The organism is Modicisalibacter ilicicola DSM 19980, from assembly GCF_900128925.1.
Lineage (GTDB): Bacteria > Pseudomonadota > Gammaproteobacteria > Pseudomonadales > Halomonadaceae > Modicisalibacter > Modicisalibacter ilicicola.
Map to the genome: position 1 here is coordinate 113,763 of NZ_FQUJ01000004.1, position 57,671 is coordinate 171,433.

A 57,671-nucleotide genomic window follows, 5' to 3' on the forward strand; every position below is an offset into this window, starting at 1 on the left:
ACCAAGGAGCCAGGTAAAGGTGAAGAATACGTGTCTGATTCTCGGCTGTGGCGACATCGGAAAGACGCTCGGTCTGCAGCTTATCGAGGCGGGGCATCGCGTGATCGGCGCCCGTCGCAATCCCGACATACTCGTGGGCAGCGGCATCGAGCCGCTGGCCGTGGATCTCAATGACCCCGCCTCCCTCGAGGCCCTGCCCGACGCGGATATCGTCATCTACGTGGTCAGCGCCGATCGCTTCGACGAACAGGCCTACCAGGCAGCGTACCGTGATGGCCTGAGGGCGATGCTGGCCGAGCTCGACCGACGCCCGCGCTCACCGAGGCGAGTCTTCTTCGTCTCCTCGACCAGCGTCTACGCCCAGCAGGGTGGCGAAACCGTGGACGAGACCAGCGAGACCCAGCCGACGGGCTTCGCCGGGCAACTGATGCGCGAGGCCGAACTGACACTCATCGAGCACCGCCTGCCCGGCACCGTGGTACGTTTCTCGGGCATCTACGGCCCGGGGCGCGATCGGCTCATCCAGCAGGTACGCGAAGGGCGTATCGCCGCTTCCACGCCGCCGATGTACTCCAATCGCATCCACCGCGACGATTGTGCCGGCGTGCTCACCCACATGATCGCCAAGGCCTTGAACGACGAGCCGCTGGAGGAGCTCTACCTGGCCAGCGACTGCGAACCGGTGCCGCTGCACGAGGTGATGGCCTGGCTGGCCAAGCGCCTCAAGGTCGAGACCCACGAGGTCATCCAGTCACCGCTGCGCCGGCGTTCCAGCAAGCGCTGCGACAACTCGCGGCTGCTCGAGACCGGTTATCGGTTCCGCTACCCGACCTTCCGCGAGGGCTATGCCCAGGTTCTGGACTGCGCTGCCCCGGCAACGTCGGAAAAGGCCTGATCCATCGCCCGATAAAGCGGGCTCCCACAAAACCCTGGGGTATCAATGGCCTGTGGGAGCTCGCTTCAGCGAGCGAGGGGTTGGCCAGAACCGCCCGATAAATCGGCCCCCACAAAAGCCTGGGGTATCAATGACCTGTGGGAGCTCGCTTCAGCGACCGAGGGGTTGGCCAGAACCGCCCGATAAATCGGGCTCCCACAAAACCCTGGGATATCAATGGCCTGTGGGAGCTCGCTTCAGCGAGCGAGGGGTTGGCCAGAACCGCCCGATAAATCGGGCTCCCATAAAATCCTGTGATATCAATGGTCCGTGGAAGCTCGCTTCAGCGACCGATAGCCAGATTCTAGTGGTTATGGTGGCCCAGCGCAGGGGTAAATTTCACCCTCGGCGGCGGCTCAGCCGCCACGCGGCGCCGTGCGCGCCAGGGTGACGTAACGTCGCCCTGGCCCGTCGACGGCGGAATGCACCAGTGACGCCGATCCCAGCGGCCAGACGAGAGGCAAGGCATCGTCCGCGTCCGCTTGGACGGGACGCGAGGCCTTGCGCACCAAGGTCACGTGCGGCCGAAAAGCGTGTCGAGGTGGCGTGAAACCCAGCGGGGCCAGGGCGCTCCAGAGCCGCTTCTGGAACGCCGCCAAGGACTCGGGGGCGGTCGCGCTTCCCGCCCAGACGACACCGCCCCGCGGGAAATGGCCGAGCCGGTCGAGAGTCCAGGTGCCCGCGGGGCCGGTCAGCTGGTGTGTTGTCTCGACCAGCGGCGTGACCTGGTGAGGCGGGACCTCGCCAAGAAAGGCCAGGGTCAGGTGCAGCTTGTCGGTGGCGGTGCGCTTGCCGCCGCAGCGATGCTGGGCCTGAATGGCCAGCGTTTCCAGGCGCTCGCGCAGTGCCGGGTCCGGCCACAGGGCAAAGAACAGGCGCATGATCGTTCGGCGTTCCCCGCTAGTCGCCGATGACCATGATGGCTTCCGCCTCGAACTGGCTTTTCTTCGGCAGCGCCTTGACCCCTACCGCGGCTCGTGCCGGATAGGGCGCCACGAAGAACTCCTCCATGATCTGGTTGACCACGGCGAAGTTGTCCAGGTCGATCAGGTAGAGGTTGAGCTTGACGATATCTTCGAGCGAGCCGCCGGCTTCCTCGCAGACCGCGCTGAGATTGGCGAAGACCTGGCGCACCTGGGCCTCGATGTCGCCGGAGGCCAGTTCCATGGTCTGGGGGTCGAGGGGGATCTGGCCGGACAGATACACGGTGTTGCCGGACTTGATGGCCTGGGAGTAGGGGCCGATGGCGGCGGGTGCCTTGTCGGTCTGGATGACTGCCTTGTTGCTCATCAGAAACTCCTGAAAACTCAATTGTGGACGCGGCTGATCTTGCCGACGTGGGGCAGGTTGCGCAGCCGCTTGATGATCCGCGCCAGGTGCACCCGATCGCGGACCGCCAGGGTCAGGTTGACGATCGACAGCCGGGCATCCCGCTCCTCGATGCCGACGCGCTCGATGTTGGCGTCCGCATCGGTGACCAGGCTGGCCAGCTCGGCGACCAGGCCGCGGCGTGACTCTATCGCGATGCGCAGTGCCACGGGGAAGTCGCCACTGATGTCGGGCGACCACTCCAGGGCCAGCAGCTTGTCCGGTTCGCTGCGCAATTCCACGATATTGCGACAGCTGCTGCGATGCACCACGATGCCCTTGCCCACCGACAGGTGGCCGATCACGGAGTCACCGGGCAACGGGTGGCAGCAGCGGGCGAAGCTGATCACCATGCCCTCGGTGCCGTGAATGGTCACCGGCCCCTCCAGCCCCGTCACCTCGTGCGGCCGGTCCTGATGGTCGCTTTCCGTCAGGCGCCGAGCCACCGTATGGGCCATGCGGGTGCCCAGCCCGATGGATTCGAGCAGGTCGTCGATGTGCCGCAGCTCGAGGTCGGTCAGCAGGCGCAGCAGGGGCGCGTCGGGCAGTTCCTCGAGACTGGTGGCGTAATCCGCCAGGGCCTGGTTGAGCAGGCGGCGGCCCAGCTGGATGGATTCGCTGCGCTGCTGGTTCTTGAGGGCGTGACGAATCGCCGAACGCGCCTTGGCGGTGACGACGAAGCTCAGCCACGCCAGGCTGGGTCGAGCCCCCGGTGCGGTGATGATCTCCACCGTCTGGCCACTCTCGAGGCGACTCGAGAGCGGGGCCAGGTGGCGATCGATGCGACAGGCGATGCAGTGGTTGCCGATGTCGGTATGCACCGTGTAGGCGAAATCCACCACCGTCGCCCCCTGGGGCAATTCCATGATGTCGCCCTTGGGCGTGAATACATAGACGTCATCGGGAAACAGGTCGTTCTTGACATGCTCGATGAATTCCAGGGAATCGCCGGCGTGGCGCTGCATCTCGAGCAGGCCGCGCACCCACTCCCGAGCCCGAGCATGGCTACCGAGGGCGATGGGGTGCTCGGTCTGGCCGGCCTTGTAGAGCCAGTGGGCGGCGATGCCGTTGTTGGCCATCGCCTCCATCTCCCGGGTACGGATCTGCACCTCGATGGGGATGCCGTTGGCACCGAACAGGGTGGTGTGCAGGCTCTGGTAGCCGTTGGCCTTGGGAATGGCGATGTAGTCCTTGAAGCGGCCCGGTACCGGCTTGTACAGGTTGTGCACGGCACCGAGGATGCGGTAGCAGGTATCCACGTTGTCGGTGATGATGCGAAAGCCGAAGACGTCCATGATCTCGGCGAAGGGCTTGCGTTGATCGCGCATCTTGCGATAGATCGACAAGAGATGTTTCTGGCGGCCGATCACCGTGCCGGGCAGGTCATCGTCATCCAGACAGTTCTGCAGCGTGGTCTGTACCTGGCGAATCATGGTGCGGCGGTTGCCGCGGGCCTTGGATACGGCCCGCTTGATGCGTTCGGCACGCATCGGGTGCAGGGCCTGGAACGAGAGATCCTCGAGCTCGACGCGGATGGTGTTGATGCCCAGGCGCCCGGCGATGCGAGCATAGATCTCCAGGGTTTCCCGAGCGATGCGGCGCTTCTTGTCGGGTCGCAACGGGCCCAGGGTGCGCATGTTGTGCAAACGGTCGGCAAGCTTGACGATGATCACGCGGATGTCCTGGGACATCGCCATGACCATCTTCTGGAAGTTCTCGGCCTGAGCGACCGCCTTGTCCTCGAAGGTGATCTGGGTCAGCTTCGAGACACCATCGACCAGCTCTGCCACCGGTTCCCCGAACTGGGCGGCCAACGCCTTCTTGGAAATGCCGGTGTCTTCGATCACGTCGTGCAGCATGGCGGCCATCAGGCTCTGATGGTCCATGTGCATGTTGGCAAGAATGTTCGACACCGCCAGCGGGTGGGTGACGTAGGGTTCGCCGGAGCGCCGGCACTGGCCGTCGTGGGCCTGCTCGGCGTAATAGAAGGCACGCTTGACCTGCTGAATCTCGTCCAGAGGGAGATAACCGCCGAGACGGTCAGCCAGATCATCGATGGTGAACATGCAACGCGCCTATTCCGGAATCACGGACCTCTTGACCCTTATCCTGAACTCTCGCGCCGGTGGCTCGCAAGCCGCCATGCCGTCAAGCGCCGCGCTCGATCCTAGGCTTCGGAGTCGTAGCTGGGTTCCGGGCGGGGCCGCACCGGAGCTTCCACCGGCTCGTCCAGGACGTTCTCGTCGATCTTGCCGGTGGCGATCTCGCGCAGCGCCATCACCGTGGGCTTGTCGTTTTCCCAGGGCAGCAGGGCATCGCGGGTTCCTCTGGCCAGCTGACGGGCGCGCTGGGTCGACACCATCACCAGCTTGAAACGGTTTTCGACATTCTCGAGGCAATCTTCAACGGTCACTCGCGCCATGGAGGGTATCCTGATTTGCTAGTCAAGGGTGCAGGCTCACGTAGCGCTGATCGCACGTCGCCTGACACAGAAACGTTGGGTAGGACCGAGCAGTCTACTCGACCCCCTCGACACGTGACAAGAGCGCCTGGATCAGCGGGCCCTGCCGATCGCGAACCCGCTCGAGGCGCGAGCGCTCGGCCAGCACCAGGCCCACCAGCTGGTTCCGGGCGGCATCGAAGTCGTCGTTGACGATGACGTGCTCGTACTCGTCGAAGTGCGACATCTCGCTGATGGCATCGCGCATGCGCCGATCGATCGTCGCCGCGTCGTCGGTGCCGCGCCGCGACAACCGTTCGTGCAACGCCTCGCGGGAGGGTGGCAGCACGAACACCGAGACGGCATCCGGCATCTGCTCGCGCACCTGGCGGGCCCCCTGCCAGTCGATCTCGAGAATCACGTCCTGACCCGCGGCGAGCAATGCCTGCACTGCCGGACGCGAGGTGCCGTAGTAGTTGTCGAACACTTGGGCATACTCGAAGAAGTCGCCGCGTTCGACCATGCGCTCGAAGGTGGCGACATCCACGAAATGGTAGTTGAGGCCATCGACTTCGCCGGGACGCATCATTCGGGTGGTGTGCGAGACCGATACCTGAATGCCGTCCAGCTGCGCCAGCAGCGCACGCACCAGGCTGGTCTTGCCGGCACCGGAGGGGGCGGAAACGATGTAGAGCGTACCGTGGGACATGGGCGAGTCCGGTTGAATCACTGTGAAGAAGGCGCGCATTATCGCACATTGCGACATCGCCTCTACAGGGCGATGCCCCTACCTCCCACAAGGATGCCTATGGGTGCCACTTCGAGCCGGGCCGACGGAGCATCGCGGCTGGTCTTTGCGGGCGTGGCCTTCGCCTTCCTGCTGGTCATGCTCGGGGCCACGCTGCCGACGCCACTGTTTCCCGTCTATCAGCAACGCTTCGGTTTTACCCAGTTGATCATCACGGTGATCTTCGCCGCCTACGCCGTCGGGGTGATCGGTGCGCTGATCGTCACCGGACGCTGGTCGGATCAGCTCGGCCGACGCCCCCTGCTGTTCGGCGGGCTGGTCGCCGCCGCCCTCAGCGACGTGATGTTCCTGGTCAGCGACGGCCTGGCGGGGTTGCTGGTCGCACGGGTGCTCTCGGGCATCTCCGCCGGCATCTATACCGGCACGGCCACCGTGGCGGTGATCGAACTGGCACCGAAGCCCTGGAAGCGGATGGCCACCTTCATCGCCACCGCCGTCAACATGGGAGGCCTGGGGTTGGGGCCGGTCGTCGCCGGTCTGCTCGGCCAGTACGCCCCCTGGCCGCTGCATCTGGCCTATGCGGTGCACCTGGGACTGCTGGCCATCGCGGTGGGGGCGATAGGCATCGCCCCGGAAACGGTGCAGCGCCCCGATCGCCCGCGCTTGACCCTGCAGCGTCTGCGGGTACCCGCCGAGGTGCGAGGCCTCTTCCTGCCGGCGGCGGTTGCCGGGTTTGCCGGTTTCGCCGTGCTCGGCTTCTTCAGCGCTACGGCCCCGGCCTTCATGGGGGAGGTGCTGGGCCATGCCAACCTGGCACTGATCGGTGTCGTCGCCGGTACCGCCTTCTTTTCCTCCACCCTGGGCCAACTGGCCCAGGGCCGCTTCGCCGAACGCAAGCGGTTGCCCCTGGGGTGCGGCGTGATCATCGTCGGCATCCTGCTGGTCGGTATCGGCATTGGGGTCGTCTCGTTGTGGCTCTTCCTGGGTGGAGCGATCATCGCCGGGCTGGGGCACGGCATCGCCTTTCGTGCCGGCCTGGGGGCGGTCACGGCAGCGAGCCCGGTCAATCAGCGCGGCGCGTTGACCTCGACCTTCTTCGTCGTGGTCTACGTGGCCCTGTCGATTCCGGTGCTGGGCATCGGCCTGACGGCCCGGATCGCCGGCCTGCCGGTCGCCGGCATGGGCTTCGCGACCTTCGTGGCGCTCCTGGCGGCCGTGGCGCTGGTATCATTGCTACGTTATCGCGCCAGGGCCACGCCCGACCCTTCGTCTCAACCCTCGTTCAGGGAGTCCTGACATGACCACGACCGCCACCACGCTGCGCCTTCGCCGACCCGACGACTGGCACCTGCATCTGCGCGACGGCCAAGCGATGGCAACGGTGCTGCCCTACACCAGCGCCCTCTACGGCCGGGCCATCGTGATGCCCAACCTGGCCCCGCCGGTGACCACGGTGGCGGCGGCCACGGCGTATCGCGAGCGCATCCTGGCGGCGCTGCCCGCCGGTCACGACTTCACCCCGCTGATGACCTGCTACCTGAACGAGAGCGTGACCTCGCCGGAAATCGAGAGAGGCTTTCGGGAAGGTGTCTTCACCGCTGCCAAGCTCTATCCCGCCAATGCCACCACCAATTCCGCCCATGGCGTTTGCGACATCAAGGCGATCTATCCGCTGTTCGAGACGATGCAGCGCCTGGGAATGCCCCTGTTGATCCACGGCGAGGTCACCCAGGCCGAGGTCGACATCTTCGATCGCGAGAAGGTCTTCATCGACGCGGTGATGGTCGATATTCGCCGCCACTTTCCCGAACTCAAGGTGGTCTTCGAGCACATCACCACGGCCGAGGCGGCGCAGTACGTGGGCGAAGGCAATGAGTTCCTGGCGGCGACGATCACCCCGCAGCATCTGGCCTGCAACCGCAACGACATGTTGGTCGGCGGCATTCGCCCGCATCTCTACTGCCTGCCGATACTCAAGCGTGACACCCATCAGCGTGCCCTGCGCCAGGCCATCGCCAGCGGCCACCCGCGTTTCTTCCTGGGCACCGATTCCGCCCCGCACCTGGCCGGGGCCAAGGAGACGGGATGCGGCTGTGCCGGGGTGTTCAACGCCCCGAGTGCGCTTGACGTGTATGCCACGGTCTTCGAGGAAGAGGGGGCGCTCGAGCATCTCGAGGCCTTCTGCTCCCTCAACGGCCCGCGCTTCTATGGACTCGAGCCCAACACGGACACCATCGAACTGGTGCGCGAGCCCTGGGAGGTGCCGGCGACGATAGCCTGCGGCGGCGAGCACTTCGTGCCCTTCAAGGCGGGGGAGACCCTGGCGTGGTCGGTGAAGCGTCGATGACCCTTCCTGCTGCAGGAAACAGGGCGTCCGGAGTTGTCTAGAGTATAGGGATAGCCCTTCCAGGCGAGCCGAACCGCCGGGGCGACAACACGAGGCCGCGCTGATGAGCACCCTCTTCATCAGCCACAGCAGTGCCGATGCCCAGGCGGCCGCCGAGTTGACCGCCTGGCTGGAACGCCAGGGCCACCACTCGCTGTTCCTCGACTTCGATGTCGAACACGGCATCCCGGCGGGCCACGACTGGGAACGTGAACTCTATCGTCGCCTGCGTACCTGCCAGGCGATGATCGTGCTGTGCAGCCCTGCGGCCATGGCGTCCTGCTGGTGTCTCGCCGAGCTGAGCCACGCCCGGGCACTCGGCAAGCGCATCTTGCCGGTGCGCATCGCTCCCTGCACGCTGCGACCGCAGCTCGCCGAACTGCAGGTGATCGATCTGGTCAAGGAACCGGAAACGGGCTACACGCGGTTGCACCGGGCGTTGGCAAGCGTCTTCGCCTGGGACAGCCGTCGTCCGCCTTATCCCGGGCTGATGGCCTTCGACGAGCAGGATGCGGCAATCTTCTTCGGCCGCGACGACGAGATTCAGCAGGCGCTGGATCGTCTTCATCAGCTGCGTCGCTTCGGTGGGCCGCGCCTTTTGATGCTGCTCGGCGCCTCGGGCAGCGGCAAGTCTTCCCTGGTGCGCGCCGGTCTGTTGCCACGGCTGCGGGCCGCCCCGGAGTCCTGGGCGGTCGTCGGCCCCTTCCGCCCCCAGGATCGTCCCTTCGAGGAACTCACGCGATGCCTTGCCCGGGATCTGGCCAGGGCGGGATTGCCGGCCAAGCGCACCGCAGCGCTCATGGCTGCCGAAAAGACCCGGGCACTCACGATGCTTGCGCGCGAGCTGCAAGGGTTGCCCGACCGGGAGCACGCCACCCTGGTTCTGTTCATCGATCAGCTCGAGGAACTGCTGACGGAAACGGCCGCGGCGGAGCGCGTCATGCAATGGTTGTGTCCTGCACTGGAGGCCGACGCCTCCCTGATGGTCATCGCCACCCTGCGCTCGGACTTTCTCGGTGCCTTGCAGGCACATCGTGCCTGGCGCGATGTGGTCTTCGAGCCGCTGACCGTCGAGCCGCTCTCCGTGGCGGGGTTTGCGGCGGTGATCGAGGGGCCGGCGGAGCTGGCCGGACTCGAGCTCGAGACAGGGCTGGTGCCGGCGATGGTCGCCGACACCGTTACCCAGGATGCGCTGCCGCTGCTTGCCTTCACCCTGCGTGAACTGTGGGAGCGAGGCGGCCAACAGGGGCGCCTCACCCTGGCCGAATACCGTGATGGCCTCGGCGGGCTGTCGGGGTCGGTGGCTCGGGTCGCCGAGGCGGTCATGGCCGCCGCCGCGCCTGATCGCCAGGAGGAGCAGGCCTTGCGCAGTGCACTGCTGGCGTTGGTGAGCCTTGACGAGCAGGGGCGCTACACCCGCCAGACGGTACGCTGGGAGGCGTTGCCCGGGGCGAGCCATCCGCTGTTGGAGCGCTTCGTTGCGGCACGCCTGCTGATCGCCGCTCACCAGGATGGTGCCCGCACTCTGGAGATCGCCCATGAGGCATTGTTGCGCGTCTGGCGGCGCTTCACGGACTGGCTGGAGGCTAGCCGCGAGGCCTTGCGCGTCCACGCGGGGCTGCGCCGTGCTGCTGGCGAGTGGGGTGCGGGGGGACGCAGCGTCGAACTGCTGGTGCATCGCGGCAATCGGTTGGCCATGGCGGAGGCCCTCGCGGAAGAAGGCCTGATTCCTCTCGACACCATCGCGCGGGACTATCTGCAGGCCTGCCGTGCATCCCGCGATGCCGAGCTCGCCGAGTCTCGACGACGCAAGCAGGTCAAGCGCCGCTGGATCGCGACGACGGGCGTGATTCTGCTGATCGCCGTGGCGAGCCTTTCCTGGCTGTCCCTGTCGCTGCACCGACAGTCCCAGGTCACGCGCCAGGGCCTGGCCGACCTGCACTGGACCAATGGCGTGCGGGCGCGCGATCGCGATGTCGATCTTCTCAAGGCGAGCCATCACTTCATGCAGGTCGCCGAGCTGGCCCTGGCCCCGGCTCGCGCGGCCAGCGCCTACTGGGCCGGTCGGCGGCTCGGCGAGGGGCCGCGACTCCTGGCAGCAACGGATGGTCTCGCCGGGCTGACAATGGCGGATTTCGACGACGAGGGCGTGCGGCTGTGGCTGTACGGCAACGATCGCCTGTGGACAGAGGCGCAGCCCGAGGTTGCCGGGGGGCGCCAGCAGGTCCAGACCGCCTCCCCCGGGGGGCGGCCCTGGCGGTCCCGCATCGCCGTCTACGACGGGGAGGGTCGCGTCGGGATTCGCGAGCGTCGCAGCGCCACCCTGCTGGTCGAGACACCCCCGGGGGTGGAGCGGCTATGGATCGGTGGCCGCGACGAGACCATCGCGGTAAGTGCCCACGCCGATGGCGATGCCTGGGTCTGGGACCTGTCGCGCGGCGAGCGACTCGGTGCCTTGCCCGGGGCAGCGCCCATCGCGGGGGTGGCGATCGCCCCCGAGGGCGAGCGCGTGCTGGCGTGGACCCAGCAGAGGACGGCCTTGCTCTGGGAGACGGCGAGTGCCTCGACAGTGATCGACTACGATGGCGGTATCGTGGGCGGAGCGCTGGGCGATCAGGAGCAGCAGGTCGTGCTGTGGCGTCGCGACGGGCGCCTGTGGCTGCCGGCGATGCCCGCCATGCGCCTGGAACCGGCCCCGGGCGGGCGCTGCAGCGGGCGGGCCATCGGCGCGCGTTTTCTCGCCGGCGACCGGTTGCTGGTCTGGAACCATGGCGCCTGTGGCAGCGCGCGGCTCTGGGATCTCGCCACGCGTCAGCCCGTCGGCCCGGTACTGCGTCACCGCAACGAACTCGCCCCGCCCGCCGTCCGGGGCGACCGTATCGTCACCTGGAGCCTCGATCAGGGCCCGGCGCGACTCTGGAACGGCACGACCGGCGCGCTATTGGCAACCTTGCCCGGTCCGGTGCTGGGTTCGCGTTTCGGCGGCGGGGACACGCGGCTGATTACCTGGGGCGGCAACGACGCTAGGCTCTGGTCGAGCGTCACGGGGGAGCCGCTGGGGCTGCCCATGCGCCATCCGGCGATGGTGCGAGGGGCGATGGTCAGCGATGACGGACAGCACCTGATCAGCTGGGACGCCGAGGGCAGTCTGCGTCGATGGCAGGCACCTCCATCGGCACCCGTGGCGAGGATACGCTTACCGGGAGAAGTGCTCGATGCGGTGCTGGAACCCGACGAAGCCCAGGTGCGGCTGGTGACCCTGGATGGCCATGTACGGAGCTGGTCACCTGCCACCGCCGCGCCGCCGGCCTCCCAACGGCTGGACCCGCGTACCGTGCAAGCCTCGTTCGCCCCCCGGGGGCGACGGCTGTTCACCGCAACCCCCAGCGGCAAGGTGCGTCTGTGGAACCTGGAAGGCAGTGCCTTCGAGTTGCTGGCGGCCCCGGGCGGCGCCCCGGAGGAGAGTCCCGTGGCGGCGATGGTGTGGAGCCGTGACGCCGACCGCCTGCTGTTCTGGGGCGAGCAAGGTTGCACGGCATGGCTATGGCGGGTCGGCATGGCACGCCTCATGCCCGTCGCTCACGACGCCCCCCCGGAGGGAGACGGGGGGTGTCGCCTGCGGGGCGCGGTCTTCGTCGCCGAGGGCTCGCGGTTGCTGACCTGGGGGGAGGACCGATACCTGCGCTCGTGGGATATTGCCTCGGCCGAGCCCGTGCCCTCGGATCTGCTGGTCACCTCGGCGCTTCTGCGCAGCGTCGAGGTCGATGCCCGCGGCGAGCGCCTGCTGACGAGCCTGGCCAATGGCGACGTCGTCCTCTCGCGTCTCGACGGAAGCGGTACCGACCTCACCCTGCGACACGCCGATGTGCAGGGCGCGAGCCTGCATCGTGGCACCCTGCGTATCCTGAGCTGGGGCGGCGACAAGGTGCGCCTCTGGGATGCCGAGACCGGCACCCTGCTCGCGGCCCTGATACATGAACCAGGCCTCGCCGGCGCAGCCTTTGCCGCAGACGGCGAGCGCGTCATCAGCTGGCAGGCGGATGGTGCCCTGCGGCTCTGGGATGCGGCGAGCGGCCAGCCTCTGACCCCGGTGCTGGCCGGCGTGGGCAGTTCCCCTCCTATCGTCGACAGTGATGTCGGAGACGTCACGGGGCGGGTCCTGATCGTCCAGGGCGATCAGGCCCGGCTCTGGCAGTGGCCGCCCTTCACGGTACCGCCGGAGCGTCCCGTTCAGCGCCAGATGTTGCTGACCGGCAGCCACCTGACCGCCCTGGGCGAGGTGGAGGCATTGCCGGCGACGACGTGGCAAAGGCTCGCGGCCGAGCTGGATGGCGCACGCCCGGATGAGGCTAGGGAATCGCTGAGTAAATAGCCGAGCGGCATGAAGCGCAAGGCGCCCGGAACGCAGAAGACGAGACATAACATGGGGTTAGGCGAGTCCTCGAGTACCGAGTAACGCAGCGATTCGTCCGAGTGGGCATTTATGCAGTGGTTCCCTAGGGCGACACCCTGACCCGGTTGTCTGACCAGGCGGTGACCCAGCCGCCGGTGGGTGCCCAGGCACGGACCTGGAGGCGATGAGCCCCCGGGGACAAGCGTTGATCGAGGTCACGACCATCCCAGCGGCGCGGGTCGATGCTGCGTCCTGCGGCGACGCCGCCCGGGATGAGCTCCTCGTCGACGAAGAAATACTGCTCGCCGTCGGCAGCCGGCTCCACGCGCAGGAATTCCGCCACGGCCTGGGGGAAGGTCGAGTGGGAGAAGAAACGGAAGAACGCCTGTTCACCTGCCTGGGGGCGTATTCGGCGTGGCAGGAATGCCACCTCCTCGATGGCCACCGAGCCCACTGCCCGAGGCCCGCACCCGAGCGCATTGATCCGGAACGAGGAAGCGGTACGTTCACCGCTCATGTCGGTGGCGGTGATACCGATGGCTGCGGGCTGTTCGCGATCGCCGAAGGCCTGGGGCAGGCGGAACTGCAGGCGGTGCGTTCCCGTCTCGCCCTCCTCGAAGGGGATGCGCAGCGTGTAGATGTCCGGAACGCCGCGAGCGCTCAGCCGCAGGGTGAGAAGGATCGGCCGATCATGGGTGAAATCCAGGATGAAGGGCCAGTCCCCGCGTACCATGCCGATGGCGGCAAAGGCGCTGCCGTGGTAGCGGGGTGCGAATTCGGGGCCTTCCCGGCGCATCCGCTCGAGCACCTCGTCATCGTTCGACTCCGGTGCATTGGCGGCCTGGCTGCGCTGGTATAGCCAGCGGCCCACCAGCGTCAGCGCGACCACGCCCGCCACGGCGGCGGGAACCCGCCAGTCGCTGCCATCGCCGCCATCTCCCGGTTCGTGGGACGGCGGCCCGCCCGGCTCGGACGGGGGCTCCCGGCCGTAGTCGCCATCCTGGTACTGGGCCTGGGCCATCGGCGAAAGGGCAAGCAACATGGTGAGCAGGCAGGCCAGCAGAAGATCGTGAGGGGCTTTCACTGGCGACGCTCCTTTTCGAGTCAGACCGTGGTCCAGGCGTCATCCTCCTGCCGTCGACAGGCCGTGCCATCGGCCTGGCGCAGCTCGCCATCGACGATCACGTCCATCTGGTAGGCACGGCACTCCTGGCCATCGCGCTGGAAGGTGTTCTGGGGGGTGACGATGAACCGGTTGCCGGTACGCGGGTTGTGCCAGTCCTGGGACTTGCCGTCCGGCGTGGTGTCGAGCACCGCGTCCATGGCCTTGCGGTCCTCGCAGGTGAAGCGGGTGCCCACCTCGCGACCGATGAAGGCGCCCAGGCCGGCACCGATCACCATGGCGGCGGTTCGCCCGGAGCCGTCGCCGACCTGGGAACCGAACAGCCCACCGACGAGAGCGCCGAAACCGGTGCTCACGTTGCGACAGGTCTCGGGACTGGACGAGAGGCTCTGGCAGCCGCCGAGCCAGACAAGGCTCAGCATGACTATCGCGACTCTTGCCAGGGCACGCCACCGGAATGCGTTCATGTCGGCCTCTTGCCCAAGGGCGGCGGCAACCTATTTCTTATCCCTACCCATTGCGACATTCCTGATTCCAGTATTGCACCGCCGTGGCGATCGCTCCATGTTTCCTGCGATAAGCGGCTATCCTTGAGAGAGCAAGCGGCTCGTCGAGCAGGCAACCTTCACCGGCCGTCGCCGGGAGCGCCCATGAGAGAAGAACAGGCACCGGCCTTGGCGGACGAGGCCCTGGCGCAACGCCCGGAATGGCAGCGGCTGGAGGATCAGCTGGCCTGGTACGGGCGACACAGCCGGCAATGCCAGCGCTGGCACAAGCGCCTGCGGCTGATGCAGGTCACCTTCGCCGCCGCCATCCCGGTGATCGCCGTCGCGGACCTGCCACTGTCCCGCTGGTTGACTGCCGCCCTGGGTGCCCTGATCGCCGTGCTCGAGGCCGCCGAGCAGATCAACCAGTTCGGCCCGCACTGGATCCAGTACCGCGCCACCGCCGAACGTCTGAAACACGAGAAGTTCCTGATGCTCGCCGCCGCCGGTCAGTACCGGGGGCTGGACCGCACGGAGGCCTTGAGGCTGCTGGCCGAGCGGGTGGAAGAGCACGTTTCGCAGGAACATGCCCGTTGGGTACGGGTGACGGAGGAGAGCCGCGCCGCCTCGGAAGCGAGTCAGGACTAATCCGGTAGGGATCGTTGCAGGATGGCCTTCGCCGCCGCCAGGCCGCGGGTGGTGACGGTGGCGGGCGTCGCCAGCCAGCCTTCGAGCAATTCGGTGGCGATCTCCCGGCGCTCGCAGGCGATATCGCCGGGGATGAGATGGCCCAGTACCCAATGGTTGTGGGCGATGCGGGTATCCCGGGCCCGGGGGGCGACCTCGGGGTCGGCCTCGGCGAACAGGGGCAGGGCACGGGTAAGATCGCTGGGCTCATTGAGCAGCTCCGCGGTGATGGCCGGTTGCTGCTGGCGTTCCCACCACCGCCGTGCCCGGGCCGGATGGTGGCCGAAACGTTCTCGAAACGCTGCGTTGAAGGGGCTGAGAAACGGCCAGTCACCGCCGCGGACGATGCGTTCGACGATCTCCCGGGTGCTGGCGCGATCCCCCCGATGTTCGGGATCGTAGAGCACCCGGTCCCTGACCGCGTCGTGGATCGGGCTGGTGGCATCCGTGGTCAGCCGAGTATGCGGCCCGAGGGCCAGTGCCGCCACGGGCAGCAGGGCGGGGGCGCCCAGGCCCAGGCAATGGAAACGTGCCAGACGACGCGAGCGATCGCGCCAGCCGTCGGCGAGGCCGCGCAATACCTGGGCCAGGCGCACGTAGCGGCGTGGCACGGGGCGAGCGAGGCGCCAGGTAGCATGGCCCATCACATAGAAATCGGTGGCATTCAGATCCCGAGTGACGGCAGCCATGCCCAGGGCTGCCGACTCGACACCGGCCTCGGCGGCCAGGCGCCCGGCGGCCCGGGCGGTGTTGTAGTCCATGGCGCTCAGCACCGCGTAGACCTGCCGCCCGTCACAGCGCGTGTCCTCGACCACGCGCCGCCATAGTCGCAGACTGCGCCGATTACGGGTGACGAAGCGCGCCACCGGCCAGCCGGTGGTCTCGCGTTCCAGATCCAGGGCCATCAGGCAGGCGGTGGCGAAGTCCTCCTGGGCGATGATCGCGGTGGGATTCATGGATAGCTGGGCGTCCAGCAGGGCGGCGCCATCCAGTGCCTGGGAACGGGCGGTGCAATGGTCCAGCACCTCCTCCGCCAGGGCATCCGCGGCACCGCGTAGCGTTTCGGGGATATCGCGCCCCCGGGGCACCCGCCCCAGGCGACGACGCAGCGTCTTGACCTCCTGGGCCACTTGCCGGGCGGGAGGGCGAAAGCGTTCGATCGTCTCGTCGATCAATGCCTTGGTGCCGTTGTCGGCGAACAGCGGCAATCCTCTCTCGCGAACCCCGATTGCCGCATCCAGCAGGGCCGGGGTGATGCGATGGCTGGAGAGCAGATAGCCCTGGGGATCGATGCCCTGGGCGGCGAAGGCGTCTAGGGTCTGGGGGCGCAGGTTGGCGATGAATTGCATGTGACGACCCGTCAGGCAAACGGGAGGCTGTCATGCAACTTGTGCAGGCAGGCCTCGTAGGCTTCCTGCTGCGCTTCCGCCGCCGCGATGGCGGCATCGCAGGCCTGTCCAAGGCTTTCATAAAGGTTCCAGGCACTGATGAGGTCCTGATCGTTTAAACACTCCTCGTACTGGTGCTGGTCCATGGGATCCACAAGTGGATCGCCTAATTCGGGTTCGCTGGAAGGAGGTTCGGGGCAGTCCAGTTGTTCTTTGATATCCTCCCACTCCTCCCGCGCCTGCTCCGCCAGATCGCAGATGTTATCGGCCTCGTCCCACTTGGCCTCGAAGAGATCCAGCTCGGTTTGGCATCCGTCCTCGACTGGCATGGGAAAACCTCCTAGCGCCGTATCAGCGGTGTGAACAACAGTTCTCCGGCGCCGAACAGGCCTTGCTCATTGCCGTGGGGCCCCAGGGACCAGGCGAGGTTTGCACCGTTGCGCCAGGGCTGGAACCAGCGTTCCGCAAGCCGCAGGAAAGCGATCTTCCAGCTCGATCTGGCCAGTTCAGCCAGGGAGAGCGCGTCGATCTCGACCACGGGGCGCCCCGGGAGGAGCGCCGATTCGGCATGGAAGACGCCGCTGAGTCGGCAGAAGGCATCCCGGGTGATTCCCGCATGGGGCAGATGGGCAAAGACCGCCACCGCATCCGCGCGGGCACCGCTGGAAGGATCGAGCAGCACCAGGTGGCCGATCAGCTTGCCGTCCGCCTGACGGCTGGCCTCCACGGCGGCGACGACACCCTCGATCTCGACGAAGGCGTCCTCGAGGCTGGCATCCAGCGCCTTGAGCTCGGTGTTCTTGCCGTCCGGCAGGTCACTCGCGAAAGGCAGGGCGTCGGTTCGCTTCACGAACATGGCGATATCCTCCGTCGGCTGCGGCCCAAGTACCGCCAGCGCCAATCGATAGGCGGCGCAGTGGCTGGCGATGGCTTCCCGGGTCAGGGCGCCGGCGTCCACGGCAAGGCTGCCGAAGCGCTCCGCCGTGGTGTTCTTTCCCTGCTCGCGAAGTTGCAACGTCAGCTGTCGCAGCAGGGCCTGCAGGCCCACGAACGCCGGCAGGCGGCGTTCGATGCTTCCGGCAAGCGCCAGGGCGGCATCCGCGATACCATCCTGCGAAAACCGTGTTACCAAGGCGGCATACAAGTCTCGTTGGCCTTGTTCCAGATCATCTGCGAACACGGCTATCCGATGCTTGATTGCTTCATGCAGATCCGCCTTGAATTCCCGCTCCGGGAGGGCAGCCAAGGTGAGATTGAACTGCGCGTGCACCTCGGCCAATAGCCCGCGGCATAGACACGCCAAAACGAAAGAGGCCCGAGGTTCGAGTGTCTTGGCAAGCGCATCGCCGGGCTTGGGCGAGTAGGGTTCGAGCAGAGAAACGCCTTTGGTCTTGCCCCGGGCGAGCTTGTCGAGGGAATCGTCGATATCCAGCCGCTCACCGGGCTGGGTGGTGACCGCGGCGTGCACCTTGGCGAGGGTCTCCGGCGACAGGGGCGGCCGTTTTGCCAGCAGCGCCTCGAGCCGTGCCCGAGGGTCGCTTTTCGCCAGCGTCTCGCCCAGGGATTCGGCGAAAGCATCACGCCGATCGCTCTTGGCGACAGTCGCAAGCAGTCCTGCGAAGATATCGGTGGTCCGAGCCTGGCGTGCTTCGAGGCGGGAAGCCTGAATCGCCTCGCCCTGCAACTGGCGAAACGCGGCGTAACCGGTTCCCAGGCAATGCCCGGCATTCTTGGCAAGTGCCTGCCAGTCGTGATCGATCACCGGCTGGGGCAGCGCCGAGATTGTCTCGAAGAGGGCGCGAACCGGCATACGCGAGGCGCGCGGCTCAAGTAGCGCATCGAGTCGCGGGTCAAGCCCTCGGGAAACCTCCACTTCTGCGGCCATGACTGCCTACTCAATAAGCGGTCGAAATCGCGGATCAGGCCTATTGACTACAGTATAGGCAAGGAAGGCCAGGACCGAGCGGGTTTATTGCACGTCACCAGAGTGAGATCGTGGATCAAGGCAGTCGCTGCAATCTGTTTGTCCAGTGCATTTTCAGGGTGCGGCACTCGCAATCTTCCCCAGATGCGCGCTCCTTCCAGGCCAAATGCGATTATGTTGTCCGCATGTTGCTCCAAAACGGTCTGCAACCAGGACCCCAGCCGCTCGGCCTGTATCGAGTCGTCGCGACGGTGGATCAGATCGATTCCTCGTTGCAGTTCGCCCACCATGATTGCACTGAGATAAACGCTGGCCTGCTGTTCGATCAACTGTTTGAAAAAGCGCAACACGCCTGCATCGGCGCGCGGTCCTTTACGCAGCTCGCTAATGACGTTGATATCGAGCAGCTACATCAATCGAGGGCTCTTGGCGAAATCTCATCCTCTATGCCGCCTCAAGAAGCCGATCGATCCTGAATGATAGCATTGCTATCATTTCGTACAGGTCAGTCGGCCCCAGTCATGGCGCGCCTGATCCAGGGCAGGCAGATCGCCAGCAGCAAGGCGGCCACCCAGCCGATGGTGACCATGGCGATGAAGTAGCCCACTTCGGTCTTTTGGGTATAGAGGGCACCCATCTTGCCGTCGCCACTGCCCAGCGCCACGCAGCTGAGGTCGAGGGTCACGCCCTGAATGCCGGGGAAAATGGCCAGCGCGATATGGCCAAGCATGACGGGTGTCTAGAGTACCCGGGGCGATTCAAACACCTCGTTAGCATGGATGGTAAGGAATGCCTGGCCAATATCTTCCTCTATTGGTTCCATCAAGTATTGCTCTAAAGCAACTTGATGGAACCAGGCGTTCACACGATTACTTGAAAGATGCTGGTAGGCAAGCCGTTACTTGAACAGCCCTGTCTTGGTGCTGACATCGGAGCTTGACATGGCATAGCGGTGTACGACGTCGTTCTCATCGAAGAGCACGGTCAAGTCTTTCTTCGTGCCCGAGGCGGAGGAGCCGAACAGGTTGACGACCGGAATGAAATTGACGACATCCGATTTCATGTCTGCCAGGCTATATTCCCAGATTTCACTGCCGCCGTCGGTGAAAGAGGTCTCCATGGGAGAGCCGAACATTTCGCGGACTTCGGCTTGAGTGGTTACACCTTCGGTAATCTTGGCGGATACGGTGTACTCGGTTTCATTCTTGAGTGACTGGTTGCCAGACGAGGCACAGCCGGCGAGAGTCAAGGCAGCAGCGGTAACGACAATGGCGCAGGCCAGTTTCTTCATCTCATTCTCCTAGCAATATGTATTGGTGCGTTTTGGATCACCTTCTACATATCGGATCATCCGAATCGATCTTTAAGGAAAATGAGCGAGCATCAAGGGGCCTGATGTGCCCCAAGCCATGACGTCATTCAATGTTCTGGATCTTACCATTGAGTATTTTTACATTTTTTATGAAAAACAATAGATTATATGAAGTATATAAGAAAAAATATCTCTATACTACCCAATTTACTCCCCATATACCTGAGCCTAGCGCCTTACGGAGCATGAAGTGTCGACGCTACTGGATGCTCCATTGGATGCCGTTTCAGCAACAAAATCTAGGGAGGCGCTGCGATGGTCGTGGCGCGTTGATGAAGAATCTGAGCCATGGGTCGTCCTCCGATAGTGGTTAGTAAGGTAGACCATTACTCTTCGAGACCACACACCTAGGATGATCAAGGCCCCAAGCCGCTCATCGGCAGGGCCTTTCCGAGCGGTTACTCCAGGTTCAACTCAGCCAGTTGATCTTCTGTGACGGTAACTTGGGCGGCGGGCCGACCTCGCTTTGCCATGATACCTCCAGCAATAGGGCTGATATCGGTATTAGGATAGGCTCTATTTATGGTCCTTATTTGTGAAACACCACACTAAACCTATCCTTGCACTAGAAACTTCACATCATCTCGTCAGCTCAATCCAGGTTATGCCTGCTTTTTAAATATTAATTGCTTATAAGAGGCTGTCTTTAGATCCGCCCCCATAATGTTGGTTGCTCTCTATATATGGCGTGTTTTTTACACCTTCGAGTATTTTGAGTATATGTCCAATATTCGATGATGAATACCTTTGCCCATCCAGCGGCTGGCTATACCCAAACCCATGAGCGGGATATCCATAACCATTCCCGTAATTCGCATAAGGATGTTGCCCATAATTGCTGCTCTGGGCTGAGTTTAAAATTCTATCCTTTTCTTGTTGAATTAATCTTTCTAATGTTTGCCCAATTGTTAAACTGTGATGTTGGGCTATTGTTTTTAGAATTTCATGGCTGCTTTCAGAAATTCTAAACGTGCTTTGCTTCATATTAGGATGTTTATCACTAGATATCTTCTGCCGGATGTTATTTTTTAATTTTCTCTCGCAATCTTTGAAATAAAGATCTCTTGAGTTTGATTTTTCGATTTCCTTTATTTGCTCTCTTGCACCTAGTTTTGTGTTTTTGCAATAAAAGCCTCTGTTATTTAAATAATCTAGAGCTTTTTCCTCTGCATCCTTTCCTCTTTTTTCAAGCCACTTTGATAGTCGCTCCATGCTCTGTCCCTATAAATAAATAAAAATTTGCGAATTAATTGATTATAACACATGTGAAAATTTGTTTCAAAAGGTGTTTTTTGTTGGATAAAATGCTGTGAATAAAAATTTATTGATATTAGTTAACCTGGTTTTTATCAATAAAAATCATATTTATTTAAGTAATTGTATTTCTGTGAATTTTTACGTAAAAAATTATTATTGTCAAGATAAGCATTTGTTTTTAATGGATTTTAAGCTCATGGAGTTGAGTGGCTTTTCGGGACATATGGAATGCCCAGATAGCCTGGTAGGACCCTTTACAATTACTTCTCTCTTGGCCAGCCTTCGCTTACCACCCTTTAGACATAGATGGCTTCTCTTCGCTAGATGGGCTTAGCGGCATAGCACTTAAAGTTATCTCTCTGTTTTGATGTGCTTTGGATGGCGAGTATTAACGACAAGCAGTAAAAGCCAGACACGATCGCTGGTTTGCTTAAGGCATGTTGGGATGGAATGGGCAGCTCAAGGGAGGAGAGCTAAGCCAAGGTAAGAATGACTGGACATGTCTATCTCATGAGGAAATAACAGGATTTCGTCATGAGCAAGAAACTGATCCGCATCAAAGTCGTTATGGACCGTACCGGTCTAGCCAGGTCCACAATCTACAAGTACATCAGCCAAGGGGGGTTCCCCAAACCTACAAAGCTTGGGACTCGTGCTGTTGCTTGGTTGGAGAGTGAGATCGAAGATTGGATACAGGACACCGTCGACAGGAGAGATGAAGAGGTAACTTAGTATATGGAAATTAGGAATCTCTTGGTTTAATTCAAGAGTAGGTATTTGTCACCCATTCCCCTTTTTCATCACAGCCCATCTGGGTTCCTGAAGTCCAAACTGAACTTTTCAGACCCTTGTTTAATTACTATTAATTAATATTAAGTTATTGGCACATTAGTAACTAAACGATCATTAGTTAGTGGAAAGCACTAGGCTACGCCCCCAATAAAGTAAGCGAAGACATATAGAAATCTATCCGCAGGCCTATGAATCCAGCTTATAACAGGAGGATTAAGTATGCCTGAAGAAAATGCCCACGGCGTGTTAGCCATGAGCCTAAACCATGTGAACAAAGGAGCTACCACATGTCAAAGCGACACCCTTTCAACCCCAACCTGCATTTACACCACGAGCCTACTTACAAGGACATGCCCATTCAAATAGAGTATTTGCCGATGGTTACCGAGTACCTGGAGGCGCTCGAGATAACGCTTCAGCGAGCTTTGCGTGATTATCCACGAGTGTTCGCTTTCCGGGTTGACCCGGTCATCCCTACCGCGATCAGCGACAGGATGACGCTGGAGGACCACCAGCGCCTGATTCGTCGGTTCCCCGCTTCCCTCAAGGCCATCATCAGGCACGACCGGGAGCAGAAGCGCCTGGGCGGCTGGGTACCTGGTACAAAGGTGCGCTACATTTGGTTTCGCGAGGTAGCCACCAATGGCAAACCCCACTACCACTTTTTTGTGATCCTCAACCGCGACGCTTACCACATGATCGGTGAAGCATGCTCGCCCAATGAAAACCTCTTCAACCGTATCTCGCGGGCCTGGTACAGCGCACTGGGCGTGAAGTGGAATCGGCAGGAGCCATGGATTCATGTACCGGAGAACCCGATGTATTGGATCGATCGCGATGATGCGGAGAGCTTCCAGTGTGCCTTCTATCGCGCTTCCTACCTGTGCAAGGCCGAGACGAAGCAATACGGGCTCGGGCTGCGGGCATTCGGGACAAGCCGTAACTGAGCATAATGTGCCCCTGCTCAAAAGGCAGGGGCGTGTTCTTTTTTTGTTATTATGTTCAATACCTTATTCAGGGAGAGTTTATGGCCTTTCGCTTTCAACGCCGCATCACCCTTGCGTCGAGACATGACCAAGACTGTCATCTTCCGTGACATCGAGCCGTTCAAGCTGGTGTAGCGTCAACTAGCAAAATTCCCAACACGACTCCCCTCCCGACCTCATGGGCCTGAGGTCATCATCTCATGACCAGCAGCGCAGTGAGCACAATCTGCTGCTGGCTCACTAACAGACGGAGATAATGACCATGACCAAAGGCAAGACACCCATGACCCCGGCAGATGCCTCACGCATCCAGAGCCACACTGCCAAATCCAATGGGGGCAGAGTTCCAAAGGGCTCCTTCAGCTCGAGAGCAACCAGTGCAAGCGCTCGTAACGCTGCGGGTAGCCATGGGAAGAAGTAAACGGTGACTGCTATGGCCCAGGTTGCCCCGATTTCGCCTGGGCCATGGTGTGGTGCCAGTACTCAGGATATTTTGAGAACTTCTCCACCATCCATTCAAAGGTCTGGTGGTTTGCAAGGGATGGGGCCGCCCTTATCAGAGCGTCTAAATGACTCTTTTCGTACTCCATCCATTTTGTCCATACGGTGGCCACACGGGCCATGATAAATGGAAGGAATGTGCCATAGGCCTCACCGCTCAGGGATTCCAGAAACTTGGTGAGGTGATCAGCTTCGGGAACCGTACCGTTTCGCCACTGCTTCAAGAGAGATAGGCGAGTCTCATCGGCGGTGTCTGCAATTTTTTGAAGTATGTCTGAAGGGCTCTCAATGGCTGAGTCCTGTCGTGCCCGCGTTCTCATCAGTTCTGGCTGAGGCAGATGACGGGCCATGGCACGGTACGACACAGGCTGTTCGCCAGGGTTTAGAAAGGCGGTGCGCCAGAATGCATAAAGTCGATGAGTAGCAGTGATCAGTTCGCCCTGGTCAACTAACGGTGTCAGCTGTCCCATGCCGCCGTGGTTCACTAAAGCATCATCTAGGCTGGCTGGTAGCCTCAATATTTCTCGTAATGGAAGCATATCAGCCATAAAGCTAGCCAGGAGCTGATGATAGAAGTCTACTCGTAGGCTGAAGGCGCATTTGAGCGCATCGGCGGCTAGTTCTAGCGTTCTAGGGTGGTCGGGTCGATTGGCGTCGATTATGGCAGCGCCGTAGACCTGGATCTCTCTTGTGGTGAGGAGCGTTTGGCGCTGGCAGGTTTCGCAGAAGGCTGTATGTAATAGTGCTAGCTGCTCTTCGGTCGAGACATCTAGCTTTCTAGCGCGATGAATTGCCAGCATCAGTTGGCTCTCCGCCTCGGATCGCTGCTTCAGAAATGCGAAGGTCCGAGGTAGCTCCAATCTCTGTGGCTGGTAATGGTTGATGCCTTCGAGCAAAGATCGAGCTTGAACTCTCCATTTCGTTCCATTGGTACCATTGACGACAGGCTCTGTCGGGATGATCTCATTAAGGATCTGTGTAAAGCCCTTTTCCTTTGCGGCTTGATGGATGTTTGCCTCGATCATCTCAGCAATGCGTGGCGTCACGCCATCCTGGCAGGCTTTCCTGAGTGTCTTCAGGTCCGGCTTGTTGGCCAGCCCTAGCTCTTCCTGCATCCAGTAAAGTGGTGTATGCAAGCACTTAGGACCGCCCAGCCAGCCCATAAGCTCAGATACCGGTGGTACGAAGGGGAACGGGCTATCAGGAAAATCGATTTTAACCTTCTCTTTCGCCATGTTTTCTCCTGAGCTCGCCGTGGCACATTGGCTCCAGGCTGCAGTCTTGCCGTCCCCAACCCGGGCAGGCCGAGTCAATCCTTGTTTGGCTTCTAGCCTATGATTAAACTGGACAGAATTGAACTCTTTTGACAGGCCGGGCAGGGATGACAGAGCAGATCATGACCATCAAGGAGGTCGCGGGCTACCTTAAGGTCCACGAGCGGACTGTCTACCGGCTCGCCGCCAAGGGCGAGCTACCGGCCTTCAAGGTCGCCAACACCTGGCGTTTTCGCCTGCAGGATATCGATCACTGGATCAGCCAACAAACGGGCACGCTGGCAAGCGCCGATGCCGGGCAGACAGACAGAGGGGGTGAGTCATGAGCATGGCTACCCACTGGAAGCAGATCACCCCGTCGGATTACGCCTGGGAGCGCGAGGCTCTTGAGTTCCTGCGCGAGGCTCTGCCGGATCACGACCCCTACCGCGCCTGGTCGAATTTCGAGTTCATCGCCCAGGATGGCTCCATCAACGAAGTTGATATGCTGGTCTTGACGCCAAAGGGCTGCTTCCTGGTGGAGGTGAAATCTCACAGCGGTGAGCTGAGCGGCGATGCCAGTACTTGGGTGCAGATCAAGCGCAACGGTCGCCGGCATTCCTTCGATAATCCTCGCCTGCTTGCGGATCGCAAGGCCAAGAAACTGGCCTCCCTGTTGGGGGCCCAGCCCTCCAGCCGCAAGAGCAGCAAGGATCGCATCCCGTTCATCACCTCTCTGGTGTTTCTCTCGTCGGAAAACCTGACCACACGGCTGGAAGGCCCCGCGCGGATCAACGTCTGCACACGTGACGATGTGTTGGCGAACCTGACCGAGATGCATGAGGACTGGCCTCACCGGATCATGTCACGCCCCGTGGCCAAGCTGCTCTCGCGCGCGATGGAAGAGGCCGGGATCAAGGAGTCGAAGCGGCTGCGGCGCGTTGGGCAGTATGAGCTGACCGAACTGTTTGACGAGTCGGATTACTACCAAGAGTGGCTAGCCCGCCATCTCGATGTGGGAATGGTTCGCAAGGTCCGCATCTACCTGACTCAGCACCGCCCGCCGGAGGAGGCGCGGCGGTTGCAGAAGGCCGCCGAGCTGGAATCACGCATCCTGGAAGGCCTGGAGCATCCGGGCATTCTCAAGGCATTGGACCTGCTGCAGCACGACCATGGTCCGGCGCTGGTCTATGAGCATGACCCTGAGGCCTTCCGCCTCGACCTGCTGCTGCGCAATAACGTCCGCCGGCTGGATACGCTCCAGGCCATCGACCTGCTCCGGCAGATTGCCGAGGCGGTGAAGTACGCCCATGGCCAGCGGCTCTACCACCGAGCCCTCAGTCCTCAGAATATTTACGTCAAGCAGCTCCCTGATGGCGAGCTGCGCTGCAAGATCGCCAACTGGTCCACCGCCAGCCGGATCTTCGAGAGCGACACTCAGCAGCTGAGTGTGTTGAGCCACCTCACCTATCTCGTGCGAGAGGAGGCCGGACCCTACGTGGCACTTGAGGCTCACCAGGGCAAGGGAGACGGCGTGCAGATGGACGTCTTCTCGCTCGGTGCCATCGCCTACCACCTGTTCACCGGCAACAAGCCAGCCGAAAGCGATCTGGAGCTGCAAGACAAGCTCAGCCACGGCAAGGGCCTACAGGTCACCGATGCACTCAACGGTGCCAGTCCCGAGATGCAGTACCTGGTGCAGTACGCTACCCATCCCGATGCCAGCAGTCGCATTGATTCGGTGGATGAGTTTTTGGAGGAGCTCGAGAAGCTTGAGCAGGCGCTCTCGCGCACCGAGGGAGAAGTGCCTACAGTGCCGACCGAGGCTCAGCCAGACCAACTGCTGATGGATGGCATGCGGGTCATCAAGCGACTGGGCAAAGGAGCTTCCTCGGTGGTATTCCTGGTTGACCACCAAGGCCAGGAGCGAGTGCTCAAGCTGGCCGTGACGCAGGATCACAATGCCCGCCTTCAGCAGGAAGCACACACACTGGCGAGCCTGCGCCACCAGGCCATCGTTGGCTATCACGATAGCGTGGAGCTGGATGGCCACGTCGGTCTGCTGATCGACTTTGCCGATCAAGGCACGCTGGCCCAGCGGCTGCGGCGCGAGGGCGCCGTGCCCCTGGGCATGCTGGAGCGCTTTGGTGAAGACCTGTTGGGCGCACTAGTGCACCTGGAAGATCACGCCATCTTCCATCGCGACATCAAGCCGGAGAACCTGGGCCTGATCAAGCTGGGTGGCAGCCAGCTTCACCTAGTGATGTTCGATTTCTCTCTCTCCCACGCGGGAGCCGACAACATCACCGCCGGTACTCTGGCCTACATGGACCCTTTCATCCGCGACCCGGGCCGCCGCCGCTGGGACGATTACGCCGAGCGCTTCGCCGTTGCGCTGACCCTTTACGAGATGGCCGCCGGTAGCCTGCCGGGCTGGGCAGGTGATACTGGTTTACCTGCTCTTATCGAAGGCCAGCTGCAGATCGACAGCAACATGTTCGATCCGCACATTCGTGACCGGTTGACGGCCTTCTTCGACAAGGCATTGGTCCGCGATGTACGTCAGCGCTTCGCCAATGCTGAAGAGATGCTCAAAGAGTGGCGGCGGGTGTTCCTGGACGCCCAGAAGCCGAGCCTGCAGCCACAGCAGCAGAATACAGGCACCTGTACCTTCGACGAGGCCTCGCTCGATACACAGATCGGTCTGCTGCCGCTGCGCCCTGCGGCGCTGGATGCACTGACCCGCCGCGGCATCAATACCGTGGCCGACCTGGTAGGCCTCAGCCGTAGCAAAGTTCGCGTCTGGGTCGGCGTGGGCAGCCATACCCGTGCCGAGCTCTCCGAGGCCATTGGCGTCTTGCAGGAGCGTCTGCAGACCGAGCAGCAGGCACGTGAGCGAGCTCAGGGCGATGATGAGCATGCCAGCATTGACCGCCTGTTCGGCATGGTGATGCCTGCCCGGCGCGCGGATCCGCAGCGTCAACAGTTCCTGAACGAGTATCTGGGTCGGCTGGATAATGACAAGCCCAGCGATAGCCATTCAGTCCACTGGCCCACGATGCTTAGCATCAGCGCCCATACTGGGCTCGACACGACCGACGTACGCACCTTCCAGGACAAGGTGATTGCCCTGTGGAGCAAGAACAAGGCGATCACCGAGGCCAGGGACGAGATAGCCGAGATCCTGGCTGATAACGGCGGCGTGATCACTGCACTCGAAGTGTCGGAAGCTTTGCTGTTGCGCCGCGGCTCGCTGCAGGAGAGCCCGCTGCGTGAACGCTGGGCCCAGGCAGTGGCACGTGCTGCCGTGGACACCGAACTGGCCAAGCAGGAGCCGCGCTGGATCATTCGCCGTATCGGGCGTCGTCTAGTTCTGGCCGACAATACCCAGCGACGCGGTGAGGAACTTGCCGACTATGCAGAGGCGCTAGGCCAACTAGCCGATGAGTGCGTAGAGCAAGAAACCCTGCTTTCCCCCAGCCGAACTCTGGACAAGATTCGCAGCGTACCCGCTCCGGAGGTCTCGCTAGGCCTGAGCAATGCCCGCCTGCTGCGCCTGGCCGCTGCGACGTCACAGCGCGCAGCACTTTCCAGTCGTGCCGAGTTTTACCCCACCGGCATGAAGGCCCAGCGGGCCCTGGAGCTGGCTCAGGGGGCGCTGCTGGGCAGCAAGGCGCTCACCGTGAAAGAGGTGCAGGAGCGTGTACAGGGCCGCTATCCCATGGCCGAAGCTTTGCCACCTAGGCCTCAGCTTGATGACCTGATGCACAGCCTAGACATGGGCTTTAAATGGGATGGCGACTTCGAGCTTGCCAATAAGAAGCGAGGCGCCTACTGCCTGCCGCTCGCGAGCCTGTCGACCAGCGGCGGCCGTAGCCTGACCCAGAGCCATTCCAGCAGTGGAGACGAAGGGCAAGGCACCACTCTCCAGGATGTTCAATCGCTTGAGCAGTCGATTCGCAATGCTCTCGACAGCGCCCGCTTCCTGGCGCTGACCGTACGCCCCCGCCAGTGGGAGCAGGCCAAGGCCAAGTTGCGTGCCAACTACCCGTTGATGCTGATCAGCTTCGATGAGCTGCTGCTGCGTCATCTGCACAAGCTCTGCGAGGGCATGTCTCGCCCCCCGGACTGGTCGGTGGTGCTAAAGGCCGATGCTGCCGAACGTACCAGCCATCATTGGCAGAACCTGCAGCGCTTGGTTGCTAAAGTGCTGCCAGCGATGGCGGAAGAGATTCGCGAGGCTGGCCAACCGGTGCTGCTCACGGAGCCCGGTCTGATGGCCCGTTATGAACTGGTCACCACCTGGCTCAACGAGCTGCGTCAGCATCTGGTGACCTCCGCTGATGATGGGACAACCACTCACGCGCTGCTGTTGCTGATCACCGCCGACGCCCAGCAGGATGGCGCTAACATTGATGGCGTGACCGTGCCCCGCGGGGCCGGCACGCGCGAGTGGGCACGGATTCCCAGCGTCTGGCTGGAGAACGACGCTACGGTCAGCGTGGCCGTGGCCTAATAAGGAGCGAGGGAATGAGATTCAAGCAGCTGTCGCTGGAGAACTTCCGGCACCTCGCTCACTTCGAGACCACGCTAGATGAGCGACTGACGGTGCTGGTTGCCCGCAACGGTCAGGGCAAGACCACCGTGCTGGATGCCCTCGCCGTGCTGCTGGGCTCCTTCGTCGGCGCCTTCGATATGGGCAAGAGTCGCCATATCGAGCGCTCCGATGCGCGGTATCGTCGGCAGGGCGAGAATGCCGAGCAGGAGCAACAATATCCGGTGCGCATTGCAGCCACCCTGGCCGAACTGGAAGGCCAGACCATCCGCATTGCCCGTGAGCTCACAGGGCCCAAGAACCGCACCACCGTCAAGGATGCCGTCCCTCTGGCTGAACATGGTAAGGCCCTGATGCAACAGGTGCGTGACTTAGAGCCCGTCACTTTGCCGCTGATGAGTTACTACGGCACTGGCCGCCTATGGCGGACCCACAAGAACCTCAAGCGCAAGGCTGTGCTCAGCGAGAGCCGCACTCTGGGATATGAGGACTGCTTGACCTCATCTTCTAATTACTTGCAACTGCAGGAGTGGATGGGTAAAGCCACTCTGGCTGTACTCCAGCAGAAGGAGCGCAAACTCGACGTGCCTTCCCGGCTAGAGGGCCAGCTTAATGCCGTGCTGCGCGCCGTTGACAAGGTCTTGGAGGCAGAAGGGTGGTCCGGAATTCACTACAGCCTGACCTATGAAGAGCTTGCAATGCAGCAGCAGGGGCAAGGGATTCTACCGGTCAGTCTACTCAGTGACGGGGTGCGCACCATGGTCTCCATGGTCGCCGATATGGCCTGGCGTTGCGCCAAACTTAATCCTCACCTAAATGCCGACGCCGCCAAGGAAACCCCAGGGATCGTGCTGATCGACGAGATCGACCTGCATCTGCATCCGGCCTGGCAGCAGCGAGTGATCCAAAGCCTCGTCTCCACCTTTCCCAAGGTGCAGTTCATTGTCACCACCCACAGCCCGCAGGTGCTAACCACAGTCTCCCGAGAGTGCATCCGCCTTATCGATACCCGGTGGGACGAGGAACGCCAAGACTGGGCACGGGTATCCATCGAGCCGGACTTCCAGACCCGCGGCGTGTCCAGCGTAGAAACGCTCTCGCGGATCATGGGCATCTTCCCGGTCCCCGATGTGAAGGAGGCTCGTCTGCTGGATGACTATCGCCAGATGATCGAGCAGGGCCAGGAGGAAAGTCAGCCAGCGCAAGATCTCTACACACAGCTCATCGCGCATTTCGGTGAAAGCCATCCGGTGATGATCGAGTGTGAGCGGCTGCGGCGTTTTCAATCGATGAAGCGGAGAATGAAAGGCAGGGAGTCCGCGTCGGATGCATAAGCTTGTTAGACCCGAAGCTCCCGGATGTTTATCCCGATTTCGACATGGTCGTGATAACTGGCGTAGAGACGTCAGCTTCGACGATAAGAGGAAAATATGGGAAAAGCTGGAGGCTATGCAGGGACATCGCTGTGCCTATTGCGAAGACAAGCTGCCAGAGGATAGACGGCATATCGAGCATTTCCGCCAGCAGTCCAGCCATTCTCAGGGCACCTTTCAGTGGGACAACCTGTTCGGCTCCTGTGAAAAGAAAGACAGCTGTGGCCGACGCAAGGACAGAACCACCTATCGTAATGGCGATATTCTCAAGCCCGATGTCGACGATCCGGATGACTACCTGCAGTTTCTGGCCGATGGCCGCATCGTGCCGCGCAATGACCTGACAGAAAGGCAGCGCCACCGTGCCGAGGAGACGCTGCGCGTGTTCAACCTTGACCATGAGCGTGGTGCCCTGCGTCAGATGCGCCGGTCGGCCGTGCAGGGCTATCTGAGATCGGTTGAGGATCTGCAGGAGTTGTCCGAATCGGATGAAAGCTTGTACTTCGAGTACCTCCACGAAGAACTAGAAGCAATCGCTGGCCAGCCTTTCGAGACCGCCATCCGGCATCTGTTCACGGCACACTAAGCACCGCACAACGCATACGTAGGGAACAGGAATGATTGATCGCGAGAAACTGCTGGCTGACCTGAAGAGCGAACTCCCCAAAATCGAGGCGGATATCCTCCAGTACAGCGAGCGTCATGCTGAGCTGGGCCAGCACCTGAAGGAGGAGTACCAGAAGGCCGTGGAGGCCGGCCGGACGGCGGAGCACTTCGTCGCCTGGCGGGAGGCGCAGATCACCCAGGCGGCCGCGGCCTGGGTACTGACCTGTGTGTTCGTGCGCTTCTTGGAGGACAACGGCCTGCTGGATGAGCCGGTGCTTTCCGGACCCGCGGCGAGAGCAGATGGCAGCAGCCCCTTGGCCCATGCCAAGGAGCGCATCACCCACCATTTCAACGAGCACCCGGCCCACGGCGAGCGCGAATACCTGCTGGCTTTGTTCCGGGAGCTAGACCAGGTCCCGGTGATCGACTCTCTGCTTGATCCGCGGCATAACCCGCTGTGGCAGATTCCGGTCTCCGACGACGGCGCCAAGCGCCTGGTGGACTTCTTCCAGCGGATCGATCCTGAAACCGGCGAGCTGGTCCACGACTTCACTGACCCGGAGTGGGACACCCGCTTTCTAGGCGATCTCTACCAGGACCTCTCAGAAGCCGTGCGCAAGCGCTATGCGTTGCTGCAGACACCTGAGTTCGTGGAGGAGTTCATCCTCGATTACACCCTGACCCCGGCCATCGAGACCTTCGGGCTGGAGGGGCTGCGGCTGATCGACCCGACCTGTGGTAGCGGCCACTTCCTGCTCACCACCTTCGAGCGGGTGTTCGACGTCTGGCAACGGCGCGAGCCGGCCACCAATGCGCGTCATCTGGCCCAACGCGCCCTGGACGTGGTGCATGGGGTGGATATCAACCCCTACGCCATCGCCGTGGCCAAGTTCCGCCTGCTGATCGCCGCCCTCAAGGCCGCAGGCTCGGATAAGATCCGCAACGCCCCGGACTTCGATTTCCATCTTGCAGTCGGCGACTCCCTGCTGCATGGCAAACGTCATGAGTCACAGGGGCAGGGCCTGCAGCTCGATACCTTCGATGACTCACTTAAGCACGCCTTCGAGACGGAGGATCTGACCAAGCTCAACCGAATTCTGGGGCAGCGCTACCATGTCGTAGTGGGCAACCCGCCCTATATCGTGGTTAGGGACCCAGCGCTGAATCAAGCTTATCGAGCCCTCTATCCCACTTGTCATCGCCAATACTCCCTGGGTGTCCCCTTCACCGAGCGCTTTTTCGATTTGACGCTGCCGCCTGTAGGCAGCCGGCCGGCAGGCTATATGGGCATGATTACCGCTAACAGCTTTATGAAGCGGGAGTTTGGGAAGAAACTGATCGAAGAGTATCTTCCCCATAAAGAACTCACCCATGTGGTCGATGCCTCTGGTGCCTATATTCCAGGGCATGGTACACCAACGGTTATTCTGTTTTCTCGAAATCGTCAGCCTAATCATGGAAAAGTTAGGGCTGTTTTGGGAATTAGGGGAGAGCCAAAGACTCCAGAAAATCCGGCAGAGGGGAAGGTGTGGAGCTCTATTGCTAGCCTTGTTGACTTTGCTGGGAAAGAAAATGATTTCGTTACCTCAGTAGATCAAGACAGAAGCTCGTACTTTATCCATCCCTGGAGTGTAGGTGGGGGCGGGGCTGCCGAGGCCAAAATGAGTATTGAAAACGGAAGCTCATCAAAGCTGGGGTCAGCGATTGTAGACCTTGGCCGGAGTACTCATACAGGTGAGGATCATGTTTTTTATCTGCCCCCAAAAAGCTTAAAAACTCAAGGCCTCTTGGAATATTCTGTTCCTTTGATTGAAGGGGAGCAAATTAGGGACTGGGGTATTGATGGTGGTCTTTGGTCAATTCTTCCATATTACCAAGACTCAGGGAGGGTTATGTTAGATTTGTCTGATTCCCTGAGTCGATACCTTTGGGGATATAAGACTATCCTGAAGAACAGAAAGGATTTTGGTCAGTACATAGAAGACAGAGGTTTGCTCTGGTATGAGCATTCCATGTTTTTTCCAAAGCGCTTCTTAAGCAAGCGATCAATTCCCTTTGCATTTGTTGCTAGCCACAATCACTTCGCTTTAGATACTGGTGGAAATGTTTTTAAGCAGTCGGCTCCTCTTATTGTAATTCCAGAGGACAAAGAAGAAGATGAGGTATTTGAAATTCTAGGGGTTTTGAATAGTTCCTCTGCTTGCTTCTGGATGAAGCAAGTAAGCCAGCAAAAGCAGCTTACTGGCGGAGACGGTGTAAGAGTTGAGTTTGTTTCAAAAGTTCCTTATGAATTCGCCGGAACTCAGCTGAAAAAGCTTCCGCTACCTACTGGTTGCGAAAAAAAATGGCACTTGGATTATTTGGTGACTCTGGTGAGAGAAATGGAGTTTCTGTCTCGCAGATGTGCTGAAAAAACTGCAAAAGTTATATTGTCTTCTGCAAGCTTTTATGAAGATGGCTTGTCTGATGTATGGAAGGATGCGCTTCATCAAAGAGAAGGCTTTAGGCGCAAGATGATATTAATTCAGGAGGAGATAGATTGGCGTGTTTATTACGCATATGGACTATGCGATGCATCATTGCTTGCAGATATTGATGGTTGGTTAGGTGTTGATATTGCTCCAGGGCAGCGTCCTTTTGAAATTGTTTCTGGCTTTAATCAAGAAGGTTTTGACGTGCCTGAAGACGTGCCTAGCGATTGGCCTCAAGGCATGAGGGAAAAATGGCATCAGCGAATGAATGCCATGCGTGAAAACAAAGTGATTCGCGTAATTGAAGACCCGCATTACAAGCGCCGTTGGATTGGACGTCAGGGTTTGTTTAACCACTCTTCCCGATCAAATGAGTTAAAATCTGCATGTACTGATTGGCTGCTGGATCGCCTCGAGGAAGAGGTCAAGGCCAACGGCCCCGAGCTGATCACCGGCGCCCAACTGGCCGACCGCGTGCGCCACGATGAGAAGTTCCAGCAGGTCGCCGAGCTCTATACCGACAACCCGCTGTTCGACGCCCAGCAACTGGCCACCGAGCTGATCGCCGTCGATGAGGTACCGCAGATGGCCCCGGCGCGCCTCAAGCCCGCGGCTATCAAGAAGTTCCGCGCTTGGCAGGAGACCTGGGACAAGCAGCGCCTGGAAGATGCCATCGACGCCGAGTTCGGTGTGGCCGAGCCGCTGAGCCCCGAAGACGCCGAGAATGCCGAGAAGGTGAAGGCCTATGAGGCCGCGAAGGAGCGGGCCGAGGCCAGGAAAGCCGCCGAAGTGGGTACCATCCCTGTGCCCCCGAAATATGCCGCTACCGATTTCCGCAAGAGCAGCTATTGGTCGCTGCGTGGCAAGCTAGATGTGCCCAAGGAGCGCTTCTTCAGCCTACCCGGCTGCGAGAAGCCCGGCGATAGCACTCCAGTGATTGGCTGGGCTGGCCTCGATCATCTGCAGCGGGCCCAGGCCATCGCCGGCTGGTATATGGAACGCAAGGAGCAGGACGGCTGGGAGCCCGACAAGCTGATGCCTATGCTGGTGGCCCTGGAGGAGCTGATCCCCTGGTTGAAGCAGTGGCACAATGAGCTGAACCCAGAGTTCGGTGAGCGCATGGGCGAATTCTACGAAGGCTTCCTGTTCGAGGAGCTACGGCAACTCGAGCTAACCCGTGATGACCTGCTGGCCTGGCAGCTTCCCGTGGCCCGCCGCGGCCGCCGTCGCAAAACCGCCACCAGCGCCTGATAGGGAAGGAAGAGTACCGATGACATTGATAAAAGAGCTGATCGAGATTCCCGAGAAGGTGCAGCGCGGGGATTTCGTGCTCAACCTGTCTCATGGACTGGAAGGTGACGCCATTCATCAGACCCTGGCGCAGTACGTGGTTACTCCCCAGCTGGCCAAGGCCTTCGAGGATGCCCTGAGCTTCATCAAGAGCACGGTGGTGGGCAGCCAGAACCGCCAGAAAGGCGCCTATTTGCACGGCAGCTTTGGTAGTGGTAAATCGCATTTCATGGCGGTGTTGCATCTGCTGCTGCAGGGCAACCCAGAGGCACGGGCCATTCAGGAACTGGCGCCGTCGGTTAGCCAGCACGATGAGTGGCTGCAGCAGCACAATATCCTACTGGTGCCCTACCATATGATCGGCGCGCCCAGCATCGAGGCGGGCATCCTCGGCGGCTACGTGCGCTATATAAAGAAGCACCATCCGGAAGCCCCCCAGCCAGGCTTCTACTTGAGCGACCGTCTGTTCCGTGATGCTCAGGGTATGCGTAGCACGCTGGGGGATGACAAGTTTTTCGAGATTCTCAACCAGGAGGGCGCCGCTCCGGCGGAAGATGATGGCTGGGGAGAAGTGGGTGACGAGCGCTGGACGCCGCAGAGCTTCGAGGCAGTGCTGGAAGGCCGCGCGAGCATGGAGGACCACACCGCCCTGGTCTCGGCGTTGGTGGGCACCTTCTTCCAGTCGATGAGCGACCTGGCCAACGCCTCCAGTGATGAGCTGAAGTCGGGCGAGAAGGTCGGCTACGTCGATTTCGACGAGGGTCTGCGCATCATGACCCAGCACGCCAAGTCGCTGGGCTACGACGCTGTGGTGCTGTTCCTTGATGAGCTGATCCTGTGGCTGGCCAGCCATATCTCCGATCACCAGTTCATCGCTAACAATATTCAAAAGGTGGTCAAACTGGTGGAGCCCAGCGAGCCGCGGGCACTGCCCATGGCCAGCTTCATCGCTCGGCAGCGTGACCTTCGCGAGTTCGTCGGTGACCAGACGGTGGGAGCGAACCAGGTCGCACTGAGCGATTCGCTCAAGTACTGGGAGGGACGCTTCCACACCATCACCCTAGAAGACCGCAACCTGCCGGTCATCGCCCAGCGGCGCCTGCTCAAGCCCAAGGACGAGACCGCGCGTCAGCAGATCCAGCAGTCCTTCGACGCCATCGACAAGAGCCTGCGCGAGGACGTGCACAACATCCTGCTGACCACCCAGGGCGACCGAGAGATGTTCCGAGCCCTCTACCCCTTTAGCCCGGCGCTGATCCAGGCTCTGGTCGCACTCTCCTCGGCGCTGCAGCGTGAACGCACGGCGCTGAAGGTGATGCTGATGCTGCTGGTGGAGCAGCGCGACACCCTGGAGCTGGGCGGCGTGATCCCGGTCGGCGACCTCTACGATGTCATTGCCTCCGAGGCCGAGCCCTTCTCGGAGCAGATGCGTGCCCACTTCGAGAACGCCAAGCAGTTGTTCGAGCGCAAGCTGATTCCTCTGCTGGAAGCTGAGCATGGCATTACCCTGGCGGAGGCCAAGGCGCAGTCAAACAGCGAGGCCAAGGCCAGAGCCTTCAATAACGACCTACGGCTGCTCAAGACCCTGCTGCTGGCCGCCCTGGTGCCGGAGGTCGAGAGCTTCAAGCAGCTGACCTCCCACAAACTGGCCGCCCTCAACCACGGCACCATCAAGTCGCCTATTCCGGGGCGCGAGGCTTCGGCAGTGATGGGCCGCTGCCGCCGCTGGGCCGGCCAGGTCGGCGAGATCAAAATCAGTGAGGACAGCAGCAATCCGACCATCGCTGTGCAGATCTCGGGGGTCGACACTGAGAGCATCCTCGAGCAGGCCCAGATCCACGATAACCCCGGTTCACGCAGCAAGATGATCAAGGACCTCGTTTTCGAGGCCTTCGGCATTCACGACGATGGTCAGCTGTTCATCGAACACCGCTGGCTATGGCGCGGTACCTGGCGACATGTCGATGTGCTGTTCCAGAACATCCGCGAGATCGACGACTTCAATATTTTCGAGGCCAACGGCGACGACTGGAAACTGATCGTCGACTTCCCGTTCGATACCGGCAACCATTCGCCGGCGGATGACCGGGCACGCGTTCAGGAGTATCTCGATACCGGCAACACGACGCGTACGCTGTGCTGGCTGCCCTACTTCCTGAGCCAGTCGGCGCAGCGTGACCTCGGTATCTTGGTGCGACTCGACTATGTGCTGAAGAGCGACGACCGTTTTAGCTCCTTCAGCAAGCACCTCACCCCGGTGGATCGCGCCCAGGCGCGCACCCTGTTGGAGAATCAGCGTAGTCAGCTGCAGCAGCGCTTGAAGGGTTGCCTATTGGGAGCCTACGGCGGCAGCAGCGCCATCCCGGGCAGCCTGGATGACTCCGTGGCCATTGATGAGCAGGTAATGTCCCTGGAGCCCAGCTTCAAGCCGCGCCTGCCCCACGGGCTGAATTTAGGTCAGGCTTTCGAGCAGCTGCTCGACCAGGCATTACGCTTCCAGTATCCCGAGCATCCCGAATTCAAGACGGAAGTCCGCACCAACGATCTCGGCAAGGTACTGGCGGAGATGCGCCGTGCGGTACACGCCACCAACGGGCGCATCGATATCGAGGGGTCGCTGCGTGGCCTGATGGAGAAGGTCGCCGAGCCGCTGGGGCTAGGCGCCATGCACGAGCGCCACTTCGTCTTCCAGGACACCTGGCCCAATCGCTTGCGCACCAACCTGGCCAAGATGGGCCAGGGCACCACGTCGTTGACCATTGCCCAACTGCGTAATGCTATCGACCATCCCGAACCGCGGGGACTGACGAGCGAAGTACAGAATCTGCTGATCCTGGTGTTCATGGAGCACGGCCACTATGCCTGCCAGCTGCATGGTCAGGAGTACGAGCCGGGCCTCAAGGACCTGCCGGATAATCTGGTTCTCAGCAAGCAGGAACTGGCGGAGCCCGGCGCGTGGGCACGTGCCCTGGAGAAGGCCGGCGCCATCCTGGGGGTGACGCTGCGCAGCACGCTGCGAACCGCCAACCACCAGAACGATCTTGTCAGGCAGGTGCGGGACGAGGCGGAAGCCTATCTATCCAGTGCGGAAAACCTGGCGGAGGTGCTGCGTCGACAGCTCTCACAGCTCGGCGTGGCGGACCAGGGCCAGCGCCTGGCCACCGCGGAATATGCCGTCAGCCTGATGGATAAGCTGCGCTCGCTGGAAGGCACGGCACTGGTACAGCACCTGGCCGACAGCCAGCCGCCCAGCTCCGATCAGGCATTGGGCCGCAGCCTCAAAACCGCTCAGGAAGTGGCCAGCCGAATCAAACACAACAACTGGGCCTTGCTGGAGAAGGTCTGGAAGGGCGGCAATGCCGAGGCACAGGCCATCAAGGAACGGGTCATAGAGGCACTGAAGGCAGATGAGATGGCCAAGCCGATCGGCCCGGTACTGGATCGCGCACAAAACGATGCCACGGCGCTGATTGCGCCTACGCCCCCAGTGATCGACCCACCGCCGCCTACCGGCGGGGAGACCGGCACCGGTACCGGTGGGGCCAGCCGTGTGGTGCGTCGTGATCGGCGCCATGGACTGTCCCGCCAACAGGCGCGGCAGCTATTTGCTGAACTCGAAGCCGAACTGGCCGACGGCCAGATCCTGGATGTGGACTTTACTATCACGACCCGTGAAGGACGCGATGCTTGATGCCGACCACACGACTCACCCGTCACGCCGATAGCATGCCAGGAGCGATCTACAACCAGCTTCAGGCGATTCTACAGCGTGATCCCGAGGCCGACCGGATTGCCCTGAAGTGGAGTGAGCCCCTTCAGCCCGAGGTGCAGAGCCGTGGCATCGGCGCGCGGGACGTCAGACTGATCTGGTGTCCTTCCGAACTGGCCATTCGCGAGGTCTTGGTGACCCATCGCGGGCCAGAGAAGCTGGTTATCCTGTCGCCGTTCGACCAGAGCCAACTGGGCAAGGATGTGCTGGCTCGCCTGTGGAAGAACGAGCCGCAGCGGATCAGCCCGTGGCGAACGTTGGAGCAGCTGGCCCATGTGCAAACCATCGACCCACGGCTGACCCGGCATCAGGGACGCTGGATGGCGGAGGCCTTGCTGGATGGCTTCGACCGATTCCAGGGGCATATCGTCTTTGGTGAGGTGCTGGACCTGGAGACCGCCTGGCAGGCGCTGGCGTGGGGCTATCTGGATTACACCGCCCCGAGTCTGGAGTTGCCCTCGCTGTTTCGCTGGTCGTTGCAGGAGAATGCGGCACGGCGTATCGCGGCCCTGCCAGAGAATGTTCGTGAGCACCTGGGCGAATGGCTGAGGCCTGTGCTGCCACGCACGGGGCCGCTGATCGAGACCCTGCTGCGTGAGGGCCACGCCCACCATCTACTGGCCGTTGGCCTCGCCTGCAGCGTGATGTATGCCTCTGAGCTGGAGGCCTCGGGCCATCTGGAAACTCAGTCCATCTACTCGGGGCGCGGCCGGTTTATCGAGCGTTACTTGAATGGGTACAAGGTCGGGAGCGACGCGCTGACTGAGTTCGGCAAGGGCGCGCTGGAGACCACGCGAAGCCTCCTCCGGGAGCAGGGGCAGAAGGCTGTCAGCCAGAGCTTGAGCCAGGCGGAGCAGATCCTGGCCAGCCTGGATTTCATGCCGGCGGCAGGCCTCTCTCCGGTACTGCCGGGCGGCTTGATGCTGCGTCTGAATGCTCTGGCCCAGGCCCTGGAAGAGGGCTGCGAGAAGCGTCACGTAGATATCGCCGAGCAGGCCTGGCAAAACCTTCGGACACACTGGTTGACGCATGAGACCCAGCGTCATGACCAGATGCAGCGCGCCGAGATGGCCCTGCGCCTGTTGCGCTGGCTGATACATGGGACGCCTTCCTTGACGGGAACCGCCCATCAGATGCTGAGCTACTACGTGAGTGACGGCAGCTTCGTCGACTGGGCGCGCACCCAGCTATGGGCGGGAGAGGACCACGAGGCACTGGCTCGTGTCTATGCCACTCTTTCGGAGTTGGCGACACAGCGCCGAGAACAGCAGAATCGCGACTTCGGGCGCCACCTACGCGCCATTGCTCGCGGGGATACGCTGGCCGAATCGTTGGTGCCGGTAGAGCAAGCCCTCGATCAAGTGGTCAAGCCCATCGTGGCGGCGAAGAAACCCGTGCTGCTGATAGTGATGGATGGCATGAACGAGGCGGTATACCGCGAGCTTCAGGAAGACCTGGCAGCCTATGGCTGGATCGAGGTCAGCGAAAAGGCTGAAGCCCCGCCCCGCTGCTTGGTGTCTGCCCTGCCCTCGGCGACGGAGTTCAGCCGCTGCTCGTTGCTGTCGGGCTCCCTGAGACGAGGCAACGCCACTCAGGAGAAACAGGCCTTTGCCGGTCATACGGCGCTGCGGCAGCTGCTATCGACGCGCTTCCCCCCGTTGCTGTTGCACAAGCAGGACATTCAGCAACCCGGTAGTGGAGGCCTTGCAGCCAATGCACGGGCACAGATTGCAGGCACCGAGCACAAGGTGGTGGGGGTAGTGATCAACGCCATCGATGACCAGCTCTCCAGTAGCTCCCAGGTGGTGGTGAAGTGGAGCTTGCAGTCGATTCCCATGCTACGCCAGGTACTGGAAGCAGCGCGGGAAAGTGGGCGGGCCGTGATCGTCACTAGCGACCATGGTCATGTGCTCGATCACCATTCCCAGTACGCTCAGACTCAGGAAGACACACATAACGGTGAGCGCTATCGCGAAGAGGGGGTGATCCCCTCGGATCAGGAAGTGGAAGTAAGCGGATCGCGCGTGCTTACGCCATCTCAGCGAGCCGTCATTCCCTGGTCGGAGAAGCTTCGCTATACCAAGGGACGGAATCATGGCTACCACGGCGGCGGTAGCCTTCAGGAAGTGGTGATTCCCCTTGGGATTTACATCAGTGCCAGCGACCCGGATAGGATATCAGGGTGGACAGAGCTGCCCCGCCAGTTGCCTGATTGGTGGGCAGCCGAAAGTTCAGCAAGCACCATTGTCGAAGAGCGCCCCCAAGCCGACCCATCGCCTTCAAGGCCAGCCAGCAAGAAGAAAAAAAAGGCCGTGCCCGACGACAGAGTGCCCGACCTGTTTGCCGGCGATACGCCCCCCGACAATTCGGCGCCTAGCGTCGAACAGGACGCTACCCATGAGACGGAGGAGACATACCCTGACTCATGGATCAAGGCGCTGCTGGGCTCACCGGTTTACCAGCAGTCGCTTCAGCGCGCAGGACGATCGGCCGTCAGTGCCGAGCAGATGTGTCAGCTTCTCGAGCTGCTGGAACAGGGCCAGGGTACCGTCATGGAGACGCAGATCGCTCAGCACCTGGCCATACCGAGGATTCGCCTGCGCGGCTTTCTCTCGTCTGCCCAGAAGCTGCTCAACGTGGATGGCTATCCGGTGCTGAAGACCGAACGGGAAAGTCGTACCGTGGTGCTGGACAAGGCATCGCTCAAGGTACAGTTCGAGCTGTGAGGAGACCGTTGTGAGTATCAGTCGCCAGCGCCGCCAGGACATTATCGACGCGCTGCGTCGTGGCACCGTTCCCCAGTATGGCTTGGACGCCCTGGCGGTGGGTCTGGGCCACTTGACGCCGGCATTCGATGAGGAGCTTGGCAAAGTCACACGCGGCGGCGGCGTCTTCAAAGCGATCCGCGGCGAATATGGTAGTGGCAAGACCTTCGTCAGCCGCTGGCTGCGCGAGCGTGCCCATGGATTAGGCTTTGCCTGTGCCGAGGTCCAGGTCTCCGAGACGGAAACCCCGCTGCATCGTCTGGAAACCGTTTATCGGCGACTCATGGAGCGCCTGACCACGGCTGACTCACCCACTGGCGCCTTCCGCAATATCATCGAGTCCTGGTTCTACACGCTGGAAGAGGATGTGCTGTCGCAGCAGACGATCGATCCGGATGACGTGGAAGCCTTGGTGCAGGCCACCGACACGCTGATGGAGCAGCGGTTGGGAGAGGTGGTTCGCTCGGCCCCCGCCTTCTCGCTGACCCTGCGAGCCTACCGGCAGGCCCTGCTGGAGGGAAACGAAGAGATCGCCGATGGTCTGCTGGCGTGGATGGCAGGCCAGCCCAACATTGCTGCCAGCGTGAAGCGCTATGCGCGCATCAAGGGCGATATCGATCACTTCGGCGCCTTGAGCTTCCTGCAGGGCATCCTGACGATCCTCAAGGACTCCGGACATCCCGGCCTGCTCCTAGTACTCGACGAGGTCGAGACACTGCAACGCATGCGCGGGGATGTACGCGACAAGAGCCTCAACGCCCTGCGTCAGCTGATGGATGAGATCGACAGCGGCCGCTTCCCGGGGCTCTACCTGGTAATGACCGGCACCACGGCCTTCTTCGAAGGGCCGATGGGGGTTCAGCGCCTGCCGCCTCTGGCACAGCGCCTGGCCGTCGATTTCACCACCGATGCGCGCTTCGACAACCCGCGTGCCGTGCAGATCCGCCTCAAGGGCTTCGATACTGAGCTGCTTCAGGAGGTCGGCTGTAAGGTGCGTGACCTCTATGCCGCCAATAGCGATGTTCCGGAACGCATTCGCGCCAAGGCCGATGACACCTACGTGGCGAGCCTGGCCCAGGCCGTTACCGGCGATCTGGGTGGCAAGATCGGCATCGCTCCGCGCATCTTCCTCAAGAAGCTGGTGGGGGAGGTGCTCGACCGCATCGACCAGTTTGAAGACTTCGACCCTCGCCAGCATTACGCCCTGACGATCCCTGATACCGAGCTGACGTCGGTTGAGCGTGCAGCGCGAGGGGCCGAATCGACGGATGATATCGAGCTGGATCTATGAGCGCCTTCGACCAACTTCATCCGGCGCTTCAGCACCATATCGTCAATAGCCTGGGCTGGCCTCGGCTCCGACCCTTACAGGAAGCCACCATTGAGCCGGTGCTCCGTGGTGAGAATGCGATATTGCTAGCCCCGACAGCCGGGGGCAAAACCGAGGCGGCCTGCTTCCCGGTGCTCTCTCGCATGCTCTCGGAGGGGTGGGACGGTATCAGTGTCCTATACCTCTGTCCGATCAAGGCGCTGCTCAACAACCTACTGCCTCGCCTGGAATATTACGCCGGCCTGCTTGGCCGGCGTGTTGCCCTCTGGCATGGGGATGTCAGTGCCTCACGCAAGGCCAAGATCATCGCCGATCCGCCCGACATCCTGCTGACGACGCCGGAGTCGCTGGAGGCGATGCTGGTGTCGTCTCGTATCGATCATCGTTGGCTGCTTGGGCGGGTACGTAGTGCCATCGTGGACGAGGTTCATGCCTTCGCTGGCGATGACCGAGGCTGGCATTTGCTTTCCCTCGTTGAACGTATCCAGGGCCTGGCGGGCCAGGAAGTCCAGCGGCTGGGCCTCTCCGCGACGGTCGGCAACCCCGAAGCGCTGTGTGATTGGTTGGCCGGGGGCTGCCAAGCCAGGCGCAGTGTCGTCAATCCGTTGACCGAGGGAGCGAAATCGTCAGACGTTCAGCTCGACTGGGTCGGCTCACTCAAGAACGCTGCCATCGTCATCTCTCGCTTGCACCGGGGTGAGAAGCGGCTGGTATTCGTGGATAGCCGTTCCCGGGTGGAGCTGCTGGCCATGGAGCTGCGTGGCCTAGGCGTCAACACCTTCGTCTCCCACAGCAGCCTCAGCCTGGAGGAGCGCAAGGCAGCAGAGAGTGCCTTTGCTGAGGGCTCGAACTGCGTCATCGTGGCGACCAGCACCCTGGAGCTGGGCATTGATGTAGGGGACCTGGACCGAGTGATCCAGGTCGACGCGCCCTTCAGCGTCAGCTCCTTCCTGCAGCGCATCGGGCGCACCGGGCGCAGAGCCGATGTGGCACGGAACTGCCTGTTCCTTGCGACTACCGAAGAAGCCTTTCTCAGAAGCATGGGGCTGCTTTCCCTCTGGCGTTCCGGTTTTGTGGAGCCCGTTGAGCCGCCCGCGCTGCCCCTGCACATTTATGCTCAGCAGATCATGGCGCTGTGTCTGCAGGAGCGCGGCATCATTGAGGCAGATATCGAGCGCTGGATCGGCAAGATGCCTGGCTTCAAGCTGATCGACGCCAAGCAGCGCAGCGCTGTGCTCCACTACATGCTGGAGACCGGCATCCTGCACAGTGACAGCGGCTTACTGAGTATTGGTGAGCGTGGGGAGCGCACTTTCGGCTACCAACACTTCATGGAGCTCGTTTCGGTCTTCACGACACCTCCGATGGTAAAAGTCTTCCACGGCAAGCAGGAGCTGGGCGAGGTGCACGAGCTGACGTTCGCCGTTGGTAAAGAAGGCAGCCCAGCCCTGCTGACCTTGGGGGGTAGGAACTGGTCCACGACCTATGTCGACTGGCCTAGACGGCGTGCCTACGTGGAATCTACTGAGCTCAGGGGCCGCTCACAATGGTTGGGCTCAGGTCAGCCTATGCACTTTACCCTTTGCCAGGCGATCGAAGGTGAGTTGCTGTCAGAAGAGATTCCCGAAGGATATTCGAAACGGGCAGAGGTACTGCTTGAGCAGCTTCGCGAAGAATTCGGCTGGCTTGAACCGGGACAGACAGCGGTGCTCATCGACAGTGAGCGGAATGCCACTTGGTGGACCTTCGCAGGTGCTGTGTTCAATGCTGCAATGGCTGACGCGTTGGGTGACTTGGCCGACAAGGTCAGCTCCGACAACTTGGCAATATCGCTTAGCAAGGTCGTCGATATGACTCGGTTAAAGAATCGAATCCGGCGGCTGTTGGTTGCAGAGGATGATGAGCTAGTGCAAGTACCTTTGGACGCCAAGTTCATCCAAGAGCTCAAGTTTTCAGAATGTATTCCTCAAAATCTTCTAGATGCTGAACTACGGGGACGTTATTCCTGTAATACACAGCTTGAGACTATACGAGAAGCCAGACTGGACTTGATAAACGTGGTTTAGCCGTACTGCAAAAGAGTTTGGGGGAAGTGGTGATTTTAAGACCCATAAGACCCTGAAAACCAAGCGCCTGACCTCGCTGACCTGGGTGACTTCGTACCTGCTACCACGAGCGCCAGGAGACCGAGCGCTTCCGCCGCTTCAGCTACGACGAGCTGATACAACGCGACAAGCTCAACCTGGATATCTTCTGGCTCAAAGACGACAGTCTGGAAGACATCGACAGCTTGCCGGAGCCGGACGTGCTGGCCACCGAGATCGTCGAGAATCTAAAAGCCGCCTTGGAACAGTTCCGCAGCGTGAGCGCGGAGCTAGCGGGGAGGCGGAGTGAACTCCGCTTCTCACCAAGGTTTGCCAGTGCCCAATTGGATTTAGCCCCAATAGCAACCGCAGGAAGATACCTGATGCAGAAAGTCAGAACGCCTCTCTTTCCCACCTACGCTCAGGCAGCAGCGTTTATGAAGGCTTCAACCGGCCTTCCACCGAAAGCGGTTAGGGACATGATTACAGCGATTCATGACCAGACCGGAACGCCACAGAACCCGGTGGATTGGTCTGACCCCGATACGTGGATTGCTGAGCGTCTAGAGGGCGCGCATGCTGAGTTGGCATTGAAAATTTGGCAAACCGATAAGCAAGTGATGAACCCCCGGCATAGCTATGGTAGTTGGATGTTTATCAATAATTACGGCTTGATGGAGATTGATGGCGAAGGCTGCTGGCAGCCATCAGAGCGAGGCCAGCAATTTTTGGGCGAAGACGAAGCTACGCTCAAATGGCTGGATGATGAGGAAGGGCTGTTGGCTTTACTTGAATTGCTTTCGGGTCTTGAGATGGCAAAAAGGAGCGACATCCTGCCTGAATGGATGGCCTTCCTGCATCAGGTTTCAAAGTTTGCCTCTGAATCATCTTGCAAAACCACCTTGCATCAGCGCCTAAGCAACTTAGTGGCTCGTGGGCTCGTGGAGCGTCAAGGTAACCGGTACCAAATATCCTCCGGTGGTCTCGGATGGCTTAAGGATAGCTTGCCTAAAAAGGCAGATGACCCTCGTAAGGCCATCATTAATGGGGTGAATCGTTACAACCTGCAGCAGAAACAGCTGCTAAAGGACCATCTTGCTGCAATGGATCCTTATCAGTTTGAAGCGCTAATCGGAGAGCTGCTCCGAGCGATGGGTTACGAAGACGTAGAAGTAACCAAGGCCTCCGGCGATAAGGGCGTGGATGTGGTAGGCAGTGTGCAGGTAGGCATCACGACAATTACAGAGGTGGTCCAGGTCAAGCGTCAGCAGGGCAGCATTACCCGCCCGGTAGTCGATCAGCTCCGAGGGGCTCTGCCTTACCATAAGGCGATTCGAGGTACTCTGATTACCTTGGGAAAGTTTGCCAGCAGCTGTGAGCAGGCTGCGCTGTTTCCCGGTGCCGCCCCCATCACACTCATCGATGGGGATCGTCTCATTGATCTTTTGGTAGAAAATCAAGTCGGTGTGCGAAAGAGCAGGCCTGTTGAGCTGTTGGAGCTCGATACCAGTGCATTTGAAATTTCTGAGGCCTTGGTGGAAGCAGAGTAATTAAAAAGCCTGGCCGCTCAGCATGGCGAAATATACCGGCAAACAAACTTCGTATATGAAGCCTATGCTGGGCGGGCCAATTCGACCATTGCGAATGAAAAATTGACTTAGATATTTCAACAGTTCTATAAGGCGTAAGCCTTTATAGCATAGCTCATCGAAGCCCTCTTTCCCATAGGGCTATGAAGGGCTTCGGTGAGCTAGGAATCTAATAAAAAATGAACAGAGAGAGGATTTTTAAAACCTCTCTCTGGGACTGAGCCGCAGGTGAGGTCCAATATATCTATCAAAAGGATGAGAGCTCCCCAATGGGGAGTTCTCTGAAAACTTTACATTTGTTGTTTTATAATTTGCATAAAAAGCCGACGAGCGGATGCGAGGAGAGCCTAATCAAGGGCCCCGGGAGGGGCCCTTTTATATTGCTATAGATAGGTACCCCTGATTCATGCTGTCAGTAGATAATGTTTATTAGTATTTATTCTTTCAAGAACTTCTATCTTGATCCCACCGTGAACTGGAGCGATTCACTAATCAAGCTCAAGGCAATGCTACTCAGCCTCACCGATACACGGCTAGGCCGAGACAGCGGCAAGCCATGCCTTGCCTTCTACGCTATCAATACAAAATTCTTGGAAGACCTTTGTAAGCGGGAATACTAGATGCCCACCAGCTTCAGTGGGCTCCTTGCACAGACAAAACAGAATCGTCGAAGCCCCATCTTTTGCATATGCATCAAGCTTGCTGAGCTTGCCTGCTCCCGTAGCTGCATCCAGCGTGTGGTACGTGACCTGTGCAACGATCGGCTGGCCTGTGGTCGAGATTCCATAGATGTCGACATCCGGCATGGTGCGACCGATAGGAGCCAAGGTGGACTGCAACTTGGGGAGACCGGCCGCCGCCGCCGCTGATGTTCTCATAAATTCCATGCACATCACTTCCTGAAGGTCAGGCGTCAGGTTGCTTACGTCCTTGGAAGGCTCGCCCTCCAGGACGGCTTGAACTCGCTTTTTGACCTTGCGCCATTGGCAGATCGTGCCCTGACGCGGCTGCACTGTGGTCAAAGGCAGGCTCGCTATGGCTGAAAGGTTAATCACGTTCTCAAGCTGAAGAACCTTCAAAACGGCTTCGCGGCCTTTAAGGCCGTTCTTGCTGCCCCAGGTGCCACGTAGCAGTTGAACTTCACTACCGGGCCGGACGATGCCCAATTTCGCGCCAGGAATGCCCCGGTATGTCGTGCATACATACCCACCGTCGCGAGCGATAGTCCACAGTATGTCGAGGCTACTTTTTCCCCGCCCTTTGTAGTCTCTCGGGTCGGTGCTGATGCTGTCGCCTTCACCGAAATTTCCAGCCTTATCATGAGGATAGTGGATGCCGGCAAACTGGTTTTTCCACATTGTTTCGAGGGTGACTCGGTCTATATCCAGTTCAGAGCTGTGGCGGATGAAGTAGGTTTTCATTCATGTCCTTATCGTTAAGGAGGTGTCTCTTCGTGCGGCTATGGTGCCATGTGCGTATGCTCAAAAAGATATCGGCACCTGACGGCACTTACTTTGGCTGCTTGCTGGAACTCTTGAGCAGCTCGCTACGACATCAGCCTGAACTACTCTATCAATTAAGCGGCTTTAACCCGTTGATCTTCCAACACGGCGTGCCCACCATTGGCGCCTTTTTGCGTGGAGGAAGGCATGCGATTGCGTTTACTTGCTGTACTGGTGGCCATGGCGCCACTATTCGCCAAAGCCGATGTCCTTATCGGTAGCTGGAACATCAGGCATCTGGGCTGGAACAATGGCAAGGATTTCGCGCTGGTGGCTCATGTAGCCAACCACACAGACCTGCTCGCCGTGCAGGAACTGATGAACCCGGCAGCTCTCAGGCGCCTGGAGCTCTCCCTTGAGAAAGCCTCGGGTGAAAGCTGGTCATCCATGGCCAGCCACGAACTGGGCCGCAGCTCGTACTAAGAGCATTACGGCTTCCTGTGGCGGGACTCTGAGGTGGAATATGCGAGCGGCGCTGTGGTGTTTCTCGATCCCGAGGAACTGTTCGCTCGTGAGCCATATTCCGCTCGATTCCGCGACGTCGATACTGGGCAGGAATTCGCGACCGCTACCGTACATATCGTATTTGGTGACGGGGTGAGTGATCGGCTGCCGGAGATCGACGCGCTGGCTGACTACTGGCAATGGCTTGGCGATGTCTATCCCGACTCCCCGCGTCTGCTGATGGGCGATTTCAACCTTTCGCCGGATCATCCAAGCTGGGAAGCACTGCGCAGGCTCGGGGCGGAGCCTGCGATCACTGACGGGCGCACCACGCTAGGCACGACTGCCGGGTATGCCAGCCTTTATGACAACATCTGGTACGAGGCTGACAGCCTGAGCCCAAGTGACCAGGGCATCTTGAAATTCCCGGCCCTGCTGCCCCTGGATCACGTCACAGCACGCGAGCGTGTCTCCGATCATGCCCCGGTTTATATTGGTTTAAACGGCGGGCGGTTGACGCCGATCAGCACAGGGGGAGGGCAGTCGACACGTCAGCGGGCTGCATCGACCTCAACAACAGCGCTGCCAGCAGGCTGGAATCCCTGCCGCACATCGGTCCCGCCCGGGCCGAGGACATCATCGAGGGCCGGCCCTGGCTGGCGTGGAAAGAACTCACCGACATACGCGGCATCGGTGAGGGGCGTTTGAACGAGATTTTCGATAGTGATCTGCTGTGCAGTATCGACACATAACCGATGGCCCGGTACATGCAGGAGGAGCAACCACATGAGCCCATCGTTCTATCTGGCGGTAGGATTCTGCGCGTCGCTCATTCTTGCTGTCGGTGGCTATACAGGTGTGCAACTGATTCGCCTGAAGCATCAACAGCAGCAGGTGCACAAGCGGGATCTGTAGTGTTCAGCCGCCCTCGGCCGTCTCGCATGCTGCTATGCGTGAAAGCACCTGCTGTCGGAGGGCTGGGTCAGCATTGCGCATGACCTCCGCCTCGCGGTACCAGAAAGGAAAATGGCTCACGGCCTGAGGGCTGTACTCGACCTGGCCAAACAACAGGGCTAGCCGCACGAGTTGAACCTCGGCAGGCGCTTCGGCGATTTCTCGCAGTGACTGCTCCCAGCGTTCGACCTCCCCGAAATGCCCGCCCATGGGGAAAAAACATGCCGATACGAAGGAAGCGGCCTCATTACCGAAAGCCTCGGCAAGTGCCTGATGCGTTATTGGCTGGATGTCATTCAGCAGAACCAGGGTGGCCGCGACCACCAGCAAACCGGAATTGCTGCGCTCTGCGAGGACAGGCCAGGCGTGCTGGAGAATCTGGTCGTGATCTTGGCGCAGGGCATCGGTATCGGTAAATGCGAACAGTGCACCTTCCTGCTCACGGTCATACGCCGCATAGTATCGATCCCGGAATTGCTCGATAAAAGTGGCAGGCGTCGTGAAGCCGTGGCTGTCATCCTGCATGAGAGGGGGTCCTTTCTGGTTGCGGACGGTCGATGTCAGCTCACTGTGCTATCGCTCCTGGCTATTTATTTTTCGCCTGTCCACGGAATCAAGTTTGCTGGGTGCCCGCCGATAGCTTTTCATAGCATGCTGACGAGGCACAAGCCGACGGCCAGCGTATCCAGGAGAAGCCGGTAAGAGGGTCTGCATGAAAGTCGTCGACACGAAGACATTGGCACAGCGACTGGCCGGGGGCGACTCCTATATCCGTACCAAAAACGGCGAAGTGCAGGGACTGGCCGTCACCGTTCGGGATAATCCGGAAGCGCCCGAAGTGATCGTCGTGGGTGATGGCCCCAGGATTGTCAGCAACGCAGAACTTCTCATGGCATGCGAAAGAGCCGTGCCGGTCTATATCAAGCAGGCGGTCAATGCGTGGGCGTTTCGTGGCTTCTTTCGAGCGACCTCATTCTCACGCGATCCAGAGGTGATCGAAGCTTACCGCCGCCATCGCGACGCCGAAAAGGTTGCTGGCATCCTCTTTCTGGAAGAAGAATACGAATCAACAGACTTGCAAGCTGGTGGACGCTGGAATATCGATCCCGAGACACGCAAGGCTGTGGAGGAAGCAGCTATTCAATGTGTGATCGGCTATTTTGAAGGCCAGAACCCTCCTTATAAAATCGAGGATCGCCAGAAAGACAACTGCGGCTATGACCTTTTGGTAATGCGCGAAGATGAAGCGCTGCGTATCGAGGTCAAGGGCACTGCCAATGCAGAACCGAGCTTCTGGCTGTCTCGAAATGAAAAGGCGGGCTCCGTCCACCCAATGTGGCGGCTGGCTGTGGTAACCAATGCGCTGTCCGATGAGGAGCGCGAACTGGAACTCTTCAAGACAGCCGAGATGGAAGCACGGTTTGACTTAGAACCTTACCTGTGGAGAGCGACAGTCAAGGCGGATACATAGCCGTTTACCGGGACTCAGTGAGCCCCGTTAACTGTGCCCGTAGTCAGCGGCCTCAGCGGCCATGTCCACGGTGGACAGACTCAATCGCGAGCTGAGCAGCGGTACCGTTCGTCTTGGTCTGCTACCGCAGGGTAATTTAAGGCCACTGTGATACCAGAGGAAAACGCTAAAATATACGGTGTGGAGGGAAGAGTGGGTTTGGGTAAGTACTTGGATGAGTATCCGTAACCGACCCAAAGCGGACATGGTGGCAAATGCTGTAGTCGCGTTAATTAGTATTAAGCAGGCGCAAGATGATTGGTGTTATACTGCCGAGCTATGCCCGATTTTAATAGATTCCTTGGGCTGGGTGGTTAGTGACTTATGATATAATATGCTGTTACATTATCCAATCATAGAATCGGCACTCCAATGCCTAGTGGGCTGCCAAGTTACCAGAGATTTTGTTCAAAATAAAGTGTTTAAGCAAAGGAATATCATGGATAATCAACAAAAACGAGCGATTGAAGATGCGTTTAATTCAATGCTTCGGTCAGACTATATACCACTTAAAGACACTGAAAAATTGGTCCGTTTAGCTGACTACTATGTTGATTATCTCGGATTTTTGAGAGAGGTAGTAGGAGAATCAGACCATCTTATCGTCGGCAGAAGAGGTACAGGGAAAACAACACTTCTTTACCGCGGCCTGATTGAGACAATCAATTCCTGGAGAAAATCAGATAACTTGGCGAAACCGAAAACACTCGGCATTTATTTAGACCTGAGCAAATGCCATTCATTGGAAGATACGGCATCTAAAGAATTTTCTGAGTTTGAGCACGTGTTTACGACTGAGCTGTTTGAGTCAGTCAAAGCAGAGCTCAGCAGAACTTGGCCGGAACTCAAAATTAAGCCCGGTTTGCTTGCAAGGGTATTTTCGCCAAAAGAGATTGAGGCGAAGAACAGTACTAATAGTGCGTTAGATGAACTAGCAAGGATATTATCTGAAGGTGTGCTCAGATCAGAGAATAAGAGCGGCCCACAGAAGATAGTGTCTTTAACAGGAAAAAGTACCTCATATGATGAGAATGTTCAGCTAAAAGCTAAAGCGAATCCTGAAGCTAGTGCCGGTGTTAGTATGGCCAATCACGAAAATAATGAAAATTCCGTCGAAAGCACCTCGGTGCTTCAGTACCGGTTGAACATTTCAGATATCTTAAGAGCTTTGAACTCAATACGTGAAGCTGCGGGAGTTAGCCATATAGTAATATTTATTGATGAATTTTCTTCACTTACCCTAGACCTGCAAAGAAGGTTTTCAACTCTCCTTAGGAAGGTCCTCGGTAATCATTCTGGCGTATTTGTCAAAATTTCTGCGATTACTGACAACTATACCCTAGGCAGTTCAATTATATTGCAGAGGGATCTATTCGAGTTGAATTTGGACTTAGATTCTTACGTCGAAAGAAGCGGTACGCTGGGGTCTGCAATGAAAGGGCTTAGTAATCTTACCCGAAATTTAATAGACGAAAGGGTAAGTGCTTATGCCCCAGAAATCAAGTTTGATGAGTTATTCGAAGATATTGACTACGCGATCGAGGAAATGTCCAAGGCTGCTATGGGTGTCCCAAGGACAGTGGGTATAATACTTAAACAATCGCTGTCAAGGAACTTAAGTGAAAACATAGGCGCCATTCGAAAATCTGATATCGATTATGGAATAAGGTATGCTTCTAGAGCCTATTTGAATCAATTCGAAGGTTCTTGTGGCGTTGCAATACCAAGCTACTATAAGGACATCTGGGACGCGCTACTGGAAAAGGCAATATTAGAACGAGCAAAAAATGACTCTACTTCGAGCCATTTTATGGTTCTTCCAAGAAATGAAATTAAGTTAAAATACTTCAATATGTTTTTCATATCTCATTTGCTGACTCAAGGAAGGACAACAAAAAAGGATAAAGCTTCTAGAAGTCTATATTGTTTCGACTATGGCGTTTGCATTGAGAATAACATGCTGTGGGGCATTGACAAAAATGTTATCAGGCAGCAGAGGTTTGCTTATGATTCCATACTGGAACCTTTTGACCATTATTTCGAAAGAAACAAAGAAACACATTGGCGGTGCCCAACTTGTGACTCTGTTTACAAGGAAAAAGAGTTAAATGTAGCAGGTAACTTGTTAGGCTTTTGCCCAAAAGACAAGGCTGATCTAGTGGAGGTCAGCGGAGATGATGAATTGTCAAAGTATACTGAGGAAGAAATAAAAATAGTTGGTGCGATACGCTCTTCAAATGAAGAGGATGAGCTTTTGGCACGGCATGTAGCAGATGACGTCGGCTGTTATGTACAAAAAGTTGCGAAGTTTGGAGAAAAGCTAGAGCGAGAAGAAATAATTAAGCGAAAAATGAAAGATAGATATATATACTTTAGCAATGAGTAACCTAGCAATCATCTGCTATCGGGATAATAGATCTCTGACTTCGCCTCCGCTTTTATTAGCCGCAGGTTGGTCATTTAGCCTCTACAATAAATCCGGGTTCTTGAAACAAGGTATGTATGGAGAGAGTAAGCTTTTATTTTGATGAGTCTGGAGAAAAAGGGTTCGTTAAAGATGGGTTCAGTAATTCAGATGTTGGTTTGGTTGCAGGTGTCGCAATGCCACAGCGATGCGTTGCCGAATTTGAATATGAAGTTGTAAAGATACTCTCGAAACTGAAAACTTCGGAAGTAGAAAAGATTCACGCTACAGAGCTTTTCAATAAGGAAGAGAATAGGAGGGTCAGGGGCGAATTACTTGAATATATGGCAGAAAAACAAGAATGGACTTTGGTTTATGAGGCTGTGTATCCGCTGGGACTATATCTCAATGAAGTCTTAGTGGAAGAAATTTCTATTAAGCATAAACCGCAAGATTCTAAAATAAAAATATCTAACAACAAAGACAAAAAAAGGATTTACAACAGCCTTATTGAAGGGCTGGTGATTAAGCTGGATGAAATGTGCAGGATCGAAAATTCTGATAGCTTAGTGATGATTTCAGATCATATAGACTCATCTATACACAAGGAAGCGTTAAAAGTTCTTGGGTATTTAAAAGAAAATGAGCATCGAAATACTGTTACAGGTTTCGATGCTGAAGATAAAAAAATTGTATCTAAGAGTATTCTAACTAATGTTGAGGGCGTTGATTTATCTGTGCGTAACGTTAAAACAATAGAAGTTGATTCATCTGTATCGCCAATGACTATAGTTGCCGATATCGTAGCCAATACATTATACAGGCATATTAAGGATAAAATAAGCCAAGAAGGTTGCTTGAGGCTACATGGAGAAGAAGTTCTTTCGGGCTATATTCTAAAAGATAAAATCGCCTTTATTAGTGATGGCTACGTCATGGATGATTTATATGCTCCAAGCTAAAAAGCGCTGTTGTCGGCCAAATTTTCCGCTGCGCTCCTCATTTCATGCAAAGCGCAGCGTTACATCGGAACCATCTTATTGACTGCTTCTGGCCGAAAGCGGTCAAAAAAGAAAGTTGAATGTTCAGTAGCCATGACGACCTCCTCAGGGGAAGTCGCCATGGTCTTATGTCGTTATCTTAGGCTGATTTTAAAGCCACCCTCGCTCTGCAAATGACTCACATCCCTCGCTCCCAACCACGATGTGGTCAATCACGCGGATCTCCACCAGCCCCAAGATTTCCTGCAGGCGCGCAGTGATACGCCGGTCGGCGGCGCTGGGCTCGGGGTCTCCACTAGGGTGGTTGTGGACCAGAATGACTGCGGCGGCGTTGTGTTCTAGGGCACATTTGACCACTTCGCGGGGATATACGCTGGCGGCATCGATAGTGCCGCGGAACAGCTCTTCGAAGCAGATTACTCGGTGCTGACTGTCGAGGAAAACGACACTGAACACCTCGTGCTCGTAATCCTGCAGCAGCACTTGCAGGTACTTGAAGGCCAGCGCTGGCTGAGAGATTTTGCGGCCCCGGGCCAGCCGTCGACGGGCGAAGGCCTGGGCGATACTCAAGAGCTCCGCTTCGGTGACTGGAGCCGTGATGCGATAGGTGCCGGCGGTTTCCCCGGCACTCAGCTTGCGATGATTCATCGCGTCTCTCCTCAGGCGGCCATGACCATAGCCATGCGGCGCTCCAACTCTTCGTAGAATGCCTCCATACGCTCGGCTATTGTGCGAATCAACGCCTCGTCCCGGTAGGCACGTTTGATGAACAGCGGCATGCCGGGCCAGTAACTGACGAAGTCGATCCACTCCCGCTCGCTGACCCACAGCCCTCCCTGACACTGCGCGATATGCTCTTGGGGGATCTCATCGGCCAGCAGCAGCTCGATCTGGTACTTGGGCAGTTTGGTCTTGATCTCGATGAGTCCTTCCTGACCCACCAGGCTATCGGGGGAGTAACCCACACCGTGATTGAGGATGATGCCGACCTGCTCAAGCGCCTCATTGCCTGTCGCCTGGCTATATAGCGCCCGGGCGGTGGGCTCAAGGGCATGGCCTCGCTGGGTATGAGTATTCCCCGAAAAGGCCTCGGCGGGCTCGCCAGTGATGCGCTCACCGATCAGCTGGTTCATGTAGCTGTAGGCCCCGGTGCCGAAGCCTCCCGGGCCCTTGCCCTTGACCAATAGCGTCTTGATCTCGGACATCGTCACGATGCCGAGCCGCGCAGCGTGCCATTCCGGCGTGCCCTGCTCGAAGGTCAGGATCTCCATGGGTGCACCTCGTGATTAATCGGAATAACGGGGAAGGCAATGCGACGGTAGCGGTGAGCAGAACTATCTGGCCACCGCTGTGCCGGTGTCGGTCATTGCATGGTGTTGTTGGGCTGAGGGGGTTGGGCCCGTTTTGCCAATGATGCTCGCAGCCGATCGAAGTCCGACTTGGGTACCTGGCTGACCGTGGCGTACTTGCCCACGAACCATTCCTGGGTCGCCGGCGGACAGGCGGCGAGCAGCCTGTCTAGCTGTCCGGCCTGGAACGGCGTCACACAGCGGTTCGGGGCTGCCATCTGGCCATTATCGTCCTGGCCGCGAGTAGTGATGTTGAGCAGCGCGCACAGCACGTAGCGCTTGCCATAGCTGGTGGAGGAGCCGAAGGCCTGCACGGCATTCTTGTTGCCGCTGACATCGGCTGGCAGCAACATGCTGGTTTCCTCGCGATGCCCCGCCTGATGCATGAGGATGCCGGTCACCACAAGCCCCCGTTCCTGCGTCTGGATACGGAAGCTCACCGCGAAGCCATGACGCTGCAGGATGGGGCGCACCGTGTCGACGATGTCTTCCAGTGTGGCGTATTTGCCGTTGTTGCCCTGGCCACGTTCCTCGACGCTGGGCAGTTCGGTCTGCATGGCGGCCATCGCTGCGCTGTAGGCCATCATGGCCTGGCGATCGAGGATGCGCTCCTGCATCTGCAGCAGTCGCTCCATCTTGTCGATGTCGACCTCAGGGTTCATCGCCGCTCGCTCGATGACCTGGATGATCGCCGTGCTGTCGCTGTGCGGCTCGGGCCGTTGAGAGGCCGTGTTGTCTGGTTGAATGGCGGAATTTTTCATGGTGGTTTTCTCCTAGAGGTAATCTTGGATGGCGTTGGCTACTTCTTCCGGAGGTACGGACTCAAGGCTGACCGTGGCGCGATAGAAGCAGCCCTGGGCGCAGACGAGCGTGTGCGCCTGGGTGTCGTCCTGTTCCAGCAGCAACCGGGCGAGCTGGGTCAGGGCATGGGGAATCGAGAGTGCGGGTTCATCAGGCATGGCTGACTCCGGGTCAGAAACGACAACGCCCGGCCAAGTGGGCCGGGCGCTATGCCGTAAAGGACGGATGAGGAAATGAGTGTGGTGTCACGCAACGAGCTCGAGCGCGGTATCCAGGGCGCGGTGCTTCAGGTTGGCACCTTGGCCGAACCACGCGGAATCCAGACGCGTGTCGGTGCTGCGGGCACGCTTCTCGTGATCGACGAACTCCGTCACGGCATTGAGCAGGCCCCAGGCGGTATCTTGGGCCGTCACCAACTGGGAGCCACGCCCCGCGCCATGATAGAGCCGCAAAAGTTTGTTCAATGTCCGGCTATGGGTGGGCTTGTCCGCATCGCTGGGCGGTGTATCGGGCGTGCAGAGCACGGCCTGGAAGTAGCGCGTCGCCTCGTCAGGATGGATACGGCGCTCGGCCAAGGCCTTCATGCGCACCATGAAGTCGTCCCACTGCGAGACAGAGATACCCAGTTGTCGCTTGACCCGCTGCGGGTCGAACACCGTGCTGTGAGGGACGCGGACCATCTGCGAGGCGCCATCCACGGCCAGGCTCAGCGTGTTGTTGCAGACTACGCGTACTGTCGTTGGCGTCGCGACCGTAGCCAGCGATCCATCACAGGACGTGGCCAGCAGCAGGTAGCCTTTGATTTCGTCCCTCCCTTTCAGCGAAGTACTCAGACCACTTCGTGCCAACGCCCAGAACTTGCGCCCACCCTTGAGCACGCCCGCCGTCTCCAGCTCGTAGCCGGCGTATTCCGTGAGATCTCGGTAAAACTCCAGCACTTCCTGCGGTTGAACGACCTTGTAGCGCTGGGAGACTACCGAGAGCGGCGTTTGGGTATCCGAGCGGAACAGCACTTTCTGCTCAGGGAAGGAATGGATGCTGCCCAGATGAGACATGGAGTCGGCAATAAAGCGCACCGGGGTTTCCTCGATGTGCCAGTTCATGCCGGCCTGCTGCTGCCAGACCTCCAGCGGCTGATGCGGTGAGAGCTGTTGCCCCAGACCGTGCCAAGGGGTGTCGCCGACGTAAGCCATTTGTTCGATGAGATGTGCCATGGTGAAACTCCTAAACGTAAAAAAGCCGGCAGAGTGCCGGCAGTTAAGAAGGGGAAAGGGTGACCAGGTCAGTCCACTACGCGAAAGGTATGGCCACAGCCAAGGCAGAGCCATGGGGTACCCTCGCCGGGCGGAAACAGGTGGAGAAATATCTGATTCCCGGCAGCTGCCCCAGCGATCCCCCCTGATGCACCGGCAATGACGGCCGCCGCTAGACGGTTAAGAGGGAAGTGCGCTGGGGTCAGCCTTTCGGAGGAGCAGAGCGACACGTAGGCACCCTTGAGGGATCCGGCCAAAGCACCGGCGGTTATTCCCAGCTTGCGAGCGGTCTCGAGGTTGATCACGCACTGCGAGACACAGCGCGAACAGGGTGGGGGCATAACAGTTCTCCTGTGGCGGTGAAACAAGCTTGGGGGGCTCAGCTCACAGGAGTGATATAGACCTTAAAGTTTTTGCGATCGCAACTCTCCCGTTAATAGGAGCTTATATATCTATCGTTATGGTAGATAACCCTTTTTATCAGATGGTTGCGTTAACCCCCTAGCCGGGGGAGAGTAATAGCTAGGATGGCCAAACCCACCCTGCTTCGACAGGATAAAAATTGGCCAATCGTGCTGCAGACG

46 protein-coding genes are annotated in these 57,671 nt (G+C 59.3%); 24 read left to right on the forward strand and 22 right to left on the reverse strand.

All coding sequences use genetic code 11. The annotated features are described in order from the left end of the window. Positions 1-19: 19 nt before the first annotated feature. Complete coding sequence (locus BUA41_RS05110; protein ID WP_072820397.1) at positions 20-895, forward strand: SDR family oxidoreductase; 876 nt, start codon at positions 20-22, stop codon at positions 893-895. Positions 896-1,290: 395 nt separating this feature from the next. On the opposite strand, the gene thpR is transcribed toward BUA41_RS05110, so the two are convergent. The 5 genes from thpR to gmk all read right to left on the reverse strand — a co-directional run bounded on the left by thpR (position 1,291) and on the right by gmk (position 5,451). Further along, positions 1,291-1,815: an RNA 2',3'-cyclic phosphodiesterase gene (gene thpR, locus BUA41_RS05115; RefSeq protein WP_072820399.1), complete on the reverse strand. Its 525-nt coding sequence runs from the start codon at positions 1,813-1,815 to the stop codon at positions 1,291-1,293. 19 nt (positions 1,816-1,834) lie between these two features. After that, on the reverse strand, positions 1,835-2,224 hold the full coding sequence (ridA, locus tag BUA41_RS05120; protein WP_072820401.1) for a deaminase RidA: 390 nt from the start codon (positions 2,222-2,224) through the stop codon (positions 1,835-1,837). 17 nt (positions 2,225-2,241) lie between these two features. Then, positions 2,242-4,368 (reverse strand): bifunctional GTP diphosphokinase/guanosine-3',5'-bis pyrophosphate 3'-pyrophosphohydrolase, encoded by a 2,127-nt coding sequence (gene spoT / locus BUA41_RS05125; protein WP_072820403.1) that lies wholly within the window; start codon positions 4,366-4,368, stop codon positions 2,242-2,244. A 101-nt stretch (positions 4,369-4,469) separates the two neighbouring features. Then, positions 4,470-4,724, reverse strand: a complete 255-nt coding sequence (gene rpoZ / locus BUA41_RS05130; RefSeq protein WP_072820405.1) for a DNA-directed RNA polymerase subunit omega — start codon at positions 4,722-4,724, stop codon at positions 4,470-4,472. Between the two features lie 94 nt (positions 4,725-4,818). After that, positions 4,819-5,451: a guanylate kinase gene (gene gmk, locus BUA41_RS05135; protein WP_072820803.1), complete on the reverse strand. Its 633-nt coding sequence runs from the start codon at positions 5,449-5,451 to the stop codon at positions 4,819-4,821. Between the two features lie 99 nt (positions 5,452-5,550). Between gmk and BUA41_RS05140 the strand changes: the two genes are divergently transcribed. From BUA41_RS05140 to BUA41_RS05150, 3 genes are all read left to right on the forward strand, one after another. Further along, positions 5,551-6,786 (forward strand): MFS transporter, encoded by a 1,236-nt coding sequence (locus BUA41_RS05140; RefSeq protein WP_072820407.1) that lies wholly within the window; start codon positions 5,551-5,553, stop codon positions 6,784-6,786. 1 nt (position 6,787) lies between these two features. Beyond that, the gene (pyrC, locus tag BUA41_RS05145) at positions 6,788-7,837 is read left to right on the forward strand and encodes a dihydroorotase (RefSeq protein ID WP_072820409.1); all 1,050 of its coding nucleotides are present in this window, start codon (positions 6,788-6,790) and stop codon (positions 7,835-7,837) included. A gap of 103 nt (positions 7,838-7,940) precedes the next feature. Then, entirely contained in the window at positions 7,941-12,248 is a 4,308-nt protein-coding gene (locus BUA41_RS05150) for an nSTAND1 domain-containing NTPase (protein ID WP_072820411.1), read from the forward strand. Positions 12,249-12,372: 124 nt separating this feature from the next. Here the strand turns inward: BUA41_RS05150 and BUA41_RS05155 are convergent, their stop codons facing one another. Continuing rightward, positions 12,373-13,353, reverse strand: a complete 981-nt coding sequence (locus BUA41_RS05155) for a hypothetical protein (protein ID WP_072820413.1) — start codon at positions 13,351-13,353, stop codon at positions 12,373-12,375. 20 nt (positions 13,354-13,373) lie between these two features. Continuing rightward, complete coding sequence (locus tag BUA41_RS05160) at positions 13,374-13,859, reverse strand: RT0821/Lpp0805 family surface protein (RefSeq protein WP_084671172.1); 486 nt, start codon at positions 13,857-13,859, stop codon at positions 13,374-13,376. 183 nt (positions 13,860-14,042) lie between these two features. Here BUA41_RS05160 and BUA41_RS05165 point away from each other — a divergent pair, with 183 nt between their 5' ends. Then, complete coding sequence (locus tag BUA41_RS05165; RefSeq protein ID WP_072820415.1) at positions 14,043-14,525, forward strand: DUF4231 domain-containing protein; 483 nt, start codon at positions 14,043-14,045, stop codon at positions 14,523-14,525. Here the strand turns inward: BUA41_RS05165 and BUA41_RS05170 are convergent. The 7 genes from BUA41_RS05170 to BUA41_RS18880 all read right to left on the reverse strand — a co-directional run bounded on the left by BUA41_RS05170 (position 14,522) and on the right by BUA41_RS18880 (position 20,460). Then, on the reverse strand, positions 14,522-15,913 hold the full coding sequence (locus tag BUA41_RS05170) for a hypothetical protein (protein ID WP_072820417.1): 1,392 nt from the start codon (positions 15,911-15,913) through the stop codon (positions 14,522-14,524). The two genes, BUA41_RS05165 and BUA41_RS05170, sit on opposite strands and share 4 nt — an antisense overlap. 11 nt (positions 15,914-15,924) lie before the next feature. After that, complete coding sequence (locus BUA41_RS05175; protein ID WP_072820419.1) at positions 15,925-16,281, reverse strand: hypothetical protein; 357 nt, start codon at positions 16,279-16,281, stop codon at positions 15,925-15,927. An 11-nt stretch (positions 16,282-16,292) separates the two neighbouring features. Further along, positions 16,293-17,837, reverse strand: coding sequence for a hypothetical protein (locus tag BUA41_RS05180; protein WP_139249055.1), 1,545 nt, complete (start codon positions 17,835-17,837; stop codon positions 16,293-16,295). Positions 17,838-17,884: 47 nt separating this feature from the next. Beyond that, positions 17,885-18,166: a PIN domain-containing protein gene (locus BUA41_RS19700; protein ID WP_371829238.1), complete on the reverse strand. Its 282-nt coding sequence runs from the start codon at positions 18,164-18,166 to the stop codon at positions 17,885-17,887. Positions 18,167-18,381: 215 nt separating this feature from the next. Then, positions 18,382-18,606 carry a hypothetical protein gene (locus tag BUA41_RS05190; protein ID WP_072820423.1) on the reverse strand — a complete coding sequence of 75 codons (225 nt, stop codon included), beginning with the start codon at positions 18,604-18,606 and terminating at the stop codon, positions 18,382-18,384. 168 nt (positions 18,607-18,774) lie between these two features. Continuing rightward, positions 18,775-19,167, reverse strand: coding sequence for an SEN1984 family lipoprotein (locus BUA41_RS05195; protein ID WP_072820425.1), 393 nt, complete (start codon positions 19,165-19,167; stop codon positions 18,775-18,777). Positions 19,168-19,878: 711 nt separating this feature from the next. Then, positions 19,879-20,460: a hypothetical protein gene (locus BUA41_RS18880; protein ID WP_139249056.1), complete on the reverse strand. Its 582-nt coding sequence runs from the start codon at positions 20,458-20,460 to the stop codon at positions 19,879-19,881. Positions 20,461-21,039: 579 nt separating this feature from the next. Here BUA41_RS18880 and BUA41_RS05200 point away from each other — a divergent pair. The 3 genes from BUA41_RS05200 (at position 21,040) to BUA41_RS18885 (ending at position 22,704) form a co-directional block, all read left to right on the forward strand. After that, positions 21,040-21,237: a helix-turn-helix transcriptional regulator gene (locus BUA41_RS05200; protein ID WP_072820427.1), complete on the forward strand. Its 198-nt coding sequence runs from the start codon at positions 21,040-21,042 to the stop codon at positions 21,235-21,237. Positions 21,238-21,584: 347 nt separating this feature from the next. After that, a complete protein-coding gene (locus BUA41_RS05205) occupies positions 21,585-22,244 on the forward strand; it encodes an inovirus Gp2 family protein (RefSeq protein WP_072820430.1) in 660 nt (219 codons plus the stop codon). Between the two features lie 301 nt (positions 22,245-22,545). Beyond that, complete coding sequence (locus tag BUA41_RS18885; protein WP_139249057.1) at positions 22,546-22,704, forward strand: hypothetical protein; 159 nt, start codon at positions 22,546-22,548, stop codon at positions 22,702-22,704. Positions 22,705-22,714: 10 nt separating this feature from the next. Here BUA41_RS18885 and BUA41_RS05210 read toward each other — a convergent pair whose 3' ends face one another. Continuing rightward, the gene (locus BUA41_RS05210; RefSeq protein ID WP_072820432.1) at positions 22,715-24,019 is read right to left on the reverse strand and encodes a hypothetical protein; all 1,305 of its coding nucleotides are present in this window, start codon (positions 24,017-24,019) and stop codon (positions 22,715-22,717) included. A 161-nt stretch (positions 24,020-24,180) separates the two neighbouring features. Here BUA41_RS05210 and BUA41_RS05215 point away from each other — a divergent pair, with 161 nt between their 5' ends. The 10 genes from BUA41_RS05215 (at position 24,181) to BUA41_RS05260 (ending at position 45,830) form a co-directional block, all read left to right on the forward strand. Then, entirely contained in the window at positions 24,181-24,384 is a 204-nt protein-coding gene (locus tag BUA41_RS05215) for a helix-turn-helix domain-containing protein (RefSeq protein ID WP_340641246.1), read from the forward strand. Further along, a complete protein-coding gene (gene pglW / locus BUA41_RS05220) occupies positions 24,381-28,553 on the forward strand; it encodes a BREX system serine/threonine kinase PglW (RefSeq protein WP_245791848.1) in 4,173 nt (1,390 codons plus the stop codon). Before BUA41_RS05215 ends, pglW begins: the two co-directional genes overlap by 4 nt. A gap of 14 nt (positions 28,554-28,567) precedes the next feature. Then, on the forward strand, positions 28,568-29,926 hold the full coding sequence (locus tag BUA41_RS05225) for an AAA family ATPase (protein ID WP_072820436.1): 1,359 nt from the start codon (positions 28,568-28,570) through the stop codon (positions 29,924-29,926). Continuing rightward, entirely contained in the window at positions 29,919-30,551 is a 633-nt protein-coding gene (gene ptuB / locus BUA41_RS05230) for a retron Ec78 anti-phage system effector HNH endonuclease PtuB (protein WP_072820437.1), read from the forward strand. Before BUA41_RS05225 ends, ptuB begins: the two co-directional genes overlap by 8 nt. Before the next feature lie 31 nt (positions 30,552-30,582). Further along, positions 30,583-34,293, forward strand: coding sequence for a BREX-2 system adenine-specific DNA-methyltransferase PglX (gene pglX, locus BUA41_RS05235; protein WP_072820438.1), 3,711 nt, complete (start codon positions 30,583-30,585; stop codon positions 34,291-34,293). A 19-nt stretch (positions 34,294-34,312) separates the two neighbouring features. Then, on the forward strand, positions 34,313-38,023 hold the full coding sequence (locus tag BUA41_RS05240) for a DUF6079 family protein (protein ID WP_072820441.1): 3,711 nt from the start codon (positions 34,313-34,315) through the stop codon (positions 38,021-38,023). After that, positions 38,023-40,827, forward strand: coding sequence for a BREX-2 system phosphatase PglZ (pglZ, locus tag BUA41_RS05245; protein ID WP_072820443.1), 2,805 nt, complete (start codon positions 38,023-38,025; stop codon positions 40,825-40,827). The genes BUA41_RS05240 and pglZ overlap by 1 nt, the downstream gene beginning before the upstream one ends. Positions 40,828-40,837: 10 nt before the next feature. Then, positions 40,838-42,157 (forward strand): BREX system ATP-binding protein BrxD, encoded by a 1,320-nt coding sequence (gene brxD, locus BUA41_RS05250; RefSeq protein WP_072820445.1) that lies wholly within the window; start codon positions 40,838-40,840, stop codon positions 42,155-42,157. Then, the gene (locus BUA41_RS05255) at positions 42,154-44,262 is read left to right on the forward strand and encodes a DEAD/DEAH box helicase (RefSeq protein WP_072820447.1); all 2,109 of its coding nucleotides are present in this window, start codon (positions 42,154-42,156) and stop codon (positions 44,260-44,262) included. The genes brxD and BUA41_RS05255 overlap by 4 nt, the downstream gene beginning before the upstream one ends. 401 nt (positions 44,263-44,663) lie before the next feature. Beyond that, entirely contained in the window at positions 44,664-45,830 is a 1,167-nt protein-coding gene (locus tag BUA41_RS05260) for a restriction endonuclease (protein ID WP_072820807.1), read from the forward strand. Positions 45,831-46,402: 572 nt separating this feature from the next. On the opposite strand, the gene BUA41_RS05265 is transcribed toward BUA41_RS05260, so the two are convergent. Further along, positions 46,403-47,290: a hypothetical protein gene (locus BUA41_RS05265; protein ID WP_072820449.1), complete on the reverse strand. Its 888-nt coding sequence runs from the start codon at positions 47,288-47,290 to the stop codon at positions 46,403-46,405. A gap of 228 nt (positions 47,291-47,518) precedes the next feature. On the opposite strand from BUA41_RS05265, the gene BUA41_RS19445 reads away from it, so the two are divergent. The 3 genes from BUA41_RS19445 to BUA41_RS19580 all read left to right on the forward strand — a co-directional run bounded on the left by BUA41_RS19445 (position 47,519) and on the right by BUA41_RS19580 (position 48,730). After that, the gene (locus tag BUA41_RS19445) at positions 47,519-47,794 is read left to right on the forward strand and encodes an exonuclease/endonuclease/phosphatase family protein (protein WP_245791850.1); all 276 of its coding nucleotides are present in this window, start codon (positions 47,519-47,521) and stop codon (positions 47,792-47,794) included. A gap of 632 nt (positions 47,795-48,426) precedes the next feature. After that, the gene (locus BUA41_RS19705; RefSeq protein ID WP_245791860.1) at positions 48,427-48,567 is read left to right on the forward strand and encodes a ComEA family DNA-binding protein; all 141 of its coding nucleotides are present in this window, start codon (positions 48,427-48,429) and stop codon (positions 48,565-48,567) included. A gap of 34 nt (positions 48,568-48,601) precedes the next feature. Then, a complete protein-coding gene (locus tag BUA41_RS19580) occupies positions 48,602-48,730 on the forward strand; it encodes a hypothetical protein (protein WP_281247821.1) in 129 nt (42 codons plus the stop codon). Between the two features lie 3 nt (positions 48,731-48,733). Here the strand turns inward: BUA41_RS19580 and BUA41_RS05275 are convergent, their stop codons facing one another. After that, entirely contained in the window at positions 48,734-49,294 is a 561-nt protein-coding gene (locus BUA41_RS05275) for a hypothetical protein (protein WP_072820451.1), read from the reverse strand. 187 nt (positions 49,295-49,481) lie between these two features. Here BUA41_RS05275 and BUA41_RS05280 point away from each other — a divergent pair, with 187 nt between their 5' ends. The 3 genes from BUA41_RS05280 to BUA41_RS05285 all read left to right on the forward strand — a co-directional run bounded on the left by BUA41_RS05280 (position 49,482) and on the right by BUA41_RS05285 (position 53,645). Next, entirely contained in the window at positions 49,482-50,240 is a 759-nt protein-coding gene (locus tag BUA41_RS05280) for a protein NO VEIN domain-containing protein (RefSeq protein WP_072820453.1), read from the forward strand. Between the two features lie 478 nt (positions 50,241-50,718). Next, entirely contained in the window at positions 50,719-52,665 is a 1,947-nt protein-coding gene (locus BUA41_RS18890; RefSeq protein ID WP_139249058.1) for an ORC-CDC6 family AAA ATPase, read from the forward strand. A gap of 116 nt (positions 52,666-52,781) precedes the next feature. Then, the gene (locus tag BUA41_RS05285) at positions 52,782-53,645 is read left to right on the forward strand and encodes a DUF3800 domain-containing protein (RefSeq protein WP_072820455.1); all 864 of its coding nucleotides are present in this window, start codon (positions 52,782-52,784) and stop codon (positions 53,643-53,645) included. 189 nt (positions 53,646-53,834) lie between these two features. Here the strand turns inward: BUA41_RS05285 and BUA41_RS05290 are convergent, their stop codons facing one another. From BUA41_RS05290 to BUA41_RS05310, 5 genes are all read right to left on the reverse strand, one after another. After that, positions 53,835-54,332, reverse strand: a complete 498-nt coding sequence (locus BUA41_RS05290; RefSeq protein WP_072820457.1) for a JAB domain-containing protein — start codon at positions 54,330-54,332, stop codon at positions 53,835-53,837. A gap of 11 nt (positions 54,333-54,343) precedes the next feature. After that, entirely contained in the window at positions 54,344-54,955 is a 612-nt protein-coding gene (locus tag BUA41_RS05295; RefSeq protein ID WP_072820459.1) for a lambda exonuclease family protein, read from the reverse strand. Between the two features lie 92 nt (positions 54,956-55,047). After that, entirely contained in the window at positions 55,048-55,794 is a 747-nt protein-coding gene (locus BUA41_RS05300) for an ERF family protein (RefSeq protein ID WP_072820461.1), read from the reverse strand. Between the two features lie 12 nt (positions 55,795-55,806). Then, positions 55,807-55,992, reverse strand: a complete 186-nt coding sequence (locus BUA41_RS05305) for a hypothetical protein (RefSeq protein WP_072820463.1) — start codon at positions 55,990-55,992, stop codon at positions 55,807-55,809. A gap of 87 nt (positions 55,993-56,079) precedes the next feature. Further along, on the reverse strand, positions 56,080-57,048 hold the full coding sequence (locus BUA41_RS05310) for a DUF932 domain-containing protein (protein ID WP_072820465.1): 969 nt from the start codon (positions 57,046-57,048) through the stop codon (positions 56,080-56,082). Positions 57,049-57,671 lie beyond the last annotated feature (623 nt).

What these genes read in the sequence shown, in the direction of transcription:
- gmk (WP_072820803.1), bottom strand. Translation starts at nt 5,451, where the DNA reads ATGTCCCACGGTACGCTCTACATCGTTTCCGCCCCCTCCGGTGCCGGC.
- BUA41_RS05215 (WP_340641246.1), top strand. Translation starts at nt 24,181, where the DNA reads ATGACCATCAAGGAGGTCGCGGGCTACCTTAAGGTCCACGAGCGGACT.
- pglZ (WP_072820443.1), top strand. Translation starts at nt 38,023, where the DNA reads ATGCCGACCACACGACTCACCCGTCACGCCGATAGCATGCCAGGAGCG.
- BUA41_RS05200 (WP_072820427.1), top strand. Translation starts at nt 21,040, where the DNA reads ATGAGCAAGAAACTGATCCGCATCAAAGTCGTTATGGACCGTACCGGT.
- BUA41_RS05150 (WP_072820411.1), top strand. Translation starts at nt 7,941, where the DNA reads ATGAGCACCCTCTTCATCAGCCACAGCAGTGCCGATGCCCAGGCGGCC.
- BUA41_RS05255 (WP_072820447.1), top strand. Translation starts at nt 42,154, where the DNA reads ATGAGCGCCTTCGACCAACTTCATCCGGCGCTTCAGCACCATATCGTC.
- BUA41_RS05275 (WP_072820451.1), bottom strand. Translation starts at nt 49,294, where the DNA reads ATGCAGGATGACAGCCACGGCTTCACGACGCCTGCCACTTTTATCGAG.
- BUA41_RS05280 (WP_072820453.1), top strand. Translation starts at nt 49,482, where the DNA reads ATGAAAGTCGTCGACACGAAGACATTGGCACAGCGACTGGCCGGGGGC.
- BUA41_RS05190 (WP_072820423.1), bottom strand. Translation starts at nt 18,606, where the DNA reads ATGCTTGGCCATATCGCGCTGGCCATTTTCCCCGGCATTCAGGGCGTG.
- pyrC (WP_072820409.1), top strand. Translation starts at nt 6,788, where the DNA reads ATGACCACGACCGCCACCACGCTGCGCCTTCGCCGACCCGACGACTGG.
- rpoZ (WP_072820405.1), bottom strand. Translation starts at nt 4,724, where the DNA reads ATGGCGCGAGTGACCGTTGAAGATTGCCTCGAGAATGTCGAAAACCGT.
- BUA41_RS05265 (WP_072820449.1), bottom strand. Translation starts at nt 47,290, where the DNA reads ATGAAAACCTACTTCATCCGCCACAGCTCTGAACTGGATATAGACCGA.
- BUA41_RS05240 (WP_072820441.1), top strand. Translation starts at nt 34,313, where the DNA reads ATGACATTGATAAAAGAGCTGATCGAGATTCCCGAGAAGGTGCAGCGC.
- BUA41_RS05225 (WP_072820436.1), top strand. Translation starts at nt 28,568, where the DNA reads ATGAGATTCAAGCAGCTGTCGCTGGAGAACTTCCGGCACCTCGCTCAC.
- BUA41_RS05160 (WP_084671172.1), bottom strand. Translation starts at nt 13,859, where the DNA reads ATGAACGCATTCCGGTGGCGTGCCCTGGCAAGAGTCGCGATAGTCATG.
- BUA41_RS05210 (WP_072820432.1), bottom strand. Translation starts at nt 24,019, where the DNA reads ATGGCGAAAGAGAAGGTTAAAATCGATTTTCCTGATAGCCCGTTCCCC.
- BUA41_RS05305 (WP_072820463.1), bottom strand. Translation starts at nt 55,992, where the DNA reads ATGCCTGATGAACCCGCACTCTCGATTCCCCATGCCCTGACCCAGCTC.
- ptuB (WP_072820437.1), top strand. Translation starts at nt 29,919, where the DNA reads ATGCATAAGCTTGTTAGACCCGAAGCTCCCGGATGTTTATCCCGATTT.
- BUA41_RS05260 (WP_072820807.1), top strand. Translation starts at nt 44,664, where the DNA reads ATGCAGAAAGTCAGAACGCCTCTCTTTCCCACCTACGCTCAGGCAGCA.
- BUA41_RS05175 (WP_072820419.1), bottom strand. Translation starts at nt 16,281, where the DNA reads ATGCCAGTCGAGGACGGATGCCAAACCGAGCTGGATCTCTTCGAGGCC.
- BUA41_RS05310 (WP_072820465.1), bottom strand. Translation starts at nt 57,048, where the DNA reads ATGGCACATCTCATCGAACAAATGGCTTACGTCGGCGACACCCCTTGG.
- BUA41_RS18880 (WP_139249056.1), bottom strand. Translation starts at nt 20,460, where the DNA reads ATGGAGCGACTATCAAAGTGGCTTGAAAAAAGAGGAAAGGATGCAGAG.
- BUA41_RS05290 (WP_072820457.1), bottom strand. Translation starts at nt 54,332, where the DNA reads ATGAATCATCGCAAGCTGAGTGCCGGGGAAACCGCCGGCACCTATCGC.
- BUA41_RS05285 (WP_072820455.1), top strand. Translation starts at nt 52,782, where the DNA reads ATGGAGAGAGTAAGCTTTTATTTTGATGAGTCTGGAGAAAAAGGGTTC.
- BUA41_RS05300 (WP_072820461.1), bottom strand. Translation starts at nt 55,794, where the DNA reads ATGAAAAATTCCGCCATTCAACCAGACAACACGGCCTCTCAACGGCCC.
- pglW (WP_245791848.1), top strand. Translation starts at nt 24,381, where the DNA reads ATGAGCATGGCTACCCACTGGAAGCAGATCACCCCGTCGGATTACGCC.
- BUA41_RS18885 (WP_139249057.1), top strand. Translation starts at nt 22,546, where the DNA reads ATGACCAAAGGCAAGACACCCATGACCCCGGCAGATGCCTCACGCATC.
- BUA41_RS05205 (WP_072820430.1), top strand. Translation starts at nt 21,585, where the DNA reads ATGTCAAAGCGACACCCTTTCAACCCCAACCTGCATTTACACCACGAG.
- BUA41_RS05295 (WP_072820459.1), bottom strand. Translation starts at nt 54,955, where the DNA reads ATGGAGATCCTGACCTTCGAGCAGGGCACGCCGGAATGGCACGCTGCG.
- thpR (WP_072820399.1), bottom strand. Translation starts at nt 1,815, where the DNA reads ATGCGCCTGTTCTTTGCCCTGTGGCCGGACCCGGCACTGCGCGAGCGC.
- BUA41_RS05170 (WP_072820417.1), bottom strand. Translation starts at nt 15,913, where the DNA reads ATGCAATTCATCGCCAACCTGCGCCCCCAGACCCTAGACGCCTTCGCC.
- pglX (WP_072820438.1), top strand. Translation starts at nt 30,583, where the DNA reads ATGATTGATCGCGAGAAACTGCTGGCTGACCTGAAGAGCGAACTCCCC.
- BUA41_RS19445 (WP_245791850.1), top strand. Translation starts at nt 47,519, where the DNA reads ATGCGATTGCGTTTACTTGCTGTACTGGTGGCCATGGCGCCACTATTC.
- BUA41_RS19580 (WP_281247821.1), top strand. Translation starts at nt 48,602, where the DNA reads ATGAGCCCATCGTTCTATCTGGCGGTAGGATTCTGCGCGTCGCTCATT.
- BUA41_RS05195 (WP_072820425.1), bottom strand. Translation starts at nt 19,167, where the DNA reads ATGAAGAAACTGGCCTGCGCCATTGTCGTTACCGCTGCTGCCTTGACT.
- BUA41_RS19700 (WP_371829238.1), bottom strand. Translation starts at nt 18,166, where the DNA reads ATGGTGGGCGAACTGCAACGAGGAATCGATCTGATCCACCGTCGCGAC.
- ridA (WP_072820401.1), bottom strand. Translation starts at nt 2,224, where the DNA reads ATGAGCAACAAGGCAGTCATCCAGACCGACAAGGCACCCGCCGCCATC.
- BUA41_RS05140 (WP_072820407.1), top strand. Translation starts at nt 5,551, where the DNA reads ATGGGTGCCACTTCGAGCCGGGCCGACGGAGCATCGCGGCTGGTCTTT.
- spoT (WP_072820403.1), bottom strand. Translation starts at nt 4,368, where the DNA reads ATGTTCACCATCGATGATCTGGCTGACCGTCTCGGCGGTTATCTCCCT.
- BUA41_RS18890 (WP_139249058.1), top strand. Translation starts at nt 50,719, where the DNA reads ATGGATAATCAACAAAAACGAGCGATTGAAGATGCGTTTAATTCAATG.
- BUA41_RS05165 (WP_072820415.1), top strand. Translation starts at nt 14,043, where the DNA reads ATGAGAGAAGAACAGGCACCGGCCTTGGCGGACGAGGCCCTGGCGCAA.
- BUA41_RS05180 (WP_139249055.1), bottom strand. Translation starts at nt 17,837, where the DNA reads ATGGCCGCAGAAGTGGAGGTTTCCCGAGGGCTTGACCCGCGACTCGAT.